Annotated in this window: 64 protein-coding genes and 5 pseudogenes (2 of these 69 cut by a window edge); 25 read left to right on the top strand and 44 right to left on the bottom strand. The window is 34.4% G+C overall.

All coding sequences use genetic code 11. The features are described 5' to 3' along the window. Window positions 1-306, bottom strand: the beginning of a protein-coding gene (locus tag D1866_RS08410) for a proton-conducting transporter transmembrane domain-containing protein (RefSeq protein WP_152943107.1). The gene continues 492 nt to the left of window position 1, outside the view; 306 of the gene's 798 nt are visible here — the first part of the coding sequence; its start codon is at window positions 304-306; its stop codon lies beyond the left edge, outside the window. A 247-nt stretch (window positions 307-553) separates the two neighbouring features. Here D1866_RS08410 and D1866_RS08405 point away from each other — a divergent pair, with 247 nt between their 5' ends. Further along, a complete protein-coding gene (locus D1866_RS08405) occupies window positions 554-1906 on the top strand; it encodes an MFS transporter (RefSeq protein WP_152943109.1) in 1353 nt (450 codons plus the stop codon). Here the strand turns inward: D1866_RS08405 and D1866_RS08400 are convergent. Continuing rightward, window positions 1893-2615: a hypothetical protein gene (locus D1866_RS08400; protein WP_152943111.1), complete on the bottom strand. Its 723-nt coding sequence runs from the start codon at window positions 2613-2615 to the stop codon at window positions 1893-1895. The genes D1866_RS08405 and D1866_RS08400 overlap by 14 nt on opposite strands. Before the next feature lie 751 nt (window positions 2616-3366). Here D1866_RS08400 and D1866_RS08395 point away from each other — a divergent pair. The 5 genes from D1866_RS08395 to leuS all read left to right on the top strand — a co-directional run bounded on the left by D1866_RS08395 (window position 3367) and on the right by leuS (window position 7995). Continuing rightward, complete coding sequence (locus tag D1866_RS08395; RefSeq protein WP_152943113.1) at window positions 3367-3711, top strand: DsrE family protein; 345 nt, start codon at window positions 3367-3369, stop codon at window positions 3709-3711. Between the two features lie 293 nt (window positions 3712-4004). Then, window positions 4005-4130 (top strand): AbrB/MazE/SpoVT family DNA-binding domain-containing protein, encoded by a 126-nt coding sequence (locus D1866_RS13480; RefSeq protein WP_231136285.1) that lies wholly within the window; start codon window positions 4005-4007, stop codon window positions 4128-4130. Between the two features lie 42 nt (window positions 4131-4172). Continuing rightward, a complete protein-coding gene (locus D1866_RS08385; protein WP_231136284.1) occupies window positions 4173-4661 on the top strand; it encodes a PIN domain-containing protein in 489 nt (162 codons plus the stop codon). Between the two features lie 48 nt (window positions 4662-4709). After that, window positions 4710-5114: a PaaI family thioesterase gene (locus D1866_RS08380; protein ID WP_152943117.1), complete on the top strand. Its 405-nt coding sequence runs from the start codon at window positions 4710-4712 to the stop codon at window positions 5112-5114. Window positions 5115-5232: 118 nt separating this feature from the next. Beyond that, on the top strand, window positions 5233-7995 hold the full coding sequence (gene leuS / locus D1866_RS08375) for a leucine--tRNA ligase (RefSeq protein ID WP_152943120.1): 2763 nt from the start codon (window positions 5233-5235) through the stop codon (window positions 7993-7995). Here leuS and D1866_RS08370 read toward each other — a convergent pair. Both D1866_RS08370 and D1866_RS08365 read right to left on the bottom strand, forming a co-directional pair. Then, entirely contained in the window at window positions 7988-8329 is a 342-nt protein-coding gene (locus tag D1866_RS08370; RefSeq protein ID WP_152943122.1) for a PaREP1 family protein, read from the bottom strand. The genes leuS and D1866_RS08370 overlap by 8 nt on opposite strands. Then, window positions 8307-8666, bottom strand: a complete 360-nt coding sequence (locus tag D1866_RS08365) for a PaREP1 family protein (RefSeq protein WP_155861130.1) — start codon at window positions 8664-8666, stop codon at window positions 8307-8309. The genes D1866_RS08370 and D1866_RS08365 overlap by 23 nt, the downstream gene beginning before the upstream one ends. Before the next feature lie 211 nt (window positions 8667-8877). Between D1866_RS08365 and D1866_RS08360 the strand changes: the two genes are divergently transcribed. After that, entirely contained in the window at window positions 8878-10053 is a 1176-nt protein-coding gene (locus D1866_RS08360) for an FAD-dependent oxidoreductase (RefSeq protein WP_152943124.1), read from the top strand. Here the strand turns inward: D1866_RS08360 and D1866_RS08355 are convergent. From D1866_RS08355 to D1866_RS13130, 4 genes are all read right to left on the bottom strand, one after another. Then, on the bottom strand, window positions 10050-11177 hold the full coding sequence (locus D1866_RS08355; RefSeq protein ID WP_152943126.1) for an aminotransferase class III-fold pyridoxal phosphate-dependent enzyme: 1128 nt from the start codon (window positions 11175-11177) through the stop codon (window positions 10050-10052). The genes D1866_RS08360 and D1866_RS08355 overlap by 4 nt on opposite strands. A gap of 72 nt (window positions 11178-11249) precedes the next feature. After that, window positions 11250-13241 (bottom strand): DEAD/DEAH box helicase, encoded by a 1992-nt coding sequence (locus tag D1866_RS08350; protein ID WP_152943128.1) that lies wholly within the window; start codon window positions 13239-13241, stop codon window positions 11250-11252. 97 nt (window positions 13242-13338) lie between these two features. Next, on the bottom strand, window positions 13339-14433 hold the full coding sequence (locus D1866_RS08345) for a hypothetical protein (RefSeq protein WP_152943206.1): 1095 nt from the start codon (window positions 14431-14433) through the stop codon (window positions 13339-13341). Further along, a complete protein-coding gene (locus tag D1866_RS13130; RefSeq protein WP_009990129.1) occupies window positions 14420-14584 on the bottom strand; it encodes a hypothetical protein in 165 nt (54 codons plus the stop codon). The genes D1866_RS08345 and D1866_RS13130 overlap by 14 nt, the downstream gene beginning before the upstream one ends. A 292-nt stretch (window positions 14585-14876) precedes the next feature. Between D1866_RS13130 and D1866_RS08335 the strand changes: the two genes are divergently transcribed. Together D1866_RS08335 and D1866_RS08330 are read left to right on the top strand one after the other, a co-directional pair. Further along, entirely contained in the window at window positions 14877-15185 is a 309-nt protein-coding gene (locus tag D1866_RS08335; RefSeq protein ID WP_152943132.1) for a hypothetical protein, read from the top strand. Window positions 15186-15273: 88 nt separating this feature from the next. Continuing rightward, on the top strand, window positions 15274-16779 hold the full coding sequence (locus D1866_RS08330) for an MFS transporter (RefSeq protein WP_152943134.1): 1506 nt from the start codon (window positions 15274-15276) through the stop codon (window positions 16777-16779). Here the strand turns inward: D1866_RS08330 and D1866_RS08325 are convergent, their stop codons facing one another. From D1866_RS08325 to D1866_RS08315, 3 genes are all read right to left on the bottom strand, one after another. Continuing rightward, the gene (locus D1866_RS08325; protein WP_152943136.1) at window positions 16780-17199 is read right to left on the bottom strand and encodes an STK_08120 family protein; all 420 of its coding nucleotides are present in this window, start codon (window positions 17197-17199) and stop codon (window positions 16780-16782) included. Between the two features lie 117 nt (window positions 17200-17316). Further along, entirely contained in the window at window positions 17317-17706 is a 390-nt protein-coding gene (locus D1866_RS08320) for a nucleotidyltransferase domain-containing protein (RefSeq protein WP_152943138.1), read from the bottom strand. After that, a complete protein-coding gene (locus D1866_RS08315; RefSeq protein ID WP_013775004.1) occupies window positions 17703-18080 on the bottom strand; it encodes a HEPN domain-containing protein in 378 nt (125 codons plus the stop codon). Before D1866_RS08315 ends, D1866_RS08320 begins: the two co-directional genes overlap by 4 nt. Before the next feature lie 82 nt (window positions 18081-18162). On the opposite strand from D1866_RS08315, the gene D1866_RS08310 reads away from it, so the two are divergent. Beyond that, window positions 18163-19392, top strand: a complete 1230-nt coding sequence (locus tag D1866_RS08310) for a M20 family metallo-hydrolase (RefSeq protein ID WP_231136283.1) — start codon at window positions 18163-18165, stop codon at window positions 19390-19392. A gap of 35 nt (window positions 19393-19427) precedes the next feature. Here D1866_RS08310 and D1866_RS08305 read toward each other — a convergent pair. The 3 genes and pseudogenes from D1866_RS08305 to D1866_RS08295 form a co-directional block, all read right to left on the bottom strand. Further along, window positions 19428-21031: pseudogene (locus tag D1866_RS08305) on the bottom strand (APC family permease). An 83-nt stretch (window positions 21032-21114) separates the two neighbouring features. Then, window positions 21115-21369, bottom strand: a complete 255-nt coding sequence (locus D1866_RS08300; RefSeq protein ID WP_152943140.1) for a 50S ribosomal protein L13e — start codon at window positions 21367-21369, stop codon at window positions 21115-21117. A gap of 66 nt (window positions 21370-21435) precedes the next feature. Continuing rightward, window positions 21436-21915 (bottom strand): PaREP1 family protein, encoded by a 480-nt coding sequence (locus D1866_RS08295; protein WP_152943143.1) that lies wholly within the window; start codon window positions 21913-21915, stop codon window positions 21436-21438. 143 nt (window positions 21916-22058) lie between these two features. Between D1866_RS08295 and D1866_RS08290 the strand changes: the two are divergent. Then, a pseudogene (locus tag D1866_RS08290) lies at window positions 22059-22522 on the top strand (peroxiredoxin). Between the two features lie 38 nt (window positions 22523-22560). Here D1866_RS08290 and D1866_RS08285 read toward each other — a convergent pair. Beyond that, entirely contained in the window at window positions 22561-22845 is a 285-nt protein-coding gene (locus D1866_RS08285; protein ID WP_155861129.1) for a nucleotidyltransferase domain-containing protein, read from the bottom strand. 46 nt (window positions 22846-22891) lie between these two features. Next, window positions 22892-23310, bottom strand: a pseudogene (locus D1866_RS13775) (HEPN domain-containing protein). 92 nt (window positions 23311-23402) lie between these two features. Between D1866_RS13775 and D1866_RS08275 the strand changes: the two are divergent. Continuing rightward, complete coding sequence (locus D1866_RS08275; RefSeq protein WP_152943145.1) at window positions 23403-25199, top strand: thermopsin; 1797 nt, start codon at window positions 23403-23405, stop codon at window positions 25197-25199. Window positions 25200-25277: 78 nt separating this feature from the next. Here D1866_RS08275 and D1866_RS08270 read toward each other — a convergent pair whose 3' ends face one another. Further along, entirely contained in the window at window positions 25278-25697 is a 420-nt protein-coding gene (locus D1866_RS08270; RefSeq protein WP_152943147.1) for a hypothetical protein, read from the bottom strand. 650 nt (window positions 25698-26347) lie between these two features. On the opposite strand from D1866_RS08270, the gene D1866_RS08265 reads away from it, so the two are divergent. After that, window positions 26348-26752, top strand: a complete 405-nt coding sequence (locus D1866_RS08265; protein WP_170254147.1) for a hypothetical protein — start codon at window positions 26348-26350, stop codon at window positions 26750-26752. A gap of 88 nt (window positions 26753-26840) precedes the next feature. Here D1866_RS08265 and D1866_RS13475 read toward each other — a convergent pair whose 3' ends face one another. From D1866_RS13475 to D1866_RS13125, 5 genes are all read right to left on the bottom strand, one after another. Continuing rightward, window positions 26841-27131, bottom strand: coding sequence for a PIN domain-containing protein (locus D1866_RS13475; RefSeq protein ID WP_269199656.1), 291 nt, complete (start codon window positions 27129-27131; stop codon window positions 26841-26843). Between the two features lie 68 nt (window positions 27132-27199). After that, complete coding sequence (locus D1866_RS08255) at window positions 27200-27427, bottom strand: VapB-type antitoxin (protein WP_155861128.1); 228 nt, start codon at window positions 27425-27427, stop codon at window positions 27200-27202. A gap of 156 nt (window positions 27428-27583) precedes the next feature. After that, window positions 27584-27937 (bottom strand): hypothetical protein, encoded by a 354-nt coding sequence (locus D1866_RS13470; RefSeq protein ID WP_231136281.1) that lies wholly within the window; start codon window positions 27935-27937, stop codon window positions 27584-27586. Then, the gene (locus D1866_RS13465) at window positions 27915-28151 is read right to left on the bottom strand and encodes an ATP cone domain-containing protein (RefSeq protein WP_231136280.1); all 237 of its coding nucleotides are present in this window, start codon (window positions 28149-28151) and stop codon (window positions 27915-27917) included. The genes D1866_RS13470 and D1866_RS13465 overlap by 23 nt, the downstream gene beginning before the upstream one ends. Before the next feature lie 96 nt (window positions 28152-28247). Next, window positions 28248-28568 carry a hypothetical protein gene (locus D1866_RS13125; protein ID WP_152943149.1) on the bottom strand — a complete coding sequence of 107 codons (321 nt, stop codon included), beginning with the start codon at window positions 28566-28568 and terminating at the stop codon, window positions 28248-28250. 309 nt (window positions 28569-28877) lie between these two features. On the opposite strand from D1866_RS13125, the gene D1866_RS08245 reads away from it, so the two are divergent. Further along, complete coding sequence (locus tag D1866_RS08245; RefSeq protein WP_152943151.1) at window positions 28878-29120, top strand: AbrB/MazE/SpoVT family DNA-binding domain-containing protein; 243 nt, start codon at window positions 28878-28880, stop codon at window positions 29118-29120. Next, window positions 29104-29502, top strand: coding sequence for a PIN domain-containing protein (locus D1866_RS08240; protein ID WP_152943153.1), 399 nt, complete (start codon window positions 29104-29106; stop codon window positions 29500-29502). Before D1866_RS08245 ends, D1866_RS08240 begins: the two co-directional genes overlap by 17 nt. 68 nt (window positions 29503-29570) lie before the next feature. Here D1866_RS08240 and D1866_RS08235 read toward each other — a convergent pair whose 3' ends face one another. The 8 genes from D1866_RS08235 to D1866_RS08195 all read right to left on the bottom strand — a co-directional run bounded on the left by D1866_RS08235 (window position 29571) and on the right by D1866_RS08195 (window position 36066). After that, window positions 29571-30992 carry a hypothetical protein gene (locus D1866_RS08235; RefSeq protein WP_152943155.1) on the bottom strand — a complete coding sequence of 474 codons (1422 nt, stop codon included), beginning with the start codon at window positions 30990-30992 and terminating at the stop codon, window positions 29571-29573. Beyond that, window positions 30980-31504: a hypothetical protein gene (locus tag D1866_RS08230; protein WP_152943157.1), complete on the bottom strand. Its 525-nt coding sequence runs from the start codon at window positions 31502-31504 to the stop codon at window positions 30980-30982. The genes D1866_RS08235 and D1866_RS08230 overlap by 13 nt, the downstream gene beginning before the upstream one ends. Further along, window positions 31464-32105, bottom strand: a complete 642-nt coding sequence (locus D1866_RS08225; RefSeq protein WP_152943159.1) for a hypothetical protein — start codon at window positions 32103-32105, stop codon at window positions 31464-31466. The genes D1866_RS08230 and D1866_RS08225 overlap by 41 nt, the downstream gene beginning before the upstream one ends. Before the next feature lie 149 nt (window positions 32106-32254). Continuing rightward, window positions 32255-32959 (bottom strand): creatininase family protein, encoded by a 705-nt coding sequence (locus tag D1866_RS08220; RefSeq protein ID WP_152943161.1) that lies wholly within the window; start codon window positions 32957-32959, stop codon window positions 32255-32257. A gap of 23 nt (window positions 32960-32982) precedes the next feature. Beyond that, complete coding sequence (locus D1866_RS08215; protein ID WP_152943212.1) at window positions 32983-33315, bottom strand: NifB/NifX family molybdenum-iron cluster-binding protein; 333 nt, start codon at window positions 33313-33315, stop codon at window positions 32983-32985. Window positions 33316-33429: 114 nt separating this feature from the next. Continuing rightward, window positions 33430-33573 (bottom strand): hypothetical protein, encoded by a 144-nt coding sequence (locus tag D1866_RS08210; RefSeq protein WP_152943163.1) that lies wholly within the window; start codon window positions 33571-33573, stop codon window positions 33430-33432. 393 nt (window positions 33574-33966) lie between these two features. Next, the gene (locus tag D1866_RS08205) at window positions 33967-35103 is read right to left on the bottom strand and encodes an MFS transporter (protein WP_152943165.1); all 1137 of its coding nucleotides are present in this window, start codon (window positions 35101-35103) and stop codon (window positions 33967-33969) included. A 390-nt stretch (window positions 35104-35493) separates the two neighbouring features. After that, a complete protein-coding gene (locus tag D1866_RS08195; protein ID WP_152943168.1) occupies window positions 35494-36066 on the bottom strand; it encodes a methyltransferase domain-containing protein in 573 nt (190 codons plus the stop codon). An 846-nt stretch (window positions 36067-36912) separates the two neighbouring features. Between D1866_RS08195 and D1866_RS08190 the strand changes: the two genes are divergently transcribed. From D1866_RS08190 to D1866_RS08180, 3 genes are all read left to right on the top strand, one after another. Beyond that, window positions 36913-38028: a PhoH family protein gene (locus tag D1866_RS08190; protein ID WP_152943170.1), complete on the top strand. Its 1116-nt coding sequence runs from the start codon at window positions 36913-36915 to the stop codon at window positions 38026-38028. Between the two features lie 379 nt (window positions 38029-38407). Beyond that, window positions 38408-38737, top strand: coding sequence for a PaREP1 family protein (locus D1866_RS08185; protein ID WP_231136453.1), 330 nt, complete (start codon window positions 38408-38410; stop codon window positions 38735-38737). Between the two features lie 25 nt (window positions 38738-38762). Further along, window positions 38763-39056, top strand: coding sequence for a PaREP1 family protein (locus tag D1866_RS08180; RefSeq protein WP_231136279.1), 294 nt, complete (start codon window positions 38763-38765; stop codon window positions 39054-39056). Between the two features lie 30 nt (window positions 39057-39086). On the opposite strand, the gene D1866_RS08175 is transcribed toward D1866_RS08180, so the two are convergent. Genes D1866_RS08175 through D1866_RS13460 form a run of 4 tightly spaced genes read right to left on the bottom strand, consistent with a single transcriptional unit; the run spans window position 39087 to window position 42022 of the window. Beyond that, window positions 39087-39302 (bottom strand): hypothetical protein, encoded by a 216-nt coding sequence (locus D1866_RS08175; protein WP_152943174.1) that lies wholly within the window; start codon window positions 39300-39302, stop codon window positions 39087-39089. Further along, window positions 39299-39586, bottom strand: a complete 288-nt coding sequence (locus D1866_RS08170) for a hydrogenase maturation protease (protein WP_152943176.1) — start codon at window positions 39584-39586, stop codon at window positions 39299-39301. Before D1866_RS08170 ends, D1866_RS08175 begins: the two co-directional genes overlap by 4 nt. Then, window positions 39583-41817 carry a carbamoyltransferase HypF gene (gene hypF / locus D1866_RS08165; RefSeq protein WP_152943178.1) on the bottom strand — a complete coding sequence of 745 codons (2235 nt, stop codon included), beginning with the start codon at window positions 41815-41817 and terminating at the stop codon, window positions 39583-39585. Before hypF ends, D1866_RS08170 begins: the two co-directional genes overlap by 4 nt. 19 nt (window positions 41818-41836) lie before the next feature. Continuing rightward, window positions 41837-42022: a HypC/HybG/HupF family hydrogenase formation chaperone gene (locus D1866_RS13460; protein WP_269199655.1), complete on the bottom strand. Its 186-nt coding sequence runs from the start codon at window positions 42020-42022 to the stop codon at window positions 41837-41839. Window positions 42023-42119: 97 nt separating this feature from the next. Here D1866_RS13460 and D1866_RS08155 point away from each other — a divergent pair, with 97 nt between their 5' ends. Continuing rightward, complete coding sequence (locus D1866_RS08155) at window positions 42120-43367, top strand: RNA-guided endonuclease TnpB family protein (RefSeq protein ID WP_231136278.1); 1248 nt, start codon at window positions 42120-42122, stop codon at window positions 43365-43367. Here the strand turns inward: D1866_RS08155 and D1866_RS08150 are convergent. Continuing rightward, window positions 43323-43553, bottom strand: a complete 231-nt coding sequence (locus tag D1866_RS08150) for a HypC/HybG/HupF family hydrogenase formation chaperone (protein ID WP_152943180.1) — start codon at window positions 43551-43553, stop codon at window positions 43323-43325. The genes D1866_RS08155 and D1866_RS08150 overlap by 45 nt on opposite strands. 90 nt (window positions 43554-43643) lie before the next feature. Between D1866_RS08150 and D1866_RS08145 the strand changes: the two genes are divergently transcribed. The 3 genes and pseudogenes from D1866_RS08145 to D1866_RS08135 all read left to right on the top strand — a co-directional run bounded on the left by D1866_RS08145 (window position 43644) and on the right by D1866_RS08135 (window position 46083). Further along, window positions 43644-44012, top strand: coding sequence for a hypothetical protein (locus tag D1866_RS08145; RefSeq protein WP_152943182.1), 369 nt, complete (start codon window positions 43644-43646; stop codon window positions 44010-44012). A gap of 6 nt (window positions 44013-44018) precedes the next feature. Next, window positions 44019-44621, top strand: a pseudogene (locus D1866_RS08140) (IS6 family transposase). A gap of 64 nt (window positions 44622-44685) precedes the next feature. Next, the gene (locus tag D1866_RS08135) at window positions 44686-46083 is read left to right on the top strand and encodes an APC family permease (protein ID WP_152943184.1); all 1398 of its coding nucleotides are present in this window, start codon (window positions 44686-44688) and stop codon (window positions 46081-46083) included. A gap of 129 nt (window positions 46084-46212) precedes the next feature. On the opposite strand, the pseudogene D1866_RS08130 reads toward D1866_RS08135, so the two are convergent. Next, window positions 46213-46917, bottom strand: a pseudogene (locus D1866_RS08130) (5-formyltetrahydrofolate cyclo-ligase). Between the two features lie 27 nt (window positions 46918-46944). Continuing rightward, entirely contained in the window at window positions 46945-47727 is a 783-nt protein-coding gene (locus D1866_RS08125; RefSeq protein ID WP_152943186.1) for a hypothetical protein, read from the bottom strand. 433 nt (window positions 47728-48160) lie between these two features. Between D1866_RS08125 and D1866_RS08120 the strand changes: the two genes are divergently transcribed. Next, entirely contained in the window at window positions 48161-48475 is a 315-nt protein-coding gene (locus D1866_RS08120; RefSeq protein ID WP_152943188.1) for a hypothetical protein, read from the top strand. On the opposite strand, the gene D1866_RS08115 is transcribed toward D1866_RS08120, so the two are convergent. The 4 genes from D1866_RS08115 to D1866_RS08100 all read right to left on the bottom strand — a co-directional run bounded on the left by D1866_RS08115 (window position 48465) and on the right by D1866_RS08100 (window position 52075). Next, the gene (locus D1866_RS08115; protein WP_152943190.1) at window positions 48465-49994 is read right to left on the bottom strand and encodes a nickel-dependent hydrogenase large subunit; all 1530 of its coding nucleotides are present in this window, start codon (window positions 49992-49994) and stop codon (window positions 48465-48467) included. The two genes, D1866_RS08120 and D1866_RS08115, sit on opposite strands and share 11 nt — an antisense overlap. Continuing rightward, entirely contained in the window at window positions 49984-50484 is a 501-nt protein-coding gene (locus D1866_RS08110) for an NADH-quinone oxidoreductase subunit B family protein (RefSeq protein ID WP_152943191.1), read from the bottom strand. Before D1866_RS08110 ends, D1866_RS08115 begins: the two co-directional genes overlap by 11 nt. A 486-nt stretch (window positions 50485-50970) precedes the next feature. Continuing rightward, on the bottom strand, window positions 50971-51660 hold the full coding sequence (locus tag D1866_RS08105; RefSeq protein ID WP_152943194.1) for a P-loop NTPase: 690 nt from the start codon (window positions 51658-51660) through the stop codon (window positions 50971-50973). Next, the gene (locus D1866_RS08100; RefSeq protein ID WP_152943196.1) at window positions 51629-52075 is read right to left on the bottom strand and encodes a hydrogenase maturation nickel metallochaperone HypA/HybF; all 447 of its coding nucleotides are present in this window, start codon (window positions 52073-52075) and stop codon (window positions 51629-51631) included. The genes D1866_RS08105 and D1866_RS08100 overlap by 32 nt, the downstream gene beginning before the upstream one ends. Window positions 52076-52191: 116 nt before the next feature. On the opposite strand from D1866_RS08100, the gene D1866_RS08095 reads away from it, so the two are divergent. Continuing rightward, complete coding sequence (locus D1866_RS08095; protein WP_231136277.1) at window positions 52192-52938, top strand: DUF364 domain-containing protein; 747 nt, start codon at window positions 52192-52194, stop codon at window positions 52936-52938. Here D1866_RS08095 and D1866_RS08090 read toward each other — a convergent pair. From D1866_RS08090 to D1866_RS08080, 3 genes are all read right to left on the bottom strand, one after another. Beyond that, window positions 52935-53771 carry an MBL fold metallo-hydrolase gene (locus D1866_RS08090; RefSeq protein WP_152943200.1) on the bottom strand — a complete coding sequence of 279 codons (837 nt, stop codon included), beginning with the start codon at window positions 53769-53771 and terminating at the stop codon, window positions 52935-52937. The two genes, D1866_RS08095 and D1866_RS08090, sit on opposite strands and share 4 nt — an antisense overlap. Window positions 53772-53941: 170 nt before the next feature. Next, entirely contained in the window at window positions 53942-54532 is a 591-nt protein-coding gene (locus tag D1866_RS08085) for a hypothetical protein (protein WP_152943202.1), read from the bottom strand. 9 nt (window positions 54533-54541) lie between these two features. Beyond that, entirely contained in the window at window positions 54542-55714 is a 1173-nt protein-coding gene (locus D1866_RS08080) for a GTP-binding protein (protein ID WP_155861126.1), read from the bottom strand. Between the two features lie 367 nt (window positions 55715-56081). Here D1866_RS08080 and D1866_RS08075 point away from each other — a divergent pair, with 367 nt between their 5' ends. Further along, window positions 56082-56635, top strand: partial view of a HoxN/HupN/NixA family nickel/cobalt transporter gene (locus D1866_RS08075; RefSeq protein WP_152943397.1) — the 5' portion only. It continues 538 nt past the right edge of the window; the window shows 554 of its 1092 coding nt (coding positions 1-554); the start codon lies at window positions 56082-56084; its stop codon lies beyond the right edge, outside the window.

The raw sequence follows: 56635 nt of genomic DNA, 5'->3' as shown, positions 1-56635 counted from the left end.
CATTGAAGAAGCAAAGAAATTTAATAGCAAAAAGTAAGTTCTTTCGCTTATTTTTGTTCTTTCACCTTTGAGATAATTAATTGAGAACAATGCAGATAATAGATATATTGAGGATACCATTATTATAAAATACCAGGTAAATGAGGTAACGTAAAAGTTACATATTATGGGAATTTTGTTAAGTAATACTAATGAAATTAACACTTCAGCTATTCCTGAAGCTATTGTAGAATATTTAATACCTTTAATAAAAAACGCATTAGCTATTATTGGTACAACTATTAAGCTGATTATTAATACATTCACGAGCCTTTCACCTATCTCCTTTAGAGATAGGCGTCAGCAGCACTCATAAAATCGGGCTGTTCGGGGAGTTTAAACCCCAGGGGGACGCCATCCCCTAGCTTCATTAATCAGCCAACTAAAACACTTTTAACGAGCTTAAAAGTTTTATTATATAAAATTGTATTTTATTCATTTAGAAAGTTTTAATTGATAGCACTCTCATAGATTAACAAAAATAATTTAAACCATTTATTATTGTATAAACGATATGGAACCTGAAAGCTTCTCGTCAAACAGTTATAAAGCAATAGTTTCCCAATTTACTGGATTTCTTTTGGATGCATACGACTTGACAATGATATTAGGTATTGCACCAGTAATAGCAAAAGTCCTTTTACCTCCTGCATCACCTTTAATTGCGACTTTTTCCGTCATATTATCGTATTCCCTAACAATAATATTTAGGCCTTTAGGTTCCGCAATTTTTGGCCATTTAGGAGATAAGATAGGCAGAAAAGGAGACTTAATAATTACTATCCTTGGCTTGGGGATAGCAAGTGCATTGACTTCAACTTTACCAACTTATGCTGCAGTTGGAATATTAGCCTTTATCCTTTTTATTATAATTAGAATTGCAGTAGGAATATTTGCAGGTGGAGAATACGCTGCTGGGCATCCCTTCGCAATGGAGTGGACTCCTTTTAAATGGAGGGGCTTAATTAGCGGAATAATACAAGGAGGGTTTTCATTTGGTGCTGCCTTAGCGGCAGTAGTTGAAGCAGCGTTTATTGGGTTCTTTGGAGTAAAGGCTTTAGATGCTTATGCATGGCGTTACTTGTTTTTAACGTCGTTAGTTCCTGCAGTTATTGCATTAATAATTAGAATTACTATGAAAGAAACTCCAGTCTTTGAAGATGTTAGAGCAAATAAATTAATTAGGAAATCTCCATTCTTAGATTTATTTAGAAAGCCTTATAGGAGGGACTTCTTCCAAGTTATGCTTTACATGACGGGTTTATTCTTTTCAGCTTATGCTTTATTTGCTTTTGTTCCTGCAATTTTAGAGCATAGCCCATCTATATATGGCTTAGGTACTGCGGATACTATATATTCTTACGGAACTTATGCGGCCTTTGCTGGAGCAGTTACTATAGGTGCATTATCTCAAATTATAGGTAGGAGGAAAATTACGATAATATGGGCAATAATAACTGCAATTATATCAATTCCAATTTACTATCTTCTTATTTACTCTGCTACTATAGGAAGTATAGCACTGTCAACTTTAGCAGTAATAATAATAGGTTTCATTACTCAAGCCCCGTGGGGAATAGTTCCAATATACTTGTCTGAGAGATTTAAGGCCTCTATGAGGGCTTCAGGAGTAGGTTTTGGCTATTCTTCAGGAATTTTCATAGGCGGATGGTTTAGCATATATGTTCCGTTAATGCATCAGTATTTATTTAAGTCCCTTGATACGCCAACTAATGTGTGGTTTTCTACAGCAGTACTATTAATTTTAGGGGCGTTACTAGTCGGTGTAGGAGTATACTTGGGTCCAGAAACTTTAGGAACTAGACTAACTGAAGAGGTAGAAAAAAGCAAAGTTATTCCTCATTAGATAAAATATCACCTAGCTTTGCTGAGTATACTGAAATTTTGAATTTTCCTTTAAGATTTTTTAACTCTTCCTCAGTATAACTTTCCTTTCCGTTATAGTTTATGTAAATCCCCTTAAATTCTCCATTAATGAATATTAATCTGAAAACTCCGTCCCCATAACCTGAAATGTAAAGCACTGGTTGAGGAGAGATAGATGATAGAATTTCTTCAATAACAGATATTATGTCGGTAGTATAAATTTCTCTTTCTATTAGCAATTTAGATCTAGCAACTATCCTAGTTACGAAGGACACATTCTTAAGCTTATCCGAAAGGATAGCATTTCTAATTTCATCTTTATATCTTATATAACTCAAGTAGAGTTTTTCCTTAATATTTTTTCCAATTTCGTCCATAATTCTTTTGAACTCGTTCTCATTTGCTCCTTCATAATATATTTGAAAGAATGGTTCATCATCAATAATTATGGAAAGCCTTAGCTTGTTATCCTCATTGATAAAATTAACCTGGAAAAAGTTCTTATCTAGTTTTATATAATAATTTAGCTTTAGCTTTTTCCTAAAAATTCCAGAATTTAATTCTAAAATAATTGTATTTCCGCTCTTTATCGCAGAAGGAATACATTCAACTATATTACTAAAATCACTACACCAAGACTTTACAAACTCTTTATCGGCTATTGGCAGTTTACCTACTTTGGAAATCATTTTTGCAAAGTTTGTAGAGAGGAATAATTAGATTTTTTATATAAGTCTTACTATCACCCTACTAAACTTAGTTAAAAATAATTCCATTAACAACTTTTTATAATATAGAAATATTAAATTACGAATAAGTAAGACATATATGGAAAAATGGTAAAAGTTTTATATTATTATAGAGAATAATTTATGTACAATCCCTATCTACTAAAATATCGGATATTCACCTCAATGTTATTACCCTCAACCTTACCAGCAAAATAACATGATGACAACGATGGCTTGTTATCAATCAGTAGGATTAGGCAACAAAACCCAAATCGTTCCAATACGGTATCCAATAAATTTACAATATATTAGTAGCAAATTCAAATGTATTAATGTCTCAAGGGATTTATGCCTTATGAGCAGCTTGGAAGATATCCACAACCTTACCCTGGATATCCACAGCCTTATGGTCGACCAAAATATCCTCCTTAGCCTTATAGATCGCCAACACCACAATATACTTAGCCAGTTTAACAGCCTTATCCCCATAAGCTCAGTAGGCTCTTCAACAACCTACTCAACAGCTAACTACTCAATCCACTACTGCACAGCAACCTCGTAAAGCAGCTGCTATATCCGAAGTTCATCATGAAAAGCATAATTACGAAGAGAAAAGTATCACCGCCATCATAAGGAAGAAGAGTATTTTCCTGCGTTTTTGTTAAACTATGTTAACAAGCTTTAAATTTCTTTGAAATGAAAGTAGGTTATGGCTAAAAACATAGTTGTAATGATAAATTCAGGTAAAGATCAGAAGGCTAAGATATTAACCGGATTAACTTTAGCTTTAGTAGGAAAGCAAAAGCACTTATTTGATGATGTTCAAGTTATTTTCTTTGGCCCTAGTGAGCAATTGATAGCAGAAAAAGATCCAGATATAATGAACATGCTTGAACAGTTAATAAAAGTTGAGAGCGTTTATGCTTGTCAATTAGTTGGAGATAGTATGAAAATTACTGATAAATTAAAGGAAGTTCAAGGTTTAAACGTAACATTAGTAGGCCCAGTAATTGCTGATTTTGTAGCCAAAGGATACGAGATACTTAACTTTTAAGTTATTATTTTCTTTTAACTTCTTTTTGAAAATGATATACACTATATATATTATGTGTAATTTCTTTAATTTACTCAGGATATGAAAGGAAGTTTTTCTAATTTAAGATTAAGAATTTATAAAAGATTGAAAGCCTCTCCCTTTCCAGGGACGTGAAGACGTCAGGCATATAATCTTTATGTTTGGATTAGTCCTTTTGCGAAAATTCTAGCTTATCGAGGAGTTAAAATGAATGCAACAATAAGTTTAACAAAAACTGATAAACTTTTTACGATTAGTTCAACTAATATCATATGGTTTACCAATTAAAGGTAAGGAAAAAAGGAATAGTAATTTTACCTAAGGACGTTAGGGTAAAACTTTGTATCAATGAGAACGATATACTAATAGCGAATATTGAAGACGATAAGCTTGTTTAAGGCCTTTAAAGCCTAAAATTGTAAGAGTTGATCCTAAGGTAGTTGAAGATATTCTTAAAGAAGAAGGAGAAGCGGAAAGGAAGAAAGAGGAAGGAATTTTTGACGGTAATTGATACCGGTATTTTAGTTGAATATATAAATGAATCTGGTGAGTATCACGATAAGGTAAAGAAATTGCTTGAGGAAAATAACACATTATATGTTACGCCCATAACTTTAAGTGAAGTTATGTACGTTAGCTATAGAATATATAAAGCTTCTGGGCTAAAGGATGCAAATCGATACACACGAGAATTCGTTGAATGGCTATCATATAAACTGAAAGTTACAGAAATTAATCAAGATATAATTTTTGAGGCCTGGGAAATTAAGAAGAAATACGGTATATCGTTACCAGATTGTTACGTAATTGCTACTGCGAATTACTTGAAGGATAAGGCTTTATTTAGGAAGGAAAAGGAGATACTTCAAGCAGTTAATAAAATAAACAAAGAATATGGCAATATCCTAATTTTTATTGATGAGATCTAGAGCAAAGGAATCTAAAAAGCATATAAGCTAACAATTTCAACCCTTTCTATGGATTTTAAGGTAATAGAAAGTGAGGCAGTAGCTTCATACTTAGGAATGAAAATTATAGAAGTTAAAGATGGTAAATCAAAACTCGAAATTCCTTATAGTGAGAAGATTTGCAGAAGGGGAGGAGTTTTGCATGGCGGAATGATAATGACTTCCATGGATTATGCAGGTGGGTTGGCAGTTGCCTCAATTAATGATGGAATAGACCAAGTTACTCAAGAACTTAAGGTAAATTTTCTTGAACCCATGTATAAAGGTCCATTCACTGTTGAGGCTAAGGTATTAAGAAAAGGAAGGACTGCAGTAGTTGTTGAAATTGAATTTAAGGATTCTGAAGGTAAGTTGGGTGCTGTAGGCTTAGGAACTTGGTATATAATAAGAGATAGAAAAGTAAGCAAGGAGTAAAATACAAGAAGAATATTTCTACTCTTCCTTTCAAGAAGTTATTATATAGCAAAATAGTTAGTTTAAACTCTACTATACTATCAATATTATTTATATCTTCCTATTTCATATTGATATTATGGACTTTAATGCAATAGCAGAAAAATGGCAGAAAGTTTGGGAAGAAAAGGGAATATTTGAAGCCAAAGTAGATGAAAGGAAAAAGAAGTTTTTCATTACAGTCCCCTTCCCTTACACTAATAGCCCCATGCACATAGGTCACGGTAGAACATACGTTACTGCAGATATTTATGCAAGATACATGAGGATGAAAGGTTATAATGTTCTATTCCCCTTTGCCTTTCAATTTACTGGCACTCCAATATTATCTGTGGCAGACGCAATAAAAAGAGGGGACCAAGACATCATAGATTTTTTCAAGAACGTTTACGAAATCGATGAAGAGAAAATAAAGGATCTTTCTGACCCTTATAAATTGGCTGAGTATTTTAAACAAGAAATGGAGAAAACTGCTAGGGCTATAGGCTTAAGTGTGGATTGGAGAAGGAGTTTTACTACAGTAGATGATAGATTTGCCACTTTTATCCAATGGCAATTCAAGAAACTTAAGGACAAAGGGAAATTGATAAAAGAGACTGACGCAGTAGGTTATTGCCCTAGAGATCAATTTCCAGTAGGAATGCATGATACTAAAGGAGACGTTGAACCGGAAATAGAAAAATTAGACGTCATATTCTTTGAAGGAGACTACTTTTATCCAGTGGCAACTTCAAGGCCAGAGACAGTATTTGCAGGAGTAGGTGTGGCAATTAGTCCTTTAACCACTTACGTGATTGCAGAATATTCAGGAAAGAGGATTTTACTCTCTAAGGAAGCTTTTGAGAAACTTTCATATCAGAAAGAACTTAAGAAGATAGGAGAAGTCAAACCTGAAGAATTGAAAGGAAAAGAGGCAGTAAACCCGGTAACAAGGAAAAAGGTTAAGGTAGTTCTGAGTAAATTAGTAGACCCTTCAATAGGTACTGGCTTAATTATGCTAACTCCTGCTCACGATCCTATTCATAAGATAATTGCTGAAGATAACGGAATTGAAGATTATTATTCAGTAATATCTTCTCCTGACCTGCCTGAAATACCTACTGAAGAAATAGACGTAAGAGATATGGCCGAATTAAAGGATTTTGCAGATCAAATCTACAGAACTGAATATTATAAAGGAGTAATGAAAGACGTCTCTACTTACGTCCCAGATTATATGAAGCAGTACGTTAAAGAAATGATATCCGGTAAACCTGTAAAGGACGCAAGGATATCTACTGTAGAATTGCTTAATAGCATAGGCAGGCATGATACAATATACGAAATAATGAATGGCCCCATTTATTGTAGATGCGGGGCACAAATAGTGGTAAAGGTAATAAAAGACCAATGGTTTATAGCTTACGACGACCCAGAATGGAAAATGGCGGTTCTCAATTCTTTAGATAACATAAATTTTGTTCCGTCAGAAGTTAGAAAGGATATAGAGAAGGCAATATTTAATTTAAGGAAGAGTGCAGTAGGCAGAAGCAGAGGTTTAGGAGTCAAATTACCTTGGGATGAAAGTGAAATAATTGACAGTTTATCGGATTCTACAATTTATACCGCATTCTATACAATTTCTCATTTACTAAAGAAAGCTAACGATAAGCTCTTTGACTACGTATTTTTAGGTCTAGGAAATCCTGAAGAGATTAGTAAAGAACTAGGAATAAGTAAAGAAGAAGTAGAGGAATTAAGGAGGGAATACAATTACTGGTATCCAGTGGATTCAAGGCATAGCGGGAGAGATCTTATTCAAAATCATATTCCTTACTATATCTATAATCATCTGGAAATCTTAGGTAAGTTACCGAGGCAAATAGTAATAAATGGCTTTGTAAGAGTAGGAGGAAAGAAAATGAGCAAAAGCTTTAGAAACGTTTATCCATTAAGTAAGGCCATAAAGGAATACGGCGTAGACCCAGTTAGGATAGCTTTAGCTACTCCTAAACTTTCTGAGGACGTTGAGTTTAATTCGTCAGTTGTTACTTCTATTGCGGATCAACTTAAGAGAATTTACTCCTTAATAGTAGAGTTACTAGAGGCAAAAGGAGAGAATAACTTTGGAATCGCGGAAAAATGGTTGTCAAGTATAATGAGCGAGAAAATAAAGACTGTAGACGAGAAAATGAGAAACCTAGATTTCTTTGAAGCTTATAATATAATTCTATATGATATTTATAATGATTTTAAGGATTATCTGGATTTTACTAATGGAATTAATAAGGATCTTATAAAGAAATCGATTTCAGCTTGGCTAAGAATGATTTATCCTGCGGCACCTCACATAGCGGAAGAACTTTGGAGCAAAGCTTTTCCAGGCTTAGTTGCAGAACAAGAGTATCCTAAGCCGGAAGAGTTTACTATCTATCCTGAAGCAGTTGTTGAAAAAGGTTACGTCGATTATGTTATAAGTGAAATTAAGGAATTAGAAAGAATAGTTGGGGAAGGTGAAAAGGCAGTTATTTATGTGAACAACGATTTATCATTAGCTAAAGATGCTGCAAAAGCTATTGAAGAAGGTCAAAGTTTGTTTGAATTTGCTAGAGGAAATGAAAAGCTAGAGAAAGTTTATTCATCAATAAAAGCTTATGATGACATCTTTAGGAAATCGTTACTTACATTACAGGAATTTGATGAAATAAGAACTTTAGCAAATTATGCAAATTATATAATGAGAAAAACCAATTTAGGCCAATTAAGTGTGTACGACAGTAATGATCCTAATGTACCAGACTTTAAAGGTAAGAAGTCGCAAGCTTTGCCTCTTTCTCCGGCAATAGTGATATTTTCTAGCTAAGGATCTTAATTAGAGTATTTTTTACGATCTCTCCTAAAACTCTTGTAGTTTCCAAATCCAAGCTACATTCATGAAAACCGTCTTCATGAAGTTTCCAAGCAGATTTCCACATTTTAAACACTTCTGGATATTTTTCGTTAATTAACCTAGCAGCTTTAAATAATATTTCTGATTTCCATCTTTCTTTCTTATTAACTTCAGAAAGAATTGGTTCTAAATTCAGCCTTCTTGAAATTAACTTTATTGCTTCTTCTGCAGCTTTATAATACTTCTCTGAAGCTTGAACTATATCGCCCCTCTCTAAGAGTTCGTCAGCTTCTTCCAAGTAATTCATTATATTTCTCGTTTGCAATTTCGACTAGTCTTTTTACATCTTTTATTAAAATTTTTAACGTATCTTGATCTAGAGTAGCAGTATAAAGGGCAGTAGCGCTATTCCAATAATCTAGAATTTCTACGCCTAGAACTTTTGATATCTCTAGAGCAGCTCTATTAATAGAAGCCAAAGTCCAATTCTCTGGGCTGATTTTAAGATATATAGATATTGTTTTTATTGCTTCTTCTGCAGCTTTATAATACTTCTCTGAAGCTTGAACTATATCGCCCCTCTCTAAGAGTTCGTCAGCTTCTTCCAAATAAATATCGGCAGGACTTTTAAGGATCTTCTTCACAATATAGAATTGTGTTTTATTAAAATAAACCTTTATTTGCTAAAGTTCGTTAGATCTAACTATTTATTTTGTTAAAAATCTTTATTCTCAAACTTTTCTGGATAAAATTGTCTCAAAGTAAAATATATTATCTCTCATTCAGTTAATTTAAGCCTTTACGTTAGATTTCTTTCTAAGAAACCCTAAATACTGTTAAAAGAACTATTCTACTATGAAAAAGATTGTAATTGTAGGTGGCGGAATAGCCGGAATGGGTATTGCGAATACACTAGCAGATAAGTTAAAGGGAAAAGCAGAGATCACTGTGATAAACAAGGAAGACTTTTATTTTGCTGGACCTAGCAGACCCTTAATCTTAACTGGAGAACAAAACTATCATAGAATTATAAGAGGTTATGAGAACGTAGGTGTTAAAGGAATAAAGTTAGTAGTAGGTAATGTTTACAAAGTAGATCCAGATAATAGGAAGGTTTACGTAAGCGAATCGACTTTTGGTAATAAAGATTCAGTACTAGATTATGACTACCTAGTTCTAACGCCAGGAATAGTATTTGATGGTTCTAAAATAACTGGTTATGATAAATTCTGGTGGAAGAATACTACTGTTTACGACCCGGGAAGAGTTAATGTACTTAAGGAAAGATTATGGAGTCAAAATGAAGGTTCTGTTATAGTTTACGCTCCTAAGGCTCCTTATAGGTGTGCCCCAGCACCAACTGAAACCACATTGCTTGCTCACACAGTCTTAACACATAGAGGAGTAAGGCAGAAGTTTAACATTATTCACATAGACGCTAACGATAAAACTCAACCGCCGTTTATAATGGATATCGTAAAGCAAACATATGAGAAAGCAGGAATTCAGCTAGTTACAAACCAAGAAATTACGGAAATTGGAGAAGACTACGTAGTTACTAGTTCTGGAGAAAAATACAAATACACTATCCTAGCTATGTTAGAGCCTAACAGAGCACCTAAGTTTATCGATGAGGCAGGATTAGGTAAAGGTTATGTAGATATTAGGTCTCCTCAAGATTTGAGGCATCCTAAATATGACGACGTACTATCTGCAGGAGACGCTGCAAAGTTACCATTCCCTAAGAACCAAGAGATAGCATTTGAGAGCGCAATGTTTGCGGCAAACAAAATCTTAGAGATGGAAGGTGTGAGCGAGAAAGTGCCAGTGCAGTACGCATTCGTTGGCTGGGCTTATATGGGCAATTTAGAAGGAAAGTTAGAGACGTTAAGTTTACAATTCCAAATGGATTTAACAACACAACCACCAAAGCCGACTAAAGATCCTCAGTTAAAGAGAGATTATACTCTACAGAAGGATAGATGGGAACAAGCATATCTAGAAAAATTATTTGGATATAAAGCTATTTAATGAGATAAAACAGTAGTTTTTATTACGTTATTTAATTTTTCTAAGTGTATGTTTATATCTTCTTCCGTATGTGCCTTACTGATTGACCACTGCGAGTCATAGTTACTCATTGGAATTATTCCAGAGTCTAGCATACCTTTAAAGTATTTATTCCATTTCTTTACATTAATTTCTAGGAATTCTGAATATTTTCTTGGAGGGCTTTCTCTGAAATATATTGTACCGCTAATTCCCCAACTAGTTACTGATGCCTTGATCTTGTTATCCTCTATTAAATCCTTATAACCCTTGATAAGGATATCGTTAAGCCTTATCATTTCATACATACTCTGTTCGTTCAGTTCGTCCAAAGTTATTCCTAAAGCTTTAATTGAAATAGGACTGGCTCTCACGTAATCTCCTTCTTTATAATTTATTCCAACTATTCCTATTGGTATACTTCCTGCCAATGATCTCCCAAATAGTATTATGTCAGGCTTAATCTTTAGATAGCCTGACGCACCAGTGTAATACTTTCCTCCCGTTTTTATTTCATCCGCTATTGTTATAATTCCGTATTCTTTTGAAAGTTCCATTATCCCTTTCAAGAACTCATTTTCAGGTAAAACTAGTCCCATGTGAGTAGCTATTGGTTCGAAAATTATTGCTGCAATATCGTAGTTTTGCCTCACAATTTTTTCTAGGTAATCTAAATTATTCCACTCTGCAGTTATCTCCTCTCCTAAATCGCACTTCTTTATTAAATCATTTTGGCCGAACCTTATTATTTTCTTCTTTCCTGAAAGTTGTCTAGCTAAATTAACAGCGTAAACTTTTGCTTGTTTTTCGCTTGAAAATATTTTAACAGACTTTAATGAGAATCTTCGTTTGAGCTTTTCTATTGTTTCTTTTTGATTACTTCTTTCTAATATTGCATTAACTAATTCTGGATTTCCGTAACCAAGTAATGCATCTCCGTTAGACATATCGAAGTCTATGTATTCTTTTCCTTCTATATCCCAGACTCTGTTTCCTCTCCCTCGTTTTAGAATAGGTAACTTGTGAGTTACTTTTAAAACAGGGAAGGATTCTTCGTAAAAAACCTTCAGATGCGAGTGCATCATTCCACCGAATCTTTTTGCCAAATATAGTATATGGTAAAGGTATTAATATAGTTTTGGATTGTACATATTACGTTTTTATTGAACAGTTTTAAACTATTTTAACTGTTGTAAAAACAGATAAATTGCCTTATATCCTATAGCTTTAGCGTTAATTTCTGCCAGCTTAATCTCTTGCTCATTAGCATTATAATAATCCAGTTGCAACTTAGGATAAATGGTCATTCCATCTACGCTTACGTTAAAATTAATGACTATTGAATACACGTTAGCTCTTTTTGTTGAAGAAAGAGAGATGGATGCGCATTCAACTTTTTTCATTATTTCATCCTTCTCCTTATTCATAGCATTCATTATTTCATCCACTTTTTCAGGGAGTACAAGTTCCATGTAATGTAGAAGTAGTCCTTTCTTCTCTAATTTTACTCTACCTTTCTTGGAAATCAATAGCTTACCAACTTCTCTTATGCAATCCTTGCATATTTTCATGCATTTTTCTCCAAAACATAAATTACAATAACTACCTAAAAGCACCTTGGAAGCTAGGTCTGCCATTTTATCAACGTCATAATAATAGAAAATTCTACCTTCCTTTATTGCCCTATCAACGTAATCTCCCATTTGAGTCTCAACGTTTTTTGGAGAAAGCAATACTTCAATAGAAGAAATTTCTCCAACGCTACTGTCTAACTTAGAAAATGAAGTACCTCCTCCTTCCTTCTTAACTATATCAACAACTCTGGCAACGGGTCCCTTGCCTTCCTTCTTTTCTACGATATAGCTTACGTCTACTCCTTCTAAATACAAGTTCCTAAGAGCGTCGTCTAAATTATCGTATTCAGGAGTTTTTGGAGTTAAAGCCACTACCAAGTACTTTAATGCATTCTCGCTGTCGTTATTGTTTTCATCAGTTTTACTCCTAATTAGCCTTCCTAAACGCTGGTAAAACCTTAAAGGGCTTTGAGGAACGTCAGTCATAATTAATAACTTTGCCTCTGGAATATCTATACCTTCTTCGCCTACTAATGTGGATATAATTACGTCAATTTCTCCCCTTTTAGCGCTTTTAACTAATTTTTGTCTCTCAAATTTTGACGAATCCCCGGTTAGAACTTTTATCCTTCCTGGGTCTAAATCTTCTATTGCTTTTTCGAACTCATAAGCGGTAGCTTTTCTGCTAGTGAAAATTAATACCGGTTTAAAATCCTCTATTTTATATATCGAAAGAATCTGTCTTAAAGCCCTAGCTTTATGACTTAACTCCTTGGACTCGCAAAGGAAGTCTAACTGGGGATTTTCCTCTATTTTTCCTTCCATTCTGCCTAGGCTTTCGCAAAAGGCCTCCTTACCGTAACTGTAAAGCGTAATTTCAAGGAACTTTAAAGTGTTCTTGTCACCTTTTACCTGGCCTCTGAAAAAGGCATCATATGCAGAATCCTCAATTTTATTCATTTCCGCATCAAACACGTCAGCAATTGCTTTAGGTGGATTGAAAGTAGGGTCTATTTCTGCTAAAGCTTTAAAATCGTAGTTTAAGAACTTTGGTTTCCCTAGTTTTTCTACTAGTCTAGGGTCTACCATGTATTTCTTATAAGAGGGGAGTAAAGCAGTAAAGCCAATCAAGTACTTAGGATCTAAACTAACTAACGTAGACTCATATCTGCTATCTCCAAAAGCGTGATGAACTTCGTCAACGATTATTGCTTCAGTTTCTGGAGCACACTTTTCTGCGGTAAAAGGCGTCGAAACTACTATCTTTTTACCTTCCTCAAAGGCAGTACATTCTCCTTCATATTCCATTCCCACATCTTCTCCAAACATTTTCCTCCAGAAATTGAAGTACATTTGATCGCAAAGTAATCTTGTTGGCTCCATTACGATAACATTCTTTACTCCTTTTTTAAGGAAATAGTATGCCATGAAGAGTTCTATTACAGTCTTACCGCTTCCAGTAGGCATTGAAACTACTATGAAGTTGCTTTTTCCTTCTTCCAGTTCTTTTATTATTCTCTCGCTTACGTGAGATTGGTAAGGAAATAAGTTATAACCTAGTTTGTCCTTTACTAACTTGTCAAAATCAGAAAGCATTCCTAACTACATGTGCAGAGTAGGAAATATAACATTTGCTATTACTAATTTCCTCTCTGCCGTTGTTAACAGTTTCCGATAAGTCATGAAGTTTATGTTATTTGATGTCATTTAACATTCCTAGTCCTTTTAATGCTATTAAGTAAGCTGATGCTGTATGCCTATCAAAACCCTTCTCCCTCATCACCCTTTCGTGATCCTCAGAGGTTGTAGTACCTTTAGGATTGACCAACATAACATTAAAACCTAGCCTTAAAGATTTAATAACGCCGTGGATCAACATTTGCTTCTTAGCGAAACGCGAAACCTTCCTATTACCGCTTTTACTCCTCGTAAATTTCTTCTTCCTAACTAGGAATAAATCCTCAAAAACAACGTAATCAACGCCAATCCTTGAGAGGAAATTGAGAGACTCAGATAAAGCGTTTAAACGTAAAGCCCTAGCTTTCTCTTTAGGAAAACCTGGCCTAGTAACATCTGAATACCACCACGTTTTAGTAGTAATAACTTTACCATCCTTGTTAACAACAACAACGTTTAGTCTGTCACTATTTAAATCAAAACCGGCAACCAAACCGTAACCATTGGGTTTTGGTGAAGAGAAGTGCTTTAGGTAAAGCCAGAGTGGTACTTGGAGGTGGATCATTGGCTTTTCCTTAAAACTAATTACGGCACCATAACCCTCCTCCTTCCTTTCTGCTAATTCTTCTAACTCGTGAAGTAATGGCAAGTACTCCTTGCCTAAGTAAGCTTTCCCGCGAACCCACTCCTTACCCCAGGGGTCTTTAACCTTAATTAACACGTGGTCTTCCAAAACGTGGAACTTAACATTCCTATTACCCTTATCAGCTCTATTTCCTCTACTTGCAAACCAGAACTTCCTTATCCTTGCATGAATTATCTCACCCTTTTCGTCTTCTCTATCTAACAAACCGTCAGTAATTGTCCTAGCTTGCTTTAAAGCAGTTACAAGGTAAACATAATTTGGTAAGATGTTGTAAAACTCCTTAGTTAACTCGTCTACACTCTTCCCGTCAAAAAGCGGTTTAATAGCACTCTTAACAACTTGTGAGTAAGCCCTAGCAATCCTAACAACTCTCTCTTTCTCGTTAAAAATTACCCTGCCATTTATTGTGACGAATTGGAAGTTCTCTAGAGCTTCCTTAGAAGCGATTAGCTTACTCCTCATCATCTGGTAGGATAACAATTACAATCACCTCCTTGCCGTATAATTTCTCACCCTTATCCCTTAGTTTTGAAGGTATTGTTATGCCATATCTTTTATTCCCATACTTATCTGTACCATAACTTGAGACCGTTGATCTAAAAACTATTTGCTCCATAGGAATGTTAGAAGCATTAAAATTTATAAACTTTTATGCTAACATTAAGTTAGAGAGTGCCACAATGAAGTCGATGAGCAATGTGAGGTGGAGGAAGGCACTCAATGAAACTCCTCGTGTCCTCGAAGGGAGTGGTTTAACTACCGCTCCCGTAGACGGCACGGGGAGCCAGACAAGGGGTATGAGGACGAGAGGTTGAATAATGAAACCTCAATGAAAGTCCGACCCCTTATGTGACGACTTTCAACTTTTGTAACGTTGATTTTTTATTTTTATATCTTCTAAATATGATATGCAAAAGACTTTCATCGATAAAAATATAAATATTCAAAAATTAGTCCAAGACCTTCAGAATTCCTTAAGTATTGACGGTTGGGAAGTCACAACAAGTCAATACGCTCAGAATGATTACCTACTTAGAGGTCAAAAGAAGGGACATTTTCATAAAGTTGAGGAAATTCTAATAAGGGTTAGAGGAGATCCTAACAACGTCTTAATTACAGTAGACGAAGAGAATATAGGGACTTTTGGAAGAGCTTGGATAAATCTTAAACTACTAGGCGAGATTGAGAGAAAAGTAAATGATGGTTTCTATAGTTGAATATATAGAACTATTTAGTTTATGTAAAACTATTTATTTTATGTAGAGAAAGTATAAATATAAACTTTCTATATTCAACTCGATAAAAATGAGTAAATCCTTCCCTTCACCGTTTAGGCCTATAGATTCCCTAAAACTAACGTTTAATCATATAAAAATATGGTATACTGCAGGAATGGGCTTCTTTACTGACGCATACGATTTACTAATAATAGGATATATATTAGCTACTATAGAGGACTCTTACAAGTACGCAGGAATAGTAATGCCAGGATTTACTTCATATTTAGTGGGTCCCGATAAGGACTTCTGGAACGGCCTATTAGCTTCTATTGCACTTTGGGCGGCTATAATAGGTCAGCTAATATTCGGATTTTTAGGGGATTATTGGGGTAGGAAAAAAGTTTACGGAGTTGAAGCAACGTTACTCACTATAGGAGCTTTTCTAAGTGCGCTGTCCCCTAATCTGATTTGGTTGATAATATTTAGGTTCATAATGGGTGTAGGAATTGGAGGAGATTATCCCATCTCTGCTACAATAATGAGCGAATATGCTAACGTTAAGGACAGAGGGAAACTTATTGCATTAGTCTTTTCAAACCAAGCTTTAGGCTCATTGGCTGCAGCAGCCGTAGGAATAATCTCAGCAGTAGTATTGCCTCCATGCACTGCTTGGAGAGTTATGGCAGGCATTGGAGCAATCCCTGCAGCAACTGTAATATACTTGAGGAGGAAGGTTCCCGAAACTCCAAGGTACTCCTTACTGGCAAATGGAAACGTTGAAGAAGCTAAAAAGGCCGCGTCTTTCCTAGGAGGGGATATTGACACACGGCAACCAGTAGTGGCTAAAAGAATGAGCTTATCAGAGATTTTATCTAACTATGGTACTTTACTAATAGGTACAGCAATTCCTTGGTTCATATTAGATATAGCATTCTACGGTACTGGACTTTATTCATCCCCAATAATTGCACCAATATTCGGCTCTCCGTTCCCTAAGTCGGCAACAGCGTTACCATTATCAGCATTCCAAGGCGATTTAGCATACGCTCTATTCCTTGGAGCCGTGCCCTACCTAGTAGGCTTTCCAGGATACTTTACTGCAGTGGCCTTACTGGATAAGTTAGGAAGAAAGACTATTCAAATTCAAGGATTCACCATGATGGCAATAATTTACCTCTTAGTCTCTGCTGTAATGATTGTTACTTATACATCTAAAGGCCCTAAGGTCAACGGCTTCCTAATACCCGCAGAGGCAGCTTTCTTACTATACGCCTTAAGCTTCTTCTTCATTGATTTTGGGCCTAATACAACTACTTTCGTTATCCCTGCAGAGGTTTATCCAGTAAGGTTCAGAACTACTGGTCACGGTATTTCCGCTGCCTCTGGGAAATTGGGAGCAGCAATAACTACTTACCTATTCCCAACACTATTGACTTCGATGGGAATAAAGAACTTGCTAGTGATGCTTGCAGTTGTCAGCATAATAGGCGCATTGTTAACGTTCTTCTTCGTCCCAGAGACAAAGAATAAGAGTTTAGAAGAGGTTGCCAAAGAGGAATTAGTTACTCCTACAACTACTGCAAAACAATAATTAGATTTTTCTTTTTATTCTTTCCACTCTTATTAATTCATTGAAATTTCTCTCGAATACTTTAATTCTTTTTCCAAGGATTTTTGAGTTTATAAAATCTAATGGCAGAGGTATATCTAGGTCTAACTTCATTTTCTTATCTTCGACGTAGATTCTTATATTTCCCCATCTATGCTCAGCGAAATCTGCAACGTTCACAACATAATTTACCGAATTTATTGCGGTATATCTTGTCACGTAAGTTATCAGATTAAATGGTAAATAGAATACACCCTTTATTGGAATTTCTACTTTGTATTTATTATCAATTTTCTCAACATTAGTAGCTTTTAACATAGATGGAAACAAGAAAAACGGATCTGATAGTATAGTTAAAACACTAGTACCGTGCTCATTTTTAATCTCGCTCGTTAATTTCATAATTTTAACTAAAAGAAGTTTCTATATATATTTTCTCTATATATTCAATATAGTTCCTCATATAACATAAAGAAGTATATAACCTATATAGAGATATGGTAGGGACAATGATAATTTTCACTTGCAGTTTAAGATATAATCTTCAGCTTTAACGAAATTTGCCCCACCCTCTTTTAATATCTTAAAAGAGCGAGGGGTCAAAAAGTGGAACTCTATGGGTATCCAATCAGGTAAGCCCTTGTTAATTACATAATCTAGAACTTTTCCCTCAATTTCCTTCCTTTCTTTAGGTATTTCATTTAGAAGTATGGCAACATCAATATCGCTTGCTGCCGTGTAAGTTCCATTTATTACGGAGCCAAGGAAATATATTTCTCCCTGTAAGTTATATTCTTTTAATGCTTCCTTAATTGCTTCATATATTATTGGTGCTATTTTACAGAAATTCGCAAGTAGGTTCATTTTTTCTTTAACGAACTCCACGTAAACGTCTAGGAAACTCTTCATATTAAATTAAATATTGAATTCATTAAATTTAAACACACCTCAGCATCTTCCTTAGTGTAAGGAGAGAACCCGTACCTAGAGTCAGTATATCCTTCCTCAAGTTCTTTCAATTCTCTCCTATTTTTATCTATAAAGTTCTTAATGTTTTCATTTCCAGTATATTTGTAAATTATTGAAAGTAGTTCCCTTATTCCGTGAATCCTTGGCATAAAACCTAGATTCTTTAAAATAAATGCTTTAGCTTTCAATTGCACTGCTTGTTCAGCGTAAAAGCAGGATATATCGTAATATCCTTCTTGATATGCTGTAATGCTATCTTTTCTGAATTTTTCTGCCCTTTTAAGAAGTAAATTTACATCATCGTTACTACTCATTATTAGCATTAGCTCAATATAGAATAAAAGTGATTAGGTCTTAACACATAATGCTTATTTTCCTTTTATGTTACCTTGAAATATGGAACAAAAATCATTGGAAAGTTTATATAAAGAGATTGATAATCAGAGAGATTTTATTATTTCTCTCTATAAGGAATTCATTCCTATTAAAGCATTAGGTCCGGAAAACGGCGGTGAAGGAGAATATTCTAGAGCTATGAAATTAAAGGAAATTATGGAAAAATACTTTGACGAAGTTAAGGAGATAGACGTAAAAGATGAAAGAGTTCCTTCAAAAGTAAGACCTAACCTTATCGGAACAATAAAAGGAAGAAATCAAAGTAAGACTTTATGGATTATAGCTCACATGGATACTGTTCCTGAGGGAGATAGGAGCTTATGGAAATTCGATCCATTCAGCGTTACTGTCGATGGAGATTATATTTACGGTAGGGGGGTTGAGGACGATGGACAAGCAATTGTATTAGGAATTACACTAGCTAAAGTTCTTAAGGAATTAAATCTCACTCCTAACATTAATTTTTCATTATTAGTCTCAGCAGATGAGGAAACAGGGAGTAAGTACGGAGTTTCATATTTGGCTAAAAATTATTCCTTATTTAACAAGGATGATATAATATTAATTCCAGACGCAGGCAATCCGGAAGGCTCAATGATTGAAGTTGCAGAAAAAAGTATTTTATGGTTGAAATTTACAGTAATAGGCAAACAAGCTCACGCAAGCACTCCAGAGAAAGGGATTAACGCTCACCTTCTTTCAATGATATTAGGCATTACTCTTTATGAAGAACTTCACGAAAAATATGATGCAAAAAATGAACTATTTGAACCGCCTACTTCAACATTTGAAATAACTAAAGTTGAGAAGAACGTAGAAAACGTAAATACTATACCGGGAAAGCATACATTTTACATGGATTGCAGAATTCTTCCTCAATACGACGTTGATGATGTTTTGAATACGATAAATGAAATTGTAAAAAGATTTGAGGCGGAAAATAATTGTAAGGTTGAAGTAGAGGTAGTTAATAGAGAAGATACTACAAGACCTACGGATGAAAATTCCGAGACCGTAAAGTTGTTAAAGAACGCAATAAAGGCAGTAAAAGGTATTGATGCTAAGGCAATAGGCATAGGAGGAGGTACTTATGCAAAATATTTAAGGTCCCTTGGATTAAATCCAGTAGTTTGGATGACTTGCGACGAGACTGCGCACGAGCCAAACGAGTACGTGAGGGTTAGTTACATAATTTCGGATCTAAAAGTAATATCTTATATGCTAATGTGAGAGAGATAAGAGGAAAAGGAAAAAGAAATAATTCCTTATTCAGGAGGTATTTCCTTAAAGACCAATCCTACGTCAATACCTTTTCTTAGGTTTATTAATTTAGCTATGTAATATATAGCAAATCCTGAGCCGTACATAAATACCAAGGAAAGTATTGTAGGTAAATTAATTGGCAAGAGTACTGGATTTCCCCAAGTAATATAAGTAATGTAAACTAGAAAGCCGAAGGTTGAGAATCCTATTAGGCTAATTACTGGTATTCCCAAAATCCTCCTCTTAACAATGACAGCAGTCTCAAAAAGTTCTCTCCTTAAGAACGGCATTAATGCTACTGACAATGCAAATATCGCATAACTTATTTCGAAAGCTACTGTTACGTCTACTAGTGAAAGTATTGGTAAATACGCATACATTATAACTCCTATGCCAGAGAGTATTGTTATTAATATGATGGATTTCAAGGGAGCGTTAAACCTTTCATCAACGTCTGCCATCCAAGACGGCATTATTCTATCGAAAGACCATTAGAATAAGTATCTGGATAATCCAACAACTAATGGGGGACCACTATAGTAGTTAGGTAACCAAATTGCTATGAACATTATTATGTAAAGTATCGGATTTCCAAGAACTAGTAACGCAAAGAACGGAGTAAAAGCCCCTATAGACGAGAGGCTACAAATTAATGGATTAGTAATATTCAATACGCAACAGCATTTCTTATAATAAAGATATGAATAATAAGTTAGGAATTTAGCTTCAAAGGAATCTAAGTTTAGCTGTGTAAATAGAATATAGTACACTGCAGGAAGTATAATTGCGACTACTATTGAAAGGAAGACGTTAAGCCTGACTTTCTTCATTTCTCCAGACCAAGATGCAGGAACGTTATACCAACTATAATAATACCAAACTGCAGGAGATGCAAACAAAGTTGCGTAAATAACTGGGTAAAACTTTAGGCCGTTGCTTTCTGCACAGGATATGACACTTTGGGTCACATTTGAAATTCCGCTAAATGAAGATAAGACGTTAGAAAAAGCTGAAGGATTTATTTCCAGGAGTGCAATGAACATTATAATATTTGCTATTACACTTATTATCCCTGTTATAAGCACAAATCTCCAATGGAACCTAGTTGAGAAAGCTATTGCTGAAGTTATTAATGTTCCTACAAGAAGACCCCAAATTATTCTTCCAATCTTTGACGAGAAGAAAGAACCAATGGAAAGTAAGTAAGAAGAATGATAATAAAGCCCTAAACCAGTGAATAAGTAGCCCAACCAACTAGCTCCCAAATAACTGTAAAATCCTTGAGAAAGGACGAAGGCTATAATAATCCCCAATAATTTGCAAAACCTATTGCAGGATGAACTGCCCTACTATTAAACACGTAATCTGCTCCGGCCCTAGGCATTGATGCTGCTGCAACGTAATATAAAAAAGCCATACCTAGGGTTGGAATTAATGTAATTAAATAAGCTAAAGTCCAGTTAGCTCCTGGAGCTAACCATAGCCATGAGATTATTAAAAGAGGGGTACCTCCAGTTATTAAAGCCCAGTTAGCTAGCATTGAAGGCCATGGGCTTACATCTCTTACTAGGCCGGAAGATTGACGTAAAAATACTTCCTTAGCCATCTCACAAAATGGTAATAAAACGTATTTAAAAAATTATTTGACGTTAAGCATAAAAATTTATTTTAATAATAACTGAGAAATCCTTATGTCTTAGATTGTGTGCTCTTTTCTTTATTTAATTCATCTAAATATTTTTTAAGAGCATCAACATTTTCCTGATGAACGGATTTCCTTCTCTTATCAACTCTTAGTCCAAGCTTTCTAGCTTTTTCAGGGGTTAAATTCACGGCCTTAAGTTCTCCTAAACTAAATCCTCTTCCTTCCCTAGTACTTTTCCTTTCATGAGGATATTCAAAAGAGTAATTGGGCCTCTTAATTATGGGAGTAGGAGGATTCATATTTTCCTTTTAGAAGTATATTTTTTAAAATTAGCTTTCGCGTGCAGGTTTAATTTCTTTTTTACTTTACGGAGTTTTTACCCTACTCTTAATGAAATTTGTTACTTCTAGGATGTCCTTTTTTACAAGTTCCTCATTTGGGTATCTTGAAATCTCGCTATCCTTATCAAGTCCGTTGTGCTGGAATTCGTGTAAATCTAAAGCTATTTCTACAATTAATCTAAGTTTATCGTCGTTTATTATACTAGCTATTTCCCTTAATCTAGTTGATGGCATAATAGCTATAATCCAGTCAACTCTTTCCACAACTTTCCTTGGCAATAATCTCCTTTTACCCGGGAAGTATTTAGATAATAAATCTCTATAGTTTATTGCTAACCCTGCTACATACGCTTTTACAGCCTGGTAAGCCTTTCCAGCGGAGTTCCTTATTAGTCCATCATTTAAGAATCTCTCTGCTAGATCTGCCTCATACAATGCTTCCTTAAATCTGTCTTCTTGATATTTCTTAGAGTCTATCCAAGGTTTTTCTATCTCTTCTACCATGCGTATGATTATATACGATTTTTAAATTAAAAGTATAATAGAGAACTTCTTTTTGTGCGCTAATTAGCAATAAATTCTAGAATATATAGAGTTTATACTCAACTATATATTAGTTTAAATACTTTCTAATCATTATTAAGTATATGGAAATAGGAGAAAAAGTTCCAGACATCGAGCTAATAGATACTGAATTAAAGCCAGTCAGACTGTCTAACTTTAAAGGAAAAGTAGTAGTCTTAGCGTTTTATCCTGCAGCCTTTACGTCAATAAAGAAATGTGCACCCTTAGGGACTCATTATCTAAGTTTAATAACCTTAATGCTATCGTGCTGGGAATAAGTGTAGATCCACCATTTAGTAATAAGGCTTTTAAAGAATATAATAAAATCAATTTCCCAATTTTAAGCGATTATAATAGGGAAGCAGTAAAGTTGTTCGGAATTGCATGGGAGTTTCCTGGTTTAAAAGGTTACATACTGGCTAAAAGATCCGTATTTATAATAGATAAGGACGGTAAAATAGCTTATAAATGGGTTTCGGATAATCCAGCAATAGAACCACCTTATTCTGAAATTGAAGAAAAGATAAAGGAATTATCGTCTAGCTAGAGTACATGACTATTAATAAATTTTACCTCTGTTTTTATTCATTCAGTAATTTTAATGAACTTCTTAGAAATAGAGAAGAATCTTTTTGCATTTTCTTCATCTTCAATATGGAGCTCTACTGGAGCATCGAAAGGAAGGTCGTAAAAGTCCATAGCTCTAATTAGTATCTTTTTAGATAGCTCTTTTCTTTCCTTTCCAGAAAGTTTCCTTTTTGTGACTATGAGAATATCGATGTCGATAAGTACAGTAATTCTATCTTCTGCAACACCTCCTATCACATAAACTTCCGCATTAGGTTCTATATCGTGTACAGCTCTTGCAATCTTTTCTGCGTATTCCCTCCACCTTCTTAAGTGCGAAAATCTGAACTTAACCCAACTTGACGTTTTTAGCTACCTCCTCTAGGAAATTGATTATTCTTTCTGCAACACCAATTAATTCTTTTGATTCTTCTTCATAATAATCCTCATATCTAGAATCTATATATGCATCCTCAATAGAAATTAACTGCTCTCTATATTCTCTGACAAGGTCATTTACTTTTCTTGATAGGTCTTCATAACCGTTTTCCTTTAGCAATTTGGACAAGTAGCCTAATAATTCCCTTATTCCATGTCCTTCATAATCCTTTCCGAAGAGTTCAAAAATTACTGCTTAATATAAATCTGTAAAGCTTGCTCTACGTGAAAAGTGCTAGTATCATAATAGCCTTCATTATAATCGTTCTTTGCGTCTGTTAAGAACCTTAAGGCTCTTCTTTTTAATCGTTGTACTCTATTTCCGCTCACACTTTAAAATAAACGAGGAATATAAAGAGTTTGTAGCTCTTGTCACTCTATACGTAGAAAAACTTAAAATTAAGGACGATAGTTTCACTCAAATGAGGAAAGTATATATTCTTATGACGATAATATTAATACTAAGCTCGTCTATATATACAATATCTTTAGTAAGTTCCACAATTTTACCCCAGCAGTATTACGAATATATTAAAATCTGTGCTACGCAATATACTGCTCTCGTCTATAGTGTTTCGAGCAATTGTAGCGTAAAAGTTATGGTACTCAATCAAGAGAATTTTAACAACTTTTCCTCCGGTTACAGCTATTCTTGTATAGTTTCACAATTAGGTAAAACTATGATCAATGGCGTTCTATTAAATTCTGGGACTTACTATTTAGTTATATACTCTCCTTACGGATATTCTAACGTAACCTACTTTTATTGTGAAATACCGATAGAACTTAGTAATTGTTCAACTCATGTAAGCGAATATTTAACTTTACAACCATTTAATACTGAGAGAATACTAATACATTTATCAACTCTTGGGTCACCGTCACTACTACGTATAGTGGGTATCTCTAACGAATCTGTTTGCTATAAGGTTGTAAATTGCAAGGGAGAAACAATATTTTCTTCTGGAGAAGTAACATTAACATTAAACGGAACTAATCCTTGTTATAACGTCACACTACCGCAAGGAAAATATTACCTATGTATATATAATCCAACGTTTTCCTCAGCCCTTGTGTATTTCTGCTATAGGCTTTATCCTCAATACGTTAATCCCTTCCTAAGGTTTTCAGTTCTTCAAGGAGGAAATTACAATTATGCACCTACGGGAATTGCGAGTTTTGGCGTTAGTAATACCTCTCCTTACGAGATAAAGTTCTCTTCAGTTGCAGGGTATTTTAATATATCTTGTATTTTAGCCTACAATTCTTCACAGAATTTAGTAAAGCCCTGCGAGGCTTCTTTACAGCTCAACGCTGTATTAGTTGTTTGTAATGAAAATAATGAGACGCAAATTTATTGGCCACAAAATGTTTTGATCTTCTTAACTAACGAAAGCGTGGTATTTTATCATGATAATGTACTTAATCTTACTAATCCGCTTGCATCTTTATCAAATTCCTCAATAACCTCACAGAATGGATACGTTATGCCGACAGTTAATGATGGGATTACGCAGTATTATTACGGTAACTATAAGTGTGCTCCATGCTTTGAGTACAATTTACCTTTCTCTGGACTATTAATAATGAATGAAAGCGTGGAAAAAGGCCAAGGAGTACTAATAACAATGGAAGTTGAGGTACTGCAAAATGGAACTTCACCAGTAATGCAGAGCGAAACTTTTGATAAAATTCTTATTCACGATCCAAGCGTAAAGAGCGCATATTTTGTAGTTAATGGTAAGGAATATACGCCTGCTGGTATATACGGTAGTTTAGGTTCATTTTATGACGCGGAATTGATTTTTGGCGGTGGAGGTAACGGTGAAATTACTACTTTTGAGAAGTTGGATGGAATTCTAGGATTATATTACTTTAATGGGAGCGAATACATCACTTTTCCTTCTTACTATACCTTTGGTGCAGACACTGCCGAGGCAACATCTAACGTCCATGTAACATTAGAGCAAAACGGAATGATTAAGATATCTACTGGATCTCCAGACTACACTTACTTAGGAGAAGTTAAAACGCAAGCTCTAAAAGTATCCCCTTATGTTCCTCAAAGAAGTAGTGAATCCTCAATCTCTCCTGAGTCTAATATAGCTACATCAAGTGAAATGACGTCGTCTATGCAATCTTCAATTCTCTATATCATACTAGCCTTAGTATTTGTTATAGCTATTATTGTGATATTTAGAAGATCTAGGAGATTTTAAAGACCTTCGAAATGATTTGGATCCTAACTTGTTAATTTATAAATTTTTTATTACATGTGAAAAATCCCTACATCTCTTTCATAGATTTTCTAACTCCTTCTTAATCTCCTCTATTTCATTTATCTCTTCCTTAGTTAGGTGAGAGGAAATCCATTCAAATCTTAGCTCTTTAAGTAATTTTATTATATCTTCTCTTCTAGCGTCGTTTTCTTTCCATTCATCAAATAGTCTTAATGCTTCTTTAGTCATTTCTGTAATGCCATTGTAATATTTCTCCAGTTCTTCGGCAACTCTTATCATGCAATTTTTAGGCACAGCGCACGGTGTATCCTTTCTATGCAGGTCATACTTCATTGCTAAAGATTGAAGCATTCTTCTCAACGACTTGTAAGCTCTCCAGACTGAAAGTTTTAATTCCCCTCTCTTTAGCCTTTCAAAAGCTACCTTAAAATCGTTGTAACTCATTTTTGCATAAGTTTGCTCATCCCTTATTGGCATAAGTATAAGGAGGAATAAGAGTTTTAAAGCTCAGCGAGTAATCGCTTCTTCACCGATCTAGTCCCCAAAAAGTCATCATCGATATTAACTACTTCTTTATCCCTTTTTTGGTTAACGCTCATGGAGAATAATCTCATAGAAAATTTTAATGATTATTGCAGTCAATATTCTTGTGTCACGTGACTACTCTTGAATAACAAATATTAATTTTATTAAAAATCTAATAGAAAGATGCTTAAATGAGCAAAATCCAAATTTAGCTTTTATTAGACGTTGCCTTAGTTCCATATTCCTTGAACTTATTTTATTTTTAGCTCTTAATTCACCTCCTTAGTTATATCCTAAAATTTTTAGAGAGCAGGAGGAGTATAAAGGAGAAGTATTTCTTAACAAAATACTTAGGAGAAATTCTTGAATCTATGAATATTGTGGGAAAAAAGAGAAGAGATTAAATTTACAAAAATAGGGGTTAAGGGGAGGAAAACATGCTAGCGGAGATGAATAGCCCCTTATATTTAAATTGTCTATCTTATATTTCATACATAGATATTTATTTGTCTTGCATGTATAAAAATGTCCTTAGGTCTCTTTTCACAAGCCCTTAGTTTTCATAAGAAAAGTTTAAATTGAGATATTAATAGTTCCAACTTATGGAAACTGAATACGGAATAAATAAAAGAGGAATAATTATAATGACTATCTTCTCCTTATTTTATGCCATGTTAGAAGCAGGAATGGATTGGGATCCAAAGCACGGATTATTGTCGCCGCTTAATAACTGTGCTTCTCAATATTTCTACAGATTTTTATATACAGCATTATTCCTTTATCCGTCTTACTTAGCTTCGAGGAAACTTTTCTCGCTCTTAACTATTTGGTATTTTGTATACGGTTCGTTAACAGAAGATGTGTTTTACTGGATTATGATGTTAGAGCCTCCGTATTCATGGTCTTGGTTTTATCCCGTCTATTATTATATTCCAATCCCTGATATCATAGAACTTTGGATATTAATTATTTTAAGGAGGAAAATAGCCAAATATAATCGTGGCTGATAATTAATAGCAGTTCCTTGTCTTTTTATCTAGGAAAATTCTACAATTTCGTAATCTGTTGCAGTAATATTTGAGAAGTTCTTTAGAATTATTCAACCTTATCTACAACTTTTAAACCGAATTTCTCTAATCTCTTAAAATGTTTCTTATTATGTGTTATTAAAGGTAGATTATTAGCTATACATATAGAAGCTATTAATAAGTCTGGGTCTTCAATTATTTCTCCTTTCTTTCTTAATTCAGCATAAATTTTAGAAGCTACTTTCAAGGAATTGTTATCTATACATAAAACGTTTAGATTAATCTCTATCCATAATTTAAACTCATCCAGGTCTTTTCCAATAAATGCTAATCCTCTTAAGAACTCATAAAGATTAATTCATGTATTATAATAACCTATGATTTTTCTAACATCACTTTTAAACGCATCTATTAAAATATCAGTATCTACGCAAATTCCCTTGTTTTCCAATTCTTTCTATCCTCCTCAACTATCCTCTTAAGAATTTCAGCCTCCTCGTAGCTTAGTTTTGGCATTTTTTCTTCTCTTTCCGTAAATATATACTTAAAGAAATCATCCCAGCTTAGTGGTTTATTTAATTTAATTTCCAACTCCTTCTTTTTCCTCTCTAAGAGTTCCTTAACCTCTTTATTGACAGTTATAGTCGATTTCACATATAATTATTTAATTTTATTGAATTATAAAGATTTGTTATATCGCTAATTACGGGCTCGTAGTATTAATTTCAATATTCTCTTTCCTTGATTATTACTATTAATTCCAGAACATGTTAGAAGCAATAATGTAAGTAAGAATAAAAAGAAAGGAGATTATTGTAAAGGATACTTTAGCTCATAAGGCTTCCAGCCTAAACTTTCCCTGAAATCGTTAATGTATTTTATAGCTTTCTCCTTCTCGCTTTCTGGCATATCCTTCTTGTGAAGTACGCCCATAAATAATGCATAAAGCCTTGCGTTAATAACTTTGGGACTAAGGCCGTAGTCCATGTCCTCTTTAAGCTCATCCAGAATTTCCTTAACTTGCTCTGCGTTTTCAAGTCCTTTACCGTTAAAATCCTTAACTTTCCTACCTAAGTACAGTTTTCCTTTATCAACAACTATTGCCTTACCGTTCTCAAAGGTTATTCTTCCTTTAAATACTCTATCGTAGAACTGGCCACGCATCTGCTACTTCAGGCTCAAGTTGTTGTAACCTAGTTAAAACGTATCTCCTTATTTCGTCTGTTGAAATCTTTTCTCTCTCCTTAACCCGTTCGTCGATCTCTTTTACGATTTCCTTTGCAACTTCATCTGATGCACCCGCCCTTATTAATGCATTATAAAGCTTATCTGAGAGGTATTCTTCCTCTTCTCCTGATCTCTTAATTACTTTAGTCATAAAATGTATTACAACAAAAGAAGAATATATTTTTACATGAAGCTCATCTTAATTGAACATGTAGAGTAGCTTGTTGGTTAAATACATCATAAACTTTTATAGTATAATTTCCTGGGGAAATGGTACAAACTTGTATGATAATGATGATTGGTAATATCCCTTAATTTCGTAATAGTAAACTAGACGTTCTCCAGGATAAATGTGGATAGTCGTATTTTGGAAGAATATTGCAGTACTTCCAGGAAGTATTGGAAATAAATCGAAGCACTCGGAATTATTATATATACTGAAGTATACTAATTTCTGTCCAAGCTCACAGTAATTACCACTGAGCTGATACAGGTTTATAGTGAAAGTATAGTTTACAACTCTATCTCCGACATTGATTATGCATATTATTAAATAACACGAGCCCATTGTTAAGAACAGCAAATGTCGCAGTTAATTTAATTCCATTTGAACAATTGGATTCACTTATCGTACGGCCTGCATTTAAGGAGCTAATTATAGGTTCATATTGTTGTTCAATATGATAATAACAATATGCATTATATGCATATATTATAGTTATTAATGAAATTATTAATATAGAAATAAATATTACTATCCTACTTTTCACAAGATAAGAAAATTGTTACGTCTTATAAAGTTTTTCTAATGCCCCTTGTAGAAAGTGCACATACAATAGGGTGAATATTTTTATATTAGTCAGACTTATTTCATATTATGAAAACTAAAGTACGTGTGGGCAAGAAATTGACTATTCATATTCCTAAAGCTGTAGCAGAGGAACTTAACATAAAGGATGGCGATATTTTGTCTTTAAGAGTTAAGGATAATAAGATAATTTTAGAGCAAGATAATGCGATACTGCTTTCATTAAAAGGTAAGAAATTTGCTAAAATATCTTTAGATGAAATAGAAAAAATAAGCGAAGAAGAGCAAAACAAATATGAAAATTCTAATTGACACAAGTTTTATATTACCTGCTTTAGGTATAGATGTTGGAGAAAGCGTACTAAATTTAATAAAGGAATTCGATAAGCACGAAATATATTACACAGAATTATCTTTGCTAGAAGCAATGTGGATAATTAGAAGGTTATTAAAAGAAGGTAATAATGTGGATTTTAAAATTGTAAGAACTGGTTTGAAGAGCGTGTTTAAAACATACCATTTATTAAAAATACCCATTTCAGCATACATTAATGCAGTAAATGACAGAAGGCATAACGACTTGATAGACATGATAATTTATTATACTGCAAAGGCTTATAATCTAAAGTTTCTCTCCTTAGATAAAAGGCTAAAAGAACTTGATAAAGAGAATATAGTAATAGATAAATTATAAAGCTAAAAAGAAAGAAGAAAAAAGAGAATATAATTTCGACTTTGAGCTAGATAATTGCTAAGTTAACGTTACTTCCTCTTTATTAATATTGCAGCTCCTATTACTATAGCTACCATTACGCTTATGACTATTGGTAAGTAAACAGACGTCGACACATGTGTTATTTGTGATGGTGCGCTTTGGGACATTGTAGAAGGAATTGTTGATGTTAACGTAGTAGATGTTGTCGTCGTACTTTCCGTACTTGTAGTGCTACTAGTAGTTGAAGTACTGGTGGTAGTACTTGTACATTGTTGAACTAAGTAACATGGTTTAATTACTCCAGGATGAGAGATGACTATTTGGTTACTTCCCTTAAGTACGTAAGTTACTCCATTAACTTCTATCTTCTGCGGTAATGTTATCGTGGAGTTTGCATTGAACCATCCTTTTATTGTCCCATTAGGTAATACTATACATACGTAATATTGGAGTATTTTAGATAACGTAACGTTGATTGGGCTATTAACAACTATACAATAATTCTTTGGTGAAACCATTAGTATTAAGAGTCTTTCTGTAGAATTTATATATTGATATTGATTAATTTTAATTGTAGTTCCGTCGTTATAATAACCTGATTTAAATGTTGAATTACGGCAGTTTATTATAGCTATAGTTTCGCAGTTAACACTTACGTAGAATTGCTCTAACCAATTGGCTGTAATTACCATATGAGAATCTAAAGTAAACGAAGTGGCAGGATTAACACTAATCAAGATAAATCTAGTAAATGGGCAAGAGTAATAAGTTATGTTCTCTACATGAATAACATCGCCTGCATTATACCACCCAGAGGTTAGAGTATTATTTGTTCCGTTGATTAAGGCATGAAGTGTAATGTTACTTTTAACACATATGTAAAATTGTACAATAAAGGAAACGCTGACGTTAATAGGGGAATTAATTACGAAAGTTGAGGAAGGTTTAATGGACGTAATAATATATCTCTCATATTCGCAAGGATAGTAGGTTGTATTCTCAATTTGAATTACTTCACCGGCATTATACCACCCAGACGAAATGATAGTTTTTTCACCGTTTACGTAACCCGTTAAATTAAATGGAACTGATAAGTAATATTGAATATTGTAATTAGCAGTGATATTATAACATCCACAGCCTAAGATAAGCTTATCGGGTAAAGTTAAATTGCAAATTTTAACGCATTTCAGCAAATACCTAGTTAAATCTACAGTTAAGTTATTTGGAATACATATAATTGCAGGAACACAAACTTGATAAGTTTCGTTAGTATAATACTTAGTTCCGTTTATATAATAGAATGGTACCTCAGAATTCACTCTAATTTTAGCTTTTATAGGAGAAACCTCTTGATAAGACATAACAAAATTAATTGAGCAACCTGGATATACGTCTCCTATTGATATTCCTTTAACTTCTGTAAGATGGAAATATGTCTCCAATACCTTGAAGTTTATGTAACGCATCCTTCAATATTATTTTGAGGATATAGATAGATAATGTCCCCGCATTTAATTTCGTAAAACTTTACAATTTCTGTCTTACCGTTAACTATCAAAGGAATATAAACTACACAAGAGCTATTCTTCTCTACTGAGGAGTATAAGAACATGTACACCATTGAACTAGAGGATATTTTAGCCCCGAAGAAGTTCTCTCCGTTAATTATACAAAATTCCATTCTTACTGTACTAAAGTTACTTTCAACGTAAGCTAATGAATTGCTACAATTTGATACAGCTTTGATGCAATTTATTATTTTGGGTATCATAATTCTAGAGTTTTGAGCAACGTAAGTTTTGTCATTAACATGAAGTAGGCCATTCTTTAAAATTATCGGCATAGGAGGTGTTGGAACTTTACGGCATTGTATTATAAACCAATTGTATACTATAGCTTTAGCTACTGCACCTTTTTCTGTAGAAACTGCTGCATGGTTAAATATTCCTATTAAAGTAAGGTTTATTATATCCAGCATTTTCAGTAAAGTAATTAACGTATAATGTTATGTTACCGAAAAGAGACCTATAAGGTATATAAAATAAGTGTACTGGACTTTTATAAACTCCAAACCCAACACTAGTTTCTGTACCATTTATTATAACTGGGAAAGTAACATTATAACAAAATACTGCATCAGGCGGATGAGCAGTAGGTGGCTTATAAAACGCTATTACTATAGAATTTAACATATTCTCTTGCATACATCCTCCAGTATAGCAGAATATCTTTAAGAAGACTCCAAAAGCTCCTTGTAAATTATAGGAATAATCTACTGAAATTTCCTTATAATAGCCCGGAACTATGTAACCTATTGCTAATATACTTTGATTACTTATTATTATCATGCACTTAGGAGTAGTTATTACGTTTACTTCCAAGCCTCTTATATTGAAATACCACAAATTACAATATATTAGCCTAGTTTTATTATATCCTACGTAGTTATAATATTGCGTAGTGGGCACCAGTTGTATAAAATTACAACCAGATAATCTATGCGTCATATTTACATTTAAATTTTCTACTGTAGTAAAAGAAAATGATTGAATCAGTTCCACTAATATTATTGATATCAATATTAGTATTATAGGTATAATTAATTTTTTTTTACCATTTTAGCTCAAGATCTTTATGTGCTATTCCACTATTAATACTTAAAAATAGTATGCGTTCCAGTTTAGATGAAATGAAAAAATTTCTATAATTAGAAAATAATAAATGCCTTTTATTTATTTTCTTTCAGTATTTTAAGAACCAATTCCTTTAATTTATTTATATTATGCCTTATAAATGTCTCTCCAATATTTATATCAATTTTAAATTCTCCAATATTTATAATTCCTTGAGAATTAGCTTCTGCTGTTGTTATTGTATCAAATACTCCTTCTTTTACTGAAAAATCTTTGCCAACCTTGCTTTCTTTGACAATGGATGGATAAAGATATTTTATAGCCGATGACTCAACAGTTCCTGCATGCAAGTCCTCGCCTTGAAAGAAATTATAGTCAGGATAAAATACGTATACTTTTTTGTTATTATTACTCTCCTTTTTGTTATCTTCTCTATTTAGATTTATTTCCCTTTTTACCACTTCTAGAATAGCTTGGTTTCCTCCGTGTGCATTAACTATTATTACTGCCTTCGAGAGTTCTAAGGCCTTCTTTATTACTTCTACTAAGTAGTTATAGAATGTAATATATGATACTCCAACATAAGGCAAGCCGCTATGTTCGATAGAGCATGAATAATAAATTGTAGGGAATAATAGCACGTCGTCTTTAAATTCGCTCTCTACTCTCTTAGCAATCTCTTCAGCAATAATTGCATCTGTGCCCATTGGTAAATGAGGTCCATGTTGTTCAATACTGCCAACAGGGAGTAAAGAAATTTTATTAAAAACTTCATCCCTAGTAGAGTAAAGTAAATGCATAGAATATTAAAAGTGAGAAAGCTTTAATGTTCTGTTATTCTTTCTTTCATTGCTAAAAAGCTGGAGTATATCACTTCCTTCATATTTACCTCTTTTAAGTTGCTAATTCTTAAGTCCTCTCCTGGATTTGCTATTAACATCTTTATTCCTGCCTTCTTTAATATCCTATATGAAGGGAAGCATAATGAACCGTGAGGAGCTATAACTTCGTTTGCCTTAAGCTCTACGCATTCTTTAGCAACAGCAGGTCTTTTCATTGGAGAGTTGAGTGCAGGATTATTTCTTTTTTCTATAATTTCTCCATTTTCATTCATTAATACTAGGTATTTCGCTTTGGAGAAAATTTCAAATTTCATGCTATCGTTAACTGTAGTGCAGATTATCACGTGTTAATATTCATCTAAAAGGTTATAAAATAATGTTAGGAAGTTATTTCAAACTAGCTTTAAAATAGATACTGGATTTATAGGCTATGATATAGCTATCCCTGCTAATATAGCAAGTGAATTATCCTTAAGTCCTTCTAAGGTTGAAAAGTTTTCTACTGTTATTGGATCTGTGACATTGCATGCAGGGAACGACGCAATCTTATGCTTAGGAGATAAAGTATACAAGATTTCTTATGTTATTCATCATGGAAGATTTCCTTTGATTTCTATTAATTTTCTCAAGAACATATCTGAAATAATGATAATAGATTTTATCAATAGTTCGCTGACAGTAATTCTAAAATAATCTCTTAAATTCGTAGATAGGCGATAGTTAATTCTAAAGGCTAAGTTTCATAAAGTTGCTTAATTCCTCTAGCATTTCTCGAGTTTAGCTTACTTCTCATTATATTGAGTTAATTTGAAAAAAATCAATAAATTCTATACTGTTTAACTTATTGAAGGCATTAAATCTCTTAAAATGATATCAATTTTCTATGTATTTCTATCAACTCTAAGATAATAATAAGTTTCATAAGAGAAAATCATTAATTAGGATAATATCTTAGCCGATAATCGTCAGATAGACCTTTCATTCCATAATACTCCAATGAAGAATGCTAAAGATACTGGTATTAGCAAAGCAAACGAATACCTTATTCCTATAGAGTTCACTATAGTTGAGATAATTATAGGTACGAAGGAAGTAAAGGCAGTCATCGTAGCTGAAAAATAACTATTGGCGACATTCCTTTCTTCCTCAGGAAAGCTTCTTGTTAGTGCAATTAGTGAAGTGGGGTAAGTCAGGCCGTGAGGTATTCCTAGTATTATTAACGCGATTATGTAAAGGATGAGAGAATTTGATAAGAAAATTGCAGATAAGCCTATTATAGTTAAACTAGCCGAAATCCATATTGGCAACCCTAGATCTCTTGGAGGCAATATAGTCATCATCAACCTACCTAAAAAGGAAGTCGCAAAGAACATTCCGAATAATGCAGTCGCCAAGGAATAAGATGCGTGAAATGAGTCTACCGCATAAATTCCTCCGAAAGTGGTAAGAGTACCAAAAGGTAATGCATACATTAAATTAAGGAGTATTGATATTCTAAAGCCAGGGTTCTTCCAAACCTTTACTTTTACTCTTTCGTTTTCTTCCTCTTCCGGAAATTTAACTAGGAAAGAAGATATTGCAACTAATGCCGGAAGTATTGAGAAAAATAGGAAAGCTTGGAATAAAGTAAACTTAAGAAGTATTGCTGACTCTATTAAAGGCCCTATGATGAGTGAAGTACTTAAAGCTAGTGTATAAAGTGAGAGCATTCTTTCCCTGGTTCTTTGATCTTGAAAAAGTCCAGCAGATGTGATTATGTTAGGCATTATCATGCCTAAAGAGAAGCCTACAAGGGAAGTAAGCAACCAAACGTTGTAAGGATTTGAAAAGTAAAATAAAGGGAAGGCCGTTGAGTAAATTATGGCAGACGTTATGAACGCTTTTCTCCTTATAGAAGACGTAAGCCTTGAGTTGATTAACCCACTAGCTATAAAAGCTGAGAGCATTGCTAAAGAAGAGATTACCCCTATTAAAATGCTGGAAAAGTGGAAATAGTACTTTGCAATGAGCGGTAAAGTCGTAATTATCATATTATTTGAAGCCCTTAATGAGAAAGTTATAATAACTATTATAACTGCATAGGTTAGCGTTCTTCTGTTCATAAAGATATATCATAGAATAAAAGATATATCGTTTTCCCAGTCTGTTTATGGTTATTGCCGTTGTCAACAGTTTCAGATAAGCCGTGAAATTAATGCCATTTGTTGTCATTCAACATTCCTAACTATCCCTTAACGAAAGTTTATAATTTTTCCGTTACATACTAACATGTAGAAGAGGGCCCTACAGTGAACTCGAGGAGCAATGTGAGGGGGAGGATGGGTTCGATGAGGCTTCCCATGTCCTCGAAGGGAGTGGTTTAACTACCGCTCCCGTAGATGGCATAGGGAGCCGGACAAGGGGTATGAGGACGAGGGGTTAAATACAAATTCATGAAACCTCAATGAAAGTCCGACCCCTAATATGCGAGTGCTGGGAATACCAAGACCTTATCACGTAATGCTCCTTTGAATGTTAGTATCAACTTTCTTCATTAGTGAGAAGAATATTCCTTGGTCTACATGATATTCGACTTCAGAAAACCCTGCATTAAAGAAATCTTTCCTTATGTTCCTAACAATCTCTGGTTCAATAAGTATGAAATATCCGTTATCCTTTATTACTTTGCTTACCTCATTGGCTAAGTCGTTTCTTTCCTTTCTTATTTTATTATAAAAATAAAGGACAGAATAAGCTAAATCGAAGCTTTTCTCTTTAAAAGGTAAAGGAAACAAGTTCTCCACTAAATTGTAATCCTCACCTTTTAAATAATCCTTAACTTCCTTGTCTGTAATTTCCTCGTTCCATACTTCTATTGAAATTAGGGAAGGAATTTTTGTCTCTTTCTCAACGCTTAACGTAACTAAACAGTTACCGCAACCTATTTCCAGGACTTTTTTAGGATTGATCCTCTTTATTATTGATGAAACGAGTTTACCTATCCTCAGTTCTTCGCAGATTGTGACTCCCATTCTTCTAAAAGGTCTGTAATTCCAGGAATTTATGCTGTCAAAAATAGATGACATAGTTAATTATGATATCTTAAATTTATAAATTATGATAAATACTACTTCACTTTCTGACTATTGATAGTGTTTAATGTTTACCTCCTTTATTTTGAAATTTTTGATTACAATATTAAAATATTCTTCCACTCTTTGTCTATATTCTTCTTTAAGTTCATTTTTCATTATATGCTCTCTTACTATGTCAGAGAGTCTGCAGAATGAATTAATTTGCATTTATCATGATCGGTAAAATCGACTCTAAGGACTTTAGCCACCATTTATGGAAATTAATGATAATGCATTGTTTATCACTTTCTCTCAATATAGGAGTTCTATCATAATGAACAACGATGCTCTTGCCTGCTACGTATTTCCTTAGATGCAAGCCCAATATCTCTCCGTAAATTTTCGCCGAGTACTTACTTAATTTTGTTTCATTTATCTTCTTTATAATTAATGAGATTCTCGGTTGGTTATTTAATACCTTGTTCACGAAAAATCCTTTAACGTCCTTCCATAGCTTGAATTGCTTAGGTGAATCTTCAGATCATTTAAAATATTTTATATTCTTGCCCGTGAGCCTTTGTGCATCCTTTATTGCTTCCTCGTATAAATTTAGGTAACAGTTTATATCGTTAATTAAAACTACTGAAATTATAAACGGTTTTCATCATTTAGATTTCCTGCCTCATCAATTGCTACGTGAACCTCATCTTTAGTCATTATTTAAGGAATTCAACTACGAAGTAAAAGATCGAGCACGTGCAAGCTTAAATATTTCTCCATGCAAGTAATTAATTGGGAGTGCACGGGGATACGTGCACGATGAGTTAACCTCAAAAATCCTTCTTCAAAAATTATCATATGCTCGAGTCAATCAAACCTATGAGTAAAGGCCAGGAAGAGTTACTTAATGCACTTACTAATTCCAATTATAATATTATAGGAGTATTTGGTCCCACTGGAACTGGGAAAAGCCTATTCTCATTAGCTTACAGTATTGATGCAGTGTCTTCAGGTAAATTTAGAAAATTAATTGTAGCAAAGCCCATAGTTGACGTAGTAACTCAGGAAGAATTAACCAGAAAAGAGTATGAAAAGTATGAAGATATGGTAAAGGATTACATAAAGGACGTTCTGGGCGGTTTTGCGGAAGAGAAAACTATAGACGATCTGTTCTCTTCTGGGAAGATAGAAGTACTCGATTCAAGGTACTTAAGAGGGAGGTCTTTCAACGATTCGATAATATTTTTAGATGACGTTCAGCTAATGAAGCCCGAAAGCGTGCTAGAACTGTTCATAAGGGCAGGGAAGAACTCAAGATTAATTATAGCCGGAGACCCCGTTTTCCAGACTTTAAGTAATGAGGCAGATTCTTCTGAAATTATAAGGGAAGTGTTACTGAACGAGAAAGACGCAAAGGTTGTGGACTTAGGAATAAAAGATATCGTTAGGGCAGGGACTAAGAGGGGAATAAGGCTTTTACTGGAGTATAAATTAAGGTCCAGAAAGCTCAGTGAAGCCGAAAAGAAGGTAATGGATTCTGCAAAAATTCACGCTCCGGATGCAGATATAATAACTGTGGTTGAATTCTCAGAAGAGAAGAAAAAGCTTAATATAACCTCGGAGCACGTCCCTGATGCGTTGATAGTAGTAAAGGAGGGCAACGCGGGTAGACTAATAGGTAAAAGCGGAGAAAGGATTAACGAAATAGAGAGCGATACTAAGATGAGGGTTAGAGTGGTGGAGTTAAAACTAGACTTTAAGGATATAATAAGGGCGGTGCATCCTTTACCTTGGGTAGTTAAGCACGTTGAGGATGTAGATTTTCAAGGTAACGAGCTCGTAGTGAGATTAAAGAAAGAGTCTGGCGGCTTCATAGGTCAGAAAGGTGTAAATATTAGGCTAGTTGAATACGTAATTAAACAAATGTTTAACGTAGGAGTTAGAGTAATCCAGCCTAGCGAGGAAAATCAATAATAAAGACTTTGAGATATCATGAACTGTCCATCTTAACGGTAACTCTTATTTTTTCAGAAGATTGAAAGCCTCGTGAAGGAGCGGGAATGATGAAAGTTTAAATATCTCTTTTAGTGACGCTAACGACGCTCCTTGCTGAATGGGACTGAGGGAGGAGCAACCAGTATCTCCCTTCAAGGGACTAGAGCTATACGATGAAAGTTCCCTTTCTGGGGCTCTCTGACTACCCCGACTGCGATATAAGCCCGAATAGATGGTGGGAACGATGAACCGCTCACAGAGGAACCCTCACCCTTCCAGGGTGGGGTGGAGTCAGAATAGTCCTAAGTTGTAGATTTCCATTATTTATTTTAAGGTAAGTAGGCAAATATACTACTTGATGTTAATTAGAACTTCAGCAGAAATATATTTGGAGGAAGCTGATGAGTTTTTGAATAAGGGAGATTTAGTTGATGCTTGTGAAAAATATTATAAAGCTGCAAGAGAGTCCATAATACTCTTAGCATATAAATATAACATTCACGGTGATAATATAGAGGATATAGTAACTAAGCTTGCTGAAATTTTAGGAGATAATATAATCTCTTATTGGGCGGGAGCTTCATTACTTTATACTGCAAGGAAAGAGCTTGATGCAGAATTAATAAAAATGTATAGGCAAGATGTGGTTGAGCTTGTCAACCTTGCAAATGAGAAATTTAATTCTTAAATATTTGGAGGAAGCTGATGAGTTTTTGAATAAGGGAGATTTAGTTGATGCTTGTGAAAAATATTATAAAGCCACGGAGGATTTTCTAAAGTATATAGCTATTGTAGATAATATGAGTGAAATATTAAATCAAGTAAACGCAAAAAACTATTGGGAATCTGAACTTTTGTTTAAAGTCGTTAAAAAGAAAGTCGAGCTAAAAGATATCTGGAAGGCCGCTTGGAAATTGCATACCGATTGCTTTCATGAGGAAAGAATGAACCTACGTGAAGTAAAGACTTTGGCTAGTATAATCAAAGTAATTTCAAATAGAATATAAATGTTATTCGCTTTCTCCAAGTTTGTTACATTATTGGTTCGTAATTTGTCGTATAATTGAAAGAAATCGTTTCTTTGCCTCCTCCTCGTCAAAATCTATAAATTCTTTCAATTTTTCTATTACTTTTAATCCGTTTTTAATCATTTCTTCGCTTAAACCATATCCTACATTGATTTCCTTTGGCTTGCAGCCTATTACAATAATTTTTCTATTTTTGCCATCAGAATTTAAGATTGTAAATCTCACATAGACATGGAGTGGGAGCCACCTAAAGACATTGAAATCACTGCTTGAGGAATTTCATCTTCTAATTCAGTTTTTATTTCGAAAACTTCTACGTCACTATCTATATCCGCTGCATCAATAATGATTATTTCATCATAATCCCTTATATCATCTATGATAGATAAACTTCCCATTCCCAAGTCTTTAACATCTATTGGAATTAATCCGTCTAATGCTTGGGCTATAAAGCTTCCGCAACCATCGTCTTTCATAAAAATATTTCCTACTCCTATTATGACTTTCATTTTTCCTCACTGATGTAATAGACTTGTCCCAATGCTATTCCTCCATCTCCAGGCGGTACTTTAGATTGAGTAAGTATTTCGACTCCCTCGGAATTTTCTATCATGCCTTTTAGTATATACTCATTAACTGATGCTCCACCAGATACTACTATTTTTTCTGGATTAAGCTTCAAAGCGGCTTGAACTAACGCTTTTCCTAATTTGTATTGTATAGTATACGCAATACTTGGCTTATCTTGAATTCCGTTTTCAATTATCCACTTAAATGCCGACGTTGTGTCTATTTCGTTATTAATTATTGGAAACTCGAAATCTAGTAACTTACCGTTTCTTGCAAAGGCCTCAAGCTTTATTGCCGGTTCTCCTTCGTAAGTTCTATAATGACAAATATCTAGTAAAGCCGAGACTGAGTCCAAAAATCTTCCTGTACTTGAGGTAAATAATCTGTTTTTCCTCGTTTGATACTCTAATACTTTTAGTTCCATATCATTTAATTTGACATAATTTCGAATTTCGTTCCAATCCATAAAAGTTGAGAGAAATAGTGCTAGCATTCTATCAGGTTTTAACGAATTTATGTCTCCACCGGTATAAGGTACATATTTTAAATGATATTCTCTTGAATATTTTTCTCCATGATCTTTTATGTTGATTACCTCTCCGCCCCATCCGTTACCGTCGTCTCCGTAACCAATGCCATCAATTATTATTCCTACAGCCTCTTGGAGGCCATACTCAGCCATGGCGCTTAGTCCGTGAGCTAAGTGATGTTGCACTTGTACCAGCTCTGCTGAGTATTCTTCTGAAAGTTTTGAAGCAAGTCTAGTACTTTGGTATGCCGGATTCTTATCTGCTATTATAACTTGAGGAGTTAGATGGTAGGTATTTAAGAAGAACTTTATATATTTTTCCAGATCTTCAAGAGTGTTTAACTCGTCGGTGTCACCTATGTATTGAGTAAGGATAACCTTATCGTCGAAAGCTACAGCACCAACGTTCTGCAGTTCTGCGCCAACCGCTACTGCAACTTTTCTCAATTTTTTCTTTATTCTTATCCATGTAGGGGCATACCCTCTGCTCCTCCTGAGGAACATAATTCTCCCTGCAGATATTCTTATCACGCTGTCATCAACTCTATTTACAATTTTTCTATTATGATATAAAACATAATCCACAACTCCCTTTAATTTAGTTTTCACGCATTCCTCATCGGTGCACATTGGTAAGGCGTGCTTATTTCCGCTCGTCATTATTGATATTTTTTCCTTAAGATTGTCGAGTAGTAAATAATGCAATCCAGTATAATATAAGAAGAATCCTTCTCTATCTAGGTAAGGAGATACGTACTTGGAAATTTCTGAATACTCCTTCTTCTTGAGTAATACTATAGGTCTCTCTAAGGATTTTAGTAATTCTTCTTCTAATTGGCTTACTTCAGCGTATTTTTTAATAACGTCTACGGATAAAGCCATTAGTGCAAAAGGCTGTTGAGGTCTGTTTTTCCTTTCTCTTAGTTTTATCACAACGTCATCGTCAAATGGATTAGCTGCAATGTGAAAACCTCCTATTCCTTTTATTGCCAAAATATACCCTTCCTCAATAAGCTTAGCGGCAGTAGCTATGGGATCTTTGTCTTGTATTATTTCTCCATCAATTGTGGAAAGGAAAACTTTCGGGCCGCAAATAGGACAACTTATTCCCTGTGCATCAAATCGTCTCTCGTTTTCGGGATCTTCATATTCTGCCTTACATTTATCACACAAGGGAAAATCTCTCATAGCAGTGTTTTCTCTATCATAAGGAATTTTATAAAGCATTGAATACCTTGGTCCGCAATAGGCACAACTATTGAAGGGATATTTATATCGTCTATCTTTAGGATTCAAAATCTCTCTTAAACAATCGTCGCATATTGATAGGTCTGGAGGTATTTGACTAGGTTCATTTACTACGTTGCCGCTAGGCAAAATTTTAAACTCGTGTATGTCTTGGATATTTTCTTCTTCTATCAATATTTTTTCAATTTTAGCTGGTGGTGGAATTTTAGAGAAAAGCAGGGAAAAGAACTTGCTTATGTTTTCTTCCCTGCCTATTATCTTAACTTCTACTTCGCTTCCGCCCAAATTTTTTACATAGCCATAAACATTAGATTTTACAGCTATTCTATATATGAATGGTCTAAAACCTACGCCTTGTACGATGCCAGAGATAAGTATTCTATAAGCCTTCATAATAGTAGTCTCTCATTGCCTATTTTAATGATTTTATGAAGTTCTTCAGCTCATCTTTAACGTCTTCTTCATTTATAACCTTTATAGCATAACCTGCATGTACTAAGACATAGTCTCCTATTTTGGCGTTTACTAGGCCAAGCTCAACTTCCCTTCTTATTCCGTTAAAGTCAACTATTGCAGAACCTTCATTATTAATTTGGATTACCTTACAAAAATTGGGGGTTAAGGGGCGGAAGGCCTCGCAGGCGGGGATGGATAGCCTCCTTATATTTAAATACTTCTTTGCCGATTTTCTATCAATGGCTAGGAGGGGAAATAAAGCGATCAGAGCTAGTGTTTCGATGAAGATCGCTCTATCTGATTCCCTCCTAGCCCTTGTTAATAACTACGTTAGAGCACTCCGTTTCACCCTATTCTGGCTGAAGGAGAACGTGAAAAACCCGAATGAGAAGGGAGTGCTTTCAAAAATTCATGAGGAGTTGTATGAGAAGTTAAGAGGGGAATACAATTTGCCGTCAAAGGTTGCTGAGGATTGTTATAGGGATGCCCTCTCGATATACAAAGCTTGGTATAATAATCCTAAAAAGGGACGTTTCCCAAGAGTGTATAAGCCAACAGTTTGGTTAACACCTAAAGCTAGCTATAATGTGTGTTTCGAGAGGATGACTGTTAAGATTGCAAGTGTTGGTGAACTAACAATTCTAGGTTATTCTAGGAACTTGAAGGAGTACATGAGTTGGAGGATGAGGGAGGCTAGGTTAGTGGTTAAGGATGGGAAGGCTTTCCTCAAGGTCGTTTTTGAGAAAGAAGAAGAGAAGGTTGAGCCAAAGGAAAGTGTTGCCGTTGATATTAACATGGCTGAAGTAGTCGTAGGGAAGGACGATAAGAACTACGTTAGGATCCCAACTCGTCTCGAAGAGGTTCATCACTGGAAGTCATTAGCTGAAAGTCTACAAAAGAAGTATCCAAGGAGGTGGATGGAGAATAAGGGGATCTTGTATAGGATTCATTCCTTTCACCAAAAGGCTAAGCGTATTATGGAGGATTTTGCTAGAAAAGTGGGGAAGTGGGTTGTTGAAGTAACAAGAATGATGGGTGCTAACGTCATTAAGTTAGAGAACCTTAAGAACCTCATCAAGAATGTCGATAAATTGCCGAAGGAGTTTCACGACAAACTGTATCTTATGCAGTATCGTCGTTTGCAGTATTGGATTGTTTGGCAAGCTAAGAAACACGGTATTCTAGTTGAGTTTGTTAATCCTAGTTATTCTTCAGTCTCATGCCCTAAGTGTGGGCAAAAGATGGTTGAGGTTTCCCATCGTTGGTTTAGGTGTTCATGTGGTTATGAGAATGATCGCGACGTTATTGCTGTAGTTAATCTTAATGGGAGGGGTTCTCTGAGCCTCTCGACTGCCCCTCAAATGAGAGATGTAAGAGCGAATCGATGGGGGGAATCCCCGCTGGTGGGGAGGAAGTCAGCTACGTATGCCATATCGTATGGATCATACATTACGGATCACGCTGTTAATCTCTTTTTCGTAATTTAGAATTTCATCGAACTCTTCTTTTGAAATTTTTTCATATATCATGCCATAACTAACTATTACGTAATCCCCTGGTTTAAGGTCCTCAAAACCATTAGCTAATACTGGTTCTATTATTCCATTACCGTAGTCTACGAAAACTATGCTATCTTGAACGTCAATGACTTTTGCTGGAAAACTTAAGCACATAATTAAGAATTATTGGCAACGTTTAAAAGTATTGTTTATATATAGATTTAACTAGATAGCATTAAAAAGAAAGATTACAAAAATTATTTAATGAATCCATTAGATCTTGAAGCTATTAGTTTGAAAGTATATATCGAAAATAACGTTGTTGTATCTGCTCTATCTTCTGGGAATAAATTAAGAGGATTCGAAAAAGCATTTATAAATAAGAAAGTTAAAGAACTCCAAGATATTATACCAAGAGTTCTAGCTACTTGTAGTCAGTCTCACGTTTCTGCATTTACACGAGCTGTAGGTATTATTAATCATAATAGTGAAATATTATCGAGAATTGCAGTATCACTAGAAATAATAGAAAGTCATACCAAACACCCTTATATATATTGGTTTCCATATATGAGTGTGTCCAACAATTTTTGTTTTTTGTATTTTAGTAGGGCGGTGAGGTTGTATTATTGAGGAACCATGATTAGCGAGACCAAATTAAGGCACCTCACTGCCCTAATGTTAAGTTCTGTTTTTAGTTTTAAACCTTTCTCCACGTTTTCACACTATTGATGAGGTTGCTAAAGCATTATCAGCCTGCTACTTGGGTCTTTCTTTGAGGAGGGTTGAAGCCTTGTTTCAGTTCTAGAAAAACTGTCCAGTATTATTGGAGGAAGTTAGTTAATTACTCTTCTCCCCCTCGTGTAGCAGTTGACGAGACTAGGATTAGAGTGGTTAACGGTTTACTGGTTGTGGGTTGTGAGGGATTTGAACACGGGGAAAGTGGTTAGGCTTTTAGAAACTAGGAGCGGGTTAGATGTTATACTCTTACTGGAGGGTGGTGGAATAAGAGTGAGGTTAGGGAGATACTTCACGACGGCGGACCTTGATATACTTTCAACACTCGGCGTTAATCATGAGCACGAGACTTTTGGCAAGGGAAACCTAGTTGAACAAGTGTTCAGAAGTTTAAAGTTAAGGCTTGCAAGTATGGACAAACACTTCCCACACAATGCCAGTAAGGTTACAATACTGAGGTGGGTTAAGGCGTTCTTCACCTTATACTTACAACAAGGTGAATGAAATTGTTGGACACACTTAAATTCATAATAGATAATTTTAAAAATATTATAGGAAGATGAGTCTCATGAGTCAGAAACCTTCTGACTTTCCCTTCGATAATTCAAGTAAAAAAGGGCTAGCTCGTAATTCAGTACATTATAGAGAAGTTGTAGCTCAAGGAGTTGGGGGTGCTGCTCCAGCAATGGCAAGTTTAGTTACATTAACTGGAGCGGCAGCTTATGCATATGCTTCATTACCATTAGCGGTTATTTTAGCAACGCTTGCAGTTCTCCTAGACGCTACAAGATTATCAATAACTAGTAGATACGTTCAGAGTGCGGGTGGTATTTACGCATTTATATCTGAAGGACTAGGAAAATGGGTAGGGTACTTTATAGGATGGGCTTATGTACTTTACGCTTTAACAGCACTAGTTTTTATTTACCTTTCTGTAGGTGTGTTTCTCCCAGCAGCTTTGCAAGTATTGGGTGTTAATACGCCAAATTGGATATGGGCTCCAATAGTGATAATTGTAGCTTTATTTGGAGGAATTTTATCTTATTTAGGAATAAGACCATCATTGAAATTTACCTTAACTATGAGCATCATTGAAATACTTTTCATAATAGGTACTTCTGTATTAATTCTCACTAAAGTGCCTCCTGATCCTAAAACCTTTACCTTAGCCTATGCTCCGCCTCCTGCGGTATTTAACGTCGGAGTAGGTATGGCTTTTGTATTCTTAGCTTTTGCAGGCTATGAGACTACTTCAGTTCTCGGAGAAGAGGCGGTAGATCCTAAGAATACCATATCTAAGGGAGTCTTCACCAGTGTTTTACTAGTTGGAATAACGTATTTGCTAGCGAGTGAAGCTTTTACAGTAGGTTGGGGAGTTAATAATATGTCAACATTCTTTACTAACTTAGTACCTGGTATAGTTTTGGGAATGAAATATGGCGGTTTGGCACTAGCGTTAATACTTACTGTTTTACTAATAAATAGCGGATTAACTGATTCTGTAACATTCTTTAATACAGTATCTAGAGTGGTTTTCGCAATGGCTAGAGATGGCGTATTAGATAAAAGGCTTGAAGGTATTCATGATAAGAATAGGACGCCTCATATTGCTGTGTTATTTTCCTTAATCTTTTCATTAGTTTACACTTTAGTATTCTCTGACTTTTTGGGACCTGCTAACGTATTTCTCGCGGTGGGTATAACTACAACGTTTGGATTTCTCATTGCATTATTTACTGCTAATATAAGCTTATTGTTTATATTAAAAAGAAATAGTGACCTAAAATTATGGAATATAATACTCACAGTTATAATAAACGCTATTATCGGCTTTGTAATTTTTGCTAACATAGTAACTACTTCTATTAACCCATATGTTTTAATAGGTGTATTAACTTTCGTAGTGTGGATGATTATAGGTGCATTTTACGGGATATTAAGGAAGAACAGCGTTAAACATTTGTAAAATCTTTTTTAAGATATTATCTTCTTCAAGTATAATTCTTAATAAAAATAATAATATTAGAAACATTAAAAGTTATAACAATTTTTTAGATGATTTAAAATTATTCCCTTAATTACAAAATCATATACCTTACACTATCCTTTTAGTCTCCATCAAGTAATATTTTAGATACGGAGTATCTTCTATCTTTTCTCTACTTAAATAGGATAGATATAAGCCCTTAGGCTTCTCTCTAGTAGTATTTGTTCTTATTATCTCTTTTTCCGTCGCGATAATGCCAACGGGCACATCGTAAATCTCGTAAGGTATGAAGTCAACAATTTGAATACTATGTACAGTAGTAGCTATAGGTGTTTTCTCATTTACCTTCCCTAACTCTCTCAGTATTGCATACTCTAATTCACTATATCCCTCTCCTTTTCCTACTCTATCCCCTTTTCTAGTTACTGCAACTGATCCCACAACTACTAAGTCAACTTCTGGTATTTCCTTGTAACTTATTCTCTTACCAAATTTAGTAAAGCCAGAGATTGCTGAAGCTAGTTTTGGGTCAACGTTAATATAATAAGAAAAATTCACCTTTTAGCCTAGGCGTAGGAACTAATAGTTTTTTCCATTCTCTTAAAACTAATTTTCTCACTTTTCTTTGAGGTGAATCAGGGGTTACTTTAACTACTTCAGCTTTTTAAATTCTGGTAATGATGCTAATTTTTCCGCAGCTATTTCAGCTCCTTTAAAGTTTGGTATCCTACCGTAAACTGGTCTAGGAAAGGAGGCTATGTTAGTCTCTTCCAATAATCTCCATATCCTTTCCCTTATTTCCTGCTTATTCATATGTGTATTTTTATTAAGATCTAATATTTAGAATTGTCTAGCCTCCTCGATATTTCTTGGCTTAATTTTACCTAGAAATACGACGTCAAGGAAATAGAGTACGGAATCCCATGAGAATAAGGATACTAACAGATAGTCAGGATTTAGGAATTGTTGGAAGGGGTTTACGAAACTGAGAGGTAGATTATAACCAGTATATTCTTGGAATAAAAGTAATTGCATATCATTAAATGGAGAAGTGTAAGTAATTAAATAGGGATAACCAACGAAAATCTGTCCTAACACTAAGGCAAAATATAATAATTGGGGAATGAGTGATGAAAGTTGAAGGTATTTAGGGGGAATGACTAAGGCTAATAATACTGAGAATAATATAATGAAAATTGATGAAAGGACTATTATTCCTAGAAAACCTAAAATATTATTAGGGAATATTAACGTGTTAAATCTCATAGTAAAGAGAAGTGTGGCTAAGACTAACATTATTCCACTTATTATTAACGTTATTATAGATATTGATGCAACGTAATATAATAAATACTTTTTAGGTGTCAGTTTGGTAAATTTGAAGGCATAGTATAAGGAAGCTGATGATAAAATGAAATTATTACTTAAATTCGAGATAAGATTAGTGTAAACCCATACTATTAGCGCGCTTACTATTACTCCAGCGTAATATAAATAAAATTCCTTAGGAATTCCTTGAGAGAAGACGAAAACGCCCAATATTAGCCATAAGATACTGAAAGGTAACCCCCATATCCAAATGGGTTTTGAAGTTAGAATACTTATTACAATTTTTCTAATCATTAAGCATAACCTCTAAATTCTCTATATCGCCGATAGAAGATAGTGGCAAATCACCTTGATTTTCAGTTATAGAGAAGCAACCATTGTTTGTATTAATTACAAATAATGCGTTTTCGATTTTTCCTTACTGATGTAAAGTTCGTTGATTTTACTAGCGCGAAAAGGACCGTAGATGCTCCCGTTAAAAACTAAGTATAAGTTCCAATCCTTCAATTTCTTAACTAAGTCTAGGTTTAAAACTAAAAACAGAACTTAACATTAGGGCAGTGAGGTGCCTTAATTTGGTCTCGCTAATCATGGTTCCTCAATAATACAACCTCACCGCCCTACTAAAATACAAAAAACAAAAATTGTTGGACACACTCACTTCGTAAAATCTTTAACTTTTTCTTCTCTTAATACTGATAAGTCTCAAATTTTGCACGATAATTATTTGAGATGGCTTTCTCTTAAGGTAAGGTTGAACGAGGTTATATGGGCTTATCAAATAAATGTTGAAATTAATACTAAAACTAAGGAATTAATAAAGGTACCGTCAGTGCTTCCATTAATAGGTAACGTTATGCTTACTGGTGTAATAATAGCTAACACTAAGAATTTCGACATGAACCAAAGAAAGTTTTGCATAGTACAAATTGATACTACAATCAAAATAATAAAAAGAGACGAGAAATATCTTAGTATATCAAGTATTATAAATGATTTAAAAGAATTACTAAAAATTCTAGAAGAGGGTTTCAAAGTATAAGTTTTAGTGTGTTATTCTTATATTCTAGATGAACCGCACAAGCAGAGCACGGATCAAAACTCCTTATAATTCTTAAAGCATCGAGGCCCGAAATTTCTATTTCAGTAACTTTTTGGCCTATTATTGACCTTTCTACTGGACCGCCATTTGGACTGAAATTTCTGTCACTAGGAGTTATTATTTGATATCTAAGAATTTTATTTCCATCAGTAACCAGCCAATGGGCATTAGCACCTCTTGGAGCATCGTGGGCACCTACCGCTAACTTATACCCTCTTTTGCCCTTTCTTGGATTAAGGTCAGATTTATCTATTTCCACTTGTTGTAAATACTCCTTCAAATAAGCAACTGTGAACATTCGTGCGAAAGTTCTTTCAATTACGTTATTACCTCGAGGTTCCCACTTATAACCTAAGGCTCTTATTTTGCCTTTCTTTAGTCTGTATGCATAAAGTCTTGCTATATCTCCAGTAGTAGGCATGTATTCCTTGCCATCGTAATACTGCCTTACTGTAGGAACGAAATTATTTATTATTATTTTGTCCCTGAGTTTAGTTTCCTTATTCCATGGATGTCTTCTATCAATGTCGTTTCCAAGTTCATCTTTTTCATATTCTCTATCCCACTCATCATATGGAGTATTATCTACGTAAACTCTTACTCCTAATAAAATCTTGGAAAGTCTGTCCTCAACTATTTCGCCATTTATTATCAATGCCGGTGGAAACTCTCTTTTTGAGGACCATTCGTCCATTTTCTCATAATCAGCATCATATTCTTCACTCTCTAGAAGCCCGTATGTTACATAGTTGTCTTCTATTTTCTTATATTCAGTAAAGAATTCTCTTAGATCCGCCATTATGTAAAGAAGTTTCTCTATACTTTTATCTTCCTTCATAAATTTCTTGACTTTCTCTGCTACTGACGGATCTCTAATAGTTATAGATCCAGGCTTGAGGCTGAGAGGTTGAGGATATCTTAACCATATAGCTGTTGCAAGATCCCTGAGTGCGGTCTGAAGACGAAAAGCCGTTCTATATATTTCCTTGCCAAAATATAAGTTATCTAGAATTGACGAAATCTTAGGATATCCGTGAATATCTTTAAACTCGCAACTTGTATCTTTAGCTTTATCATAAACGCTCGGAGTATATTTACTAACTATTTCAGTCGAGTAATCGATAGCTTGGAACAGAAAGGTTACTGTTATATTATTATACATCAGATCGGCTAAGGAATAAGCTATATTTCTGTATTTTATAGCTTGAGTAGAAGGGTAAATTCCTGAAGCCATTTCTAGCGCTTCAGTAGAAACTAGAGCGTGTGTTGCACCGCAAACTCCGCAAATTTTTCCTGCAATATTAGGGGCTAAATGGATATCTTTACCTTTGAGTAAATTCTCGAACCCTCTGTACATTGACACTCCAACTTTGGCATCAACGTATTCTCCATTGTCAACTTTAACGTGAACTCCTAAATGACCTTCTATCCTACTGATAGGATCTAGATCAAGATCCATGCCTTTCACCTAAGGCGGAATAAATCATTGCAACTATCATTTGAGGCGATGCGGGACAGCCTGGAACTTCTAAAACTTTCTTATCTGTAAGTATTTCTTTAACTCCTTTGCTTCCAGTTTCTCTAAGTATTCCACCATTTACTGCACAAGAGCCGACTGCAACTATGCTATTTGCCTTCTCAGCTAAAAGTTTTATGACTTGAGTGCAAGGATATCCTCCGAATGTGCAAAGGGAATCGTTAGTAGGTATTGCTCCTTCAACCACTAGGATGAAATCGTTCATATTCAGTATTCTTTCCAATATTTCCTTCCCTGATTTTTCCTCGCAAACTAGTGAGACAAACTTTACTGGAGAAGAATGAAAGAAAAGCTCCTCTAAGCCTTCACAACCAGATCTCAATATCATCACCGTCTCTCCTGAACAAGATTGAGCTTCTATCCAAATTATGTTATGTTTTAATACTTCTTTAAGTGCTGTACAGTAGTCCATAATACTATTTTATTGCGTTACATTATAAAGATTACTATGGTGTTGAATGAAATTTAGAATTAGGAATAGCTGACAAGTACTTTATCTGTTGTTTTTTACAAAGGATTGAAAGCCTCGTGAAGGAGCGGGAATGATGATAATTTAAATATCTCTTTTTTCGAAATTTTTCCAGTGACACTAACGACGCTTCTTGCTGAATGGGACTGAGGGAGGAGCAACTAGTATCTCTTAAGGGACTAGAGCTATGCGATGATCTCTCTGGGGCTCTCTGACCCTCTCGACTGCGATGTAATCCCGAATCGATGGTGGGAACGATGAGGAGGGAACCCTCGCCTCTGTGAGTCAGGAGGAGTCAGAGATTTAGAACTTACTGACTCAAGATAAATCATAGTTGATGTGATGAAAATTTAACGTTTCTCTAAAAATAACTGAGGTATGCTTATAAGGCATTCAATAAGTTAAGCAAAAAAGCTTTAATGAGTTCTACTATAGCTTTTGAACGAATTCCTTCAGTTTTTCTTTTACAATTCCCTCATAATCTTGAATTCTTCCTATGTAATCTTCAAGGTTAGGGTCTATAGGAAGTCCGAAACCTTCATATTCTCCGAAAGGCTTTACAACTTTTCCGTCGCAGTCCATGTAAGCTAAGTTAACTAAGATTTTAGGTTCTTTACCTCTTTCTCTCAAATACCTTATCAAGTAATCTACGACCCTTTTCGAAATCTTTGAAGGAGTAGTGACAACTATAGGAGTAAAATCTGTTATTCTTTCTAGTACTAAAATCTCATCTCCTAGTCCTGGTGATAGGTCAAATAACACCGTATTACTATCAATATGCGAATATGCTATTAAAGATTCCATTATAGACGATTGATTTTCTCCCGGCAATATCACGTAATTATCTTTTACTATTCCACTTAAACTTACTATTTTCGTAGTTTTAACTTCGAATGGCTCAATACCATTCTTAGTAACTTCGTGCAATTTGCCTTCTAGTCCGAAAAGCTTAGGTATTGCCATTGTGTGAATATCTAAATCGATTAATGTTGTATTTCCTATAGTTAATGCCAGCAATGAAGATATTACGCTCTTACCTACTCCTCCCTTAGCGCTCATTACTGCATATACTCTTTTACCAGAAAGTTTATCCTTGGCTAACTGTCTTAACGGTTCCATTTTCCTCCACCTGGATTTCGTCAATTGTCATATCTTGGGATTCAAGTACAATATCGTGAGAACCACAATAAGGGCATTTTATGAAGGAAGGAGCCAACGCTGGCATGAAATGCATAGGGTATTCTTCTCCAAATTCGGACCTAACGCTATCTATTTGATCCTTAACGTCGTTAAGAGAGAACTCTTTACCGCAGTTTTTGCATTTAAACTTAGGATCCTTAAATCTAACTTCTAATTCTGCCTCATCTAAAACGGAGTCTTTTTTCATCATATCAAATGCCTCTTTCAAGATTTCTACATCTAGAAAAGAAAATGAAGGAACCCCCAACACTACCTTTTTTACCTTTATTTTTTTATCGTCGGCCCAGTTTAATACTGTTCTAATAACCGCATCCGCAACTGACCACTCGTGCATAAGTTATTTACTGCCACATAGTATAAATTATTTTACTCTAAATTAACGGGGATAAATAAGTCTAATAAAAAATATTTATGATAAAACATAAATCATATTGTCATTACTATTTTATTATGCAAAGTAAAGTTATAGATTCGTTAATCTCATACGCTAAGGAAAACGACTATGAAATTAAAAATGTCACAGTAGGTGTGACATGGACTTGTGTACTTTCTAAATACTGCGGAGTTTCAATGACGTATAATACAGGAAACGAGGATTTAGATGTTAAAGGCTTCGGGCACTTAGAAGAGAAGAGAGTTGGAGAACTTGCTGAATATCTTAGGTCGTGGAACCTCTTAGAAGCAAGCGTGGGTTTGGCTGCAATAAACTCAGTTATAGAACCTAAAGGAAATACTGAGGCTAATGGGCTAGATGTTGCCCTAGAAATTGGTAAAGGAAAGAAAATAGTGATGATAGGTAAATTTCCTGGGTTACAAAAATTTAAGGAAGTCGCTAAAGAATTTATAGTCCTTGAACTAAACCCGTTCTTAATAGACCCTTCTCAAGGGATTCTTCCATCTACTGCTGCAGAGACTGTTATAGAAGATGCTCAAGTAGTAATAATAACAGCTACTACGATAATAAATAAATCAATAGATAGGCTTTTGGAATTATCCAGAAGGGCTAACGCTTACGTGATTTTAATTGGCCCCAGTACTCCTATGCTAGATTTAATGTTCGACTTTGGAGTGAACGTATTGGCTGGAATGAAAGTTAACAGACCTTATTCCTTCATAAAGAAAATAAGCCAAGGCTGTGGAATGGTTAATCCTAGCAAGTTAGAAGGGGACGTTTCATTCATTATAAGGACTCGTTAAAACTTTATTACCTTTCCTACGCCGGTATCAAGGAATTTATCCTTATGTTCAGCAATCAAACTCTTTATCAAATTTCCGCTACAGTGCGCAGGGCCTACTTTGCCAAGTTTAAGTAATTCTTCCGATACTTTCACTACTTTATCTTTTGGCGAAGATAATAAATGAAAACCTCCTAGGGCAGCATAAACGTTTTCTCCCGTAACTTCTTTAGCATGATTTATTATATTAAGAATCCCAGAATGACCGCAACCAGTTAAGGCTACTAATCCCTTTTCCGTATTCATATAGAGTGCTGCATCATCCTTCATATGATCTCCAGTAATTGAAGAATCCCTCGCAGTGAATAATCCCGAAGTATATTCATCATAGCCATATCTCTTTACTTCTCCGCTAAAAATTACGCCTTCTGTTATTTCTAAAGGTTGAGAAGTTAAGATCACGTGAAAGTGCTTCTCCATTTCATCTAAGCTCATGGGAATTCCTATGTATTCAAGTTTTCCTGACCAATTCAATAATTTCTTCTCGAAAACTGAGGGATGAGCAATAACTATCTTGCCTTCCAATTTCTTTAATAATTCAGGATTACTGAAACCTCCAGTATGATCACTGTGGCCATGACTTAAGACTATGTAATCAATTTTACTCAGATCTATGCCTAGCTTCTCAGCGTTATAAAGAACTGGATAGCCAGAGTTGCCCACGTCATAAAGTATTCTAGTATCATCAGTTTCTATTAATGCAGAAAATCCCCATTCGCCTATTAAAGGAGGAATTAAGGTTGAGACAAAATTGTCACTTAATATCGTTATTTTTAAGTTAGAAAGTCTCTTCATAAAATTCTCTACCATGAGGTAATATAAAAACTTTAGAGCGAATTGTCGTTGTTAATTCTTGCTAGAGAGCTGATAAATAGCCCTAAGTTTATTTATAGCCTTAAGAAAAATTTTTCTCTCAGGATTCTATATATTAGTATATTGGAAATTTAATAATATAAAAGAGTTTATCATATTAATTTCAAAAACTTAATTGCTGATATTTTGTCAGTAGGTTTACCCATTAAGTTACACGTAATTTTACCACCTATTTTAGAATCTATTACTGGAGCAACTAGAATAACTTCTACGTTATATTTATCCGCAACTGAAAGCGTATCTAGAATTATACTTGGAGTAGTAGGAGTAAATACTATACAATATCCTTTATATTTTGGCATCTTAGTTATGCTCATGTCGGGTTCTTTTTCGTCAATTTTCCTACCTGCATAACTTTCAACTACTGCTTTAGTTTTATCTTGACCAGCTATTATTACAGTTTTCTCCTTCGATGTTTCAAGATGGTCTTTCACTTCCTTAACTTCTACTCTTGGTATTTTATTTGGCATCATATAAGGATTTCTAACAATGAAATAATCCTTAGAATAAAGTAATGATGTAGCAAAAGCGTAAGCAGGGCTCTCTACATATGTATAAATTTGGTCAAAGTCTTTTATTATAGAAAAATCAAAGGCTTTATATTCCTCTCCAGGTCTGATGGTAACTTTTTTGTCAAATTTGACTGCAGGTAAATCTTTACCGTAAGTTATTAGAAGCTTCATTACTTATCCCTAGAAAAATTCTGATAAATCATAGACTTCTTTTATCTTGCGTTTCTCCGGATTTATTACGAATAATTCATTGACACTGATTCCCTCATTTAATAATATATTTCCATACTTGATATCCTTAATGGAATGAACCATAGATGAATAGAGAATATCTCCTTCCTCAAGATTATTCTCTAGGTGAATATTAGTTATAGGAGTTCTAAGCGTGTTAGTATCTTTTAAGACTATTGAAGGCATTGGGTTCTCATGGAATAGCATACCAACAATATCTCCTTTACGCATCATTCTAGTTTCTTTCAATGCATATTCAACGCTCTTAACTCTGTTGGGATAAAATCTCTTCTTTCTTTGCGTATATAATATCTGCTCACTTTGCTTAGGGAGTGACAGTGAGGAATACGCTCTAACTGTCGCTATGCTTCTGTTTACGTTTCTTATTACTCCGAATACGTTTTTGTCGTATATTCTTATTTCTTTTTGTATTGTCCATTTTATTGCGTTTTCTATGAATTTTACTATTTCTTCTTCTTTGTATAGGGCTGATGTTATTATTTTGTCTATTACGTTTATCTTATGTTCTTGGAAGGTGGTGAGTATCATGTTCATTTTTTCTGCAGCTTTTTCTTTTAGTATGTCTTCTTTGTTTATGACTACGAATGTTGGTAGTTTGAAGGCTGAGATCATTTTTGCGTGGTTTTCTGCGTCTTTTTGTGTTGTTTTGTCGTCTGCGAAGTATATTACTGCGTCTGAGATTCTTAGTCCGTTTATTTGTTTGTCAAAGAGGTCGAATTGTCCTCCTATGTCTTGTAGGGAGAAAGTGATGTAGCCTTTTGCGAAGCCGTCTTTGTATGGTGATTCTACGATGACTCTTTCGTATTTTTCTCCTGTGAATTTTAGGTAGGATATTGTTCTGAAGGGGAGGAATTTTCCTTGGTGGTATGCCATTATTTTTTGTGCTGTGTAGATTGTTCTTTCCTCTATCTTCTCTTGTGGTGATATGTAGAGGAGGAATTGGTAGTAGTCTTCTGGTTTTCCGTTTATTTCTGCGTCAAACTTGGCATTTTTTATTGCTTCTTCTTGGTGTTCTAGGAAGTAATTGTTCTTTAGTAGGAATTTTGCGAATGATGTTGTTTTACCGGTGTCTCCGTTGCCAAGCAATGAAATTAAATACATAAAGTATTATAGATTCTCAAATTTAAATTGTTTTTGGTAAGTTCATGGTTTATTTATGAAAAAATACTTAATAAACTATATTAATAATGCGTAGTTCTTCATGTCTATCTTTTCATTATTCGAGTGTATCTAGCAATTTCATTTATTTTACATCTTCTCAAAAACTTGGGTAGTCTCATTTTGTTAGTGTCTTTCTTAGCAAAGCTCATTTATTAATACATTATTTTAATAAAACTTACATAGATTGAAGGCGTTTTTCCTTAAGTTCAACTAATAAATATTGAACTAACAATATTGTTGTACACATTCTATTATTCATAAAAAGGTTTATATACTGGATAGGCTATACATATTAGTGTGATTAAAATTGTTATCAAAAAGCTTGATTAAAACGACGTTATTCTATATTATAGAATTAATAATAACATTGGTTCTTTTTATATGGCTCTTTGATGTTTCATCGGAAGTAGGGAGCGCTGAGGTTCATGTAAAGGGAATTTTTGCCAGCTTTTTTACATTAGGTGTTCTTGCATATCTTTTTGGGTTAAGGCATGCAGTGGATGCCGATCATTTGGCAGCAATAGATAATTCGACAAGAAAGCTTGTGCAGGAAAGTAAACCCTCATTATTTACTGGGCTTTTCTTCTCTCTAGGACATTCTACGGTGGTAATATTATTATCTATAGCCTTAATGATAGCAACCAGAGCGGTAGAATCTAGCATTCCGCAATTAGAGAACATAGGTTCAATAGTTGGAACATTAGTGAGCGGTTTCTTTCTTTACATTATTGGTTTTCTTAACTTAGTAGTTCTTTTTGAAATTTACGAGTTATTTAAGCAAGCAAAACTAGGGAAGCTCGATGAAGCCAAATTAAATGACGCACTATTAAAAAGAGGATTTATGAATAGATATTTCAAAGG

The sequence above is a fragment of the Acidianus ambivalens genome (assembly GCF_009729015.1).
Classification (GTDB): Archaea; Thermoproteota; Thermoprotei_A; order Sulfolobales; family Sulfolobaceae; genus Acidianus; species Acidianus ambivalens.
This window is presented reverse-complemented; position numbering and strand designations above follow the sequence as displayed.

Bases quoted from the DNA above. Each gene is read 5' to 3' on its own strand.
- D1866_RS08405 (WP_152943109.1), top strand. From the start codon at position 554: ATGGAACCTGAAAGCTTCTCGTCAAACAGTTATAAAGCAATAGTTTCC.
- D1866_RS08400 (WP_152943111.1), bottom strand. From the start codon at position 2,615: ATGATTTCCAAAGTAGGTAAACTGCCAATAGCCGATAAAGAGTTTGTA.
- D1866_RS08395 (WP_152943113.1), top strand. From the start codon at position 3,367: ATGGCTAAAAACATAGTTGTAATGATAAATTCAGGTAAAGATCAGAAG.
- D1866_RS13480 (WP_231136285.1), top strand. From the start codon at position 4,005: ATGGTTTACCAATTAAAGGTAAGGAAAAAAGGAATAGTAATTTTACCT.
- D1866_RS08380 (WP_152943117.1), top strand. From the start codon at position 4,710: ATGGATTTTAAGGTAATAGAAAGTGAGGCAGTAGCTTCATACTTAGGA.
- leuS (WP_152943120.1), top strand. From the start codon at position 5,233: ATGGACTTTAATGCAATAGCAGAAAAATGGCAGAAAGTTTGGGAAGAA.
- D1866_RS08370 (WP_152943122.1), bottom strand. From the start codon at position 8,329: ATGAATTACTTGGAAGAAGCTGACGAACTCTTAGAGAGGGGCGATATA.
- D1866_RS08360 (WP_152943124.1), top strand. From the start codon at position 8,878: ATGAAAAAGATTGTAATTGTAGGTGGCGGAATAGCCGGAATGGGTATT.
- D1866_RS08350 (WP_152943128.1), bottom strand. From the start codon at position 13,241: ATGCTTTCTGATTTTGACAAGTTAGTAAAGGACAAACTAGGTTATAAC.
- D1866_RS08345 (WP_152943206.1), bottom strand. From the start codon at position 14,433: ATGATGAGGAGTAAGCTAATCGCTTCTAAGGAAGCTCTAGAGAACTTC.
- D1866_RS13130 (WP_009990129.1), bottom strand. From the start codon at position 14,584: ATGGAGCAAATAGTTTTTAGATCAACGGTCTCAAGTTATGGTACAGAT.
- D1866_RS08335 (WP_152943132.1), top strand. From the start codon at position 14,877: ATGCAAAAGACTTTCATCGATAAAAATATAAATATTCAAAAATTAGTC.
- D1866_RS08330 (WP_152943134.1), top strand. From the start codon at position 15,274: ATGAGTAAATCCTTCCCTTCACCGTTTAGGCCTATAGATTCCCTAAAA.
- D1866_RS08325 (WP_152943136.1), bottom strand. From the start codon at position 17,199: ATGAAATTAACGAGCGAGATTAAAAATGAGCACGGTACTAGTGTTTTA.
- D1866_RS08320 (WP_152943138.1), bottom strand. From the start codon at position 17,706: ATGAAGAGTTTCCTAGACGTTTACGTGGAGTTCGTTAAAGAAAAAATG.
- D1866_RS08315 (WP_013775004.1), bottom strand. From the start codon at position 18,080: ATGAGTAGTAACGATGATGTAAATTTACTTCTTAAAAGGGCAGAAAAA.
- D1866_RS08310 (WP_231136283.1), top strand. From the start codon at position 18,163: ATGGAACAAAAATCATTGGAAAGTTTATATAAAGAGATTGATAATCAG.
- D1866_RS08300 (WP_152943140.1), bottom strand. From the start codon at position 21,369: ATGAATCCTCCTACTCCCATAATTAAGAGGCCCAATTACTCTTTTGAA.
- D1866_RS08295 (WP_152943143.1), bottom strand. From the start codon at position 21,915: ATGGTAGAAGAGATAGAAAAACCTTGGATAGACTCTAAGAAATATCAA.
- D1866_RS08275 (WP_152943145.1), top strand. From the start codon at position 23,403: ATGAGGAAAGTATATATTCTTATGACGATAATATTAATACTAAGCTCG.
- D1866_RS08270 (WP_152943147.1), bottom strand. From the start codon at position 25,697: ATGCCAATAAGGGATGAGCAAACTTATGCAAAAATGAGTTACAACGAT.
- D1866_RS08265 (WP_170254147.1), top strand. From the start codon at position 26,348: ATGGAAACTGAATACGGAATAAATAAAAGAGGAATAATTATAATGACT.
- D1866_RS13470 (WP_231136281.1), bottom strand. From the start codon at position 27,937: ATGCGTGGCCAGTTCTACGATAGAGTATTTAAAGGAAGAATAACCTTT.
- D1866_RS13465 (WP_231136280.1), bottom strand. From the start codon at position 28,151: ATGACTAAAGTAATTAAGAGATCAGGAGAAGAGGAAGAATACCTCTCA.
- D1866_RS13125 (WP_152943149.1), bottom strand. From the start codon at position 28,568: ATGGGCTCGTGTTATTTAATAATATGCATAATCAATGTCGGAGATAGA.
- D1866_RS08245 (WP_152943151.1), top strand. From the start codon at position 28,878: ATGAAAACTAAAGTACGTGTGGGCAAGAAATTGACTATTCATATTCCT.
- D1866_RS08240 (WP_152943153.1), top strand. From the start codon at position 29,104: ATGAAAATTCTAATTGACACAAGTTTTATATTACCTGCTTTAGGTATA.
- D1866_RS08235 (WP_152943155.1), bottom strand. From the start codon at position 30,992: ATGCGTTACATAAACTTCAAGGTATTGGAGACATATTTCCATCTTACA.
- D1866_RS08230 (WP_152943157.1), bottom strand. From the start codon at position 31,504: ATGCTGGATATAATAAACCTTACTTTAATAGGAATATTTAACCATGCA.
- D1866_RS08220 (WP_152943161.1), bottom strand. From the start codon at position 32,959: ATGCATTTACTTTACTCTACTAGGGATGAAGTTTTTAATAAAATTTCT.
- D1866_RS08215 (WP_152943212.1), bottom strand. From the start codon at position 33,315: ATGAAATTTGAAATTTTCTCCAAAGCGAAATACCTAGTATTAATGAAT.
- D1866_RS08205 (WP_152943165.1), bottom strand. From the start codon at position 35,103: ATGAACAGAAGAACGCTAACCTATGCAGTTATAATAGTTATTATAACT.
- D1866_RS08195 (WP_152943168.1), bottom strand. From the start codon at position 36,066: ATGTCATCTATTTTTGACAGCATAAATTCCTGGAATTACAGACCTTTT.
- D1866_RS08190 (WP_152943170.1), top strand. From the start codon at position 36,913: ATGCTCGAGTCAATCAAACCTATGAGTAAAGGCCAGGAAGAGTTACTT.
- D1866_RS08185 (WP_231136453.1), top strand. From the start codon at position 38,408: ATGTTAATTAGAACTTCAGCAGAAATATATTTGGAGGAAGCTGATGAG.
- D1866_RS08170 (WP_152943176.1), bottom strand. From the start codon at position 39,586: ATGAAAGTCATAATAGGAGTAGGAAATATTTTTATGAAAGACGATGGT.
- hypF (WP_152943178.1), bottom strand. From the start codon at position 41,817: ATGAAGGCTTATAGAATACTTATCTCTGGCATCGTACAAGGCGTAGGT.
- D1866_RS08155 (WP_231136278.1), top strand. From the start codon at position 42,120: ATGGCTAGGAGGGGAAATAAAGCGATCAGAGCTAGTGTTTCGATGAAG.
- D1866_RS08150 (WP_152943180.1), bottom strand. From the start codon at position 43,553: ATGTGCTTAAGTTTTCCAGCAAAAGTCATTGACGTTCAAGATAGCATA.
- D1866_RS08145 (WP_152943182.1), top strand. From the start codon at position 43,644: ATGAATCCATTAGATCTTGAAGCTATTAGTTTGAAAGTATATATCGAA.
- D1866_RS08135 (WP_152943184.1), top strand. From the start codon at position 44,686: ATGAGTCAGAAACCTTCTGACTTTCCCTTCGATAATTCAAGTAAAAAA.
- D1866_RS08125 (WP_152943186.1), bottom strand. From the start codon at position 47,727: ATGATTAGAAAAATTGTAATAAGTATTCTAACTTCAAAACCCATTTGG.
- D1866_RS08115 (WP_152943190.1), bottom strand. From the start codon at position 49,994: ATGGATCTTGATCTAGATCCTATCAGTAGGATAGAAGGTCATTTAGGA.
- D1866_RS08110 (WP_152943191.1), bottom strand. From the start codon at position 50,484: ATGGACTACTGTACAGCACTTAAAGAAGTATTAAAACATAACATAATT.
- D1866_RS08105 (WP_152943194.1), bottom strand. From the start codon at position 51,660: ATGGAACCGTTAAGACAGTTAGCCAAGGATAAACTTTCTGGTAAAAGA.
- D1866_RS08100 (WP_152943196.1), bottom strand. From the start codon at position 52,075: ATGCACGAGTGGTCAGTTGCGGATGCGGTTATTAGAACAGTATTAAAC.
- D1866_RS08095 (WP_231136277.1), top strand. From the start codon at position 52,192: ATGCAAAGTAAAGTTATAGATTCGTTAATCTCATACGCTAAGGAAAAC.
- D1866_RS08090 (WP_152943200.1), bottom strand. From the start codon at position 53,771: ATGAAGAGACTTTCTAACTTAAAAATAACGATATTAAGTGACAATTTT.
- D1866_RS08085 (WP_152943202.1), bottom strand. From the start codon at position 54,532: ATGAAGCTTCTAATAACTTACGGTAAAGATTTACCTGCAGTCAAATTT.
- D1866_RS08080 (WP_155861126.1), bottom strand. From the start codon at position 55,714: ATGTATTTAATTTCATTGCTTGGCAACGGAGACACCGGTAAAACAACA.